This window comes from Moorella naiadis (nom. illeg.) (assembly GCF_051020825.1).
Taxonomy (GTDB): domain Bacteria; phylum Bacillota; class DSM-521; order Neomoorellales; family Neomoorellaceae; genus Neomoorella; species Neomoorella naiadis.
In genome coordinates this window covers 57,672-114,531 of record NZ_JAXGFQ010000003.1, presented here as the reverse complement: position 1 = coordinate 114,531, position 56,860 = coordinate 57,672, and the positions used below count along the sequence as shown (strand labels likewise).

59 protein-coding genes, 2 tRNA genes and 1 riboswitch (2 of these 62 only partly in view) are annotated in these 56,860 nt (G+C 57.7%); of the genes, 47 read left to right on the top strand and 14 right to left on the bottom strand.

Annotated features, from left to right (window positions below; all coding sequences use genetic code 11):
- The 44 genes from rimO to SDD30_RS02770 all read left to right on the top strand — a co-directional run.
- Window positions 1-1,211 carry the 3' portion of a 30S ribosomal protein S12 methylthiotransferase RimO gene (gene rimO / locus SDD30_RS02985; RefSeq protein WP_434073533.1) on the top strand. 85 nt of this gene lie to the left of the window's left edge, so only the last 1,211 of its 1,296 coding nucleotides appear in the window; its start codon lies off the left edge, out of view; the stop codon is at window positions 1,209-1,211.
- Window positions 1,212-1,386: 175 nt separating this feature from the next.
- Window positions 1,387-1,905 (top strand): CDP-diacylglycerol--glycerol-3-phosphate 3-phosphatidyltransferase, encoded by a 519-nt coding sequence (gene pgsA, locus SDD30_RS02980; RefSeq protein WP_434073446.1) that lies wholly within the window; start codon window positions 1,387-1,389, stop codon window positions 1,903-1,905.
- Window positions 1,906-1,999: 94 nt separating this feature from the next.
- Entirely contained in the window at window positions 2,000-2,545 is a 546-nt protein-coding gene (locus SDD30_RS02975) for a hypothetical protein (protein WP_434073445.1), read from the top strand.
- A complete protein-coding gene (locus SDD30_RS02970) occupies window positions 2,538-4,022 on the top strand; it encodes an AAA family ATPase (RefSeq protein WP_434073444.1) in 1,485 nt (494 codons plus the stop codon). Before SDD30_RS02975 ends, SDD30_RS02970 begins: the two co-directional genes overlap by 8 nt.
- Window positions 4,023-4,090: 68 nt before the next feature.
- On the top strand, window positions 4,091-4,660 hold the full coding sequence (thpR, locus tag SDD30_RS02965; protein ID WP_434073443.1) for an RNA 2',3'-cyclic phosphodiesterase: 570 nt from the start codon (window positions 4,091-4,093) through the stop codon (window positions 4,658-4,660).
- Window positions 4,661-4,964: 304 nt separating this feature from the next.
- Complete coding sequence (recA, locus tag SDD30_RS02960) at window positions 4,965-5,999, top strand: recombinase RecA (protein WP_434073442.1); 1,035 nt, start codon at window positions 4,965-4,967, stop codon at window positions 5,997-5,999.
- On the top strand, window positions 5,977-6,480 hold the full coding sequence (locus tag SDD30_RS02955; RefSeq protein ID WP_434073441.1) for a regulatory protein RecX: 504 nt from the start codon (window positions 5,977-5,979) through the stop codon (window positions 6,478-6,480). The genes recA and SDD30_RS02955 overlap by 23 nt, the downstream gene beginning before the upstream one ends.
- Before the next feature lie 268 nt (window positions 6,481-6,748).
- Window positions 6,749-8,269 carry a ribonuclease Y gene (gene rny / locus SDD30_RS02950; RefSeq protein WP_434073440.1) on the top strand — a complete coding sequence of 507 codons (1,521 nt, stop codon included), beginning with the start codon at window positions 6,749-6,751 and terminating at the stop codon, window positions 8,267-8,269.
- 168 nt (window positions 8,270-8,437) lie between these two features.
- A complete protein-coding gene (locus tag SDD30_RS02945) occupies window positions 8,438-8,956 on the top strand; it encodes a hypothetical protein (protein ID WP_434073439.1) in 519 nt (172 codons plus the stop codon).
- Between the two features lie 56 nt (window positions 8,957-9,012).
- Window positions 9,013-9,798 (top strand): TIGR00282 family metallophosphoesterase, encoded by a 786-nt coding sequence (locus SDD30_RS02940; protein ID WP_434073438.1) that lies wholly within the window; start codon window positions 9,013-9,015, stop codon window positions 9,796-9,798.
- A gap of 176 nt (window positions 9,799-9,974) precedes the next feature.
- Window positions 9,975-10,292, top strand: a complete 318-nt coding sequence (locus SDD30_RS02935; protein ID WP_434073437.1) for a stage V sporulation protein S — start codon at window positions 9,975-9,977, stop codon at window positions 10,290-10,292.
- Between the two features lie 52 nt (window positions 10,293-10,344).
- On the top strand, window positions 10,345-11,214 hold the full coding sequence (locus SDD30_RS02930; RefSeq protein ID WP_434073436.1) for a PHP domain-containing protein: 870 nt from the start codon (window positions 10,345-10,347) through the stop codon (window positions 11,212-11,214).
- Between the two features lie 20 nt (window positions 11,215-11,234).
- On the top strand, window positions 11,235-11,501 hold the full coding sequence (locus tag SDD30_RS02925) for a translation initiation factor 2 (protein ID WP_434073435.1): 267 nt from the start codon (window positions 11,235-11,237) through the stop codon (window positions 11,499-11,501).
- A 30-nt stretch (window positions 11,502-11,531) separates the two neighbouring features.
- Window positions 11,532-11,707: riboswitch (cobalamin riboswitch) on the top strand.
- Between the two features lie 112 nt (window positions 11,708-11,819).
- The gene (gene cobU, locus SDD30_RS02920) at window positions 11,820-12,431 is read left to right on the top strand and encodes a bifunctional adenosylcobinamide kinase/adenosylcobinamide-phosphate guanylyltransferase (protein WP_434073434.1); all 612 of its coding nucleotides are present in this window, start codon (window positions 11,820-11,822) and stop codon (window positions 12,429-12,431) included.
- 166 nt (window positions 12,432-12,597) lie between these two features.
- A complete protein-coding gene (cbiD, locus tag SDD30_RS02915) occupies window positions 12,598-13,695 on the top strand; it encodes a cobalt-precorrin-5B (C(1))-methyltransferase CbiD (RefSeq protein WP_434073433.1) in 1,098 nt (365 codons plus the stop codon).
- Complete coding sequence (gene cbiE / locus SDD30_RS02910) at window positions 13,688-14,335, top strand: precorrin-6y C5,15-methyltransferase (decarboxylating) subunit CbiE (RefSeq protein WP_434073432.1); 648 nt, start codon at window positions 13,688-13,690, stop codon at window positions 14,333-14,335. Before cbiD ends, cbiE begins: the two co-directional genes overlap by 8 nt.
- Entirely contained in the window at window positions 14,322-14,918 is a 597-nt protein-coding gene (gene cbiT / locus SDD30_RS02905; RefSeq protein WP_434073431.1) for a precorrin-6Y C5,15-methyltransferase (decarboxylating) subunit CbiT, read from the top strand. Before cbiE ends, cbiT begins: the two co-directional genes overlap by 14 nt.
- Before the next feature lie 13 nt (window positions 14,919-14,931).
- A complete protein-coding gene (gene cobI / locus SDD30_RS02900; RefSeq protein ID WP_434073430.1) occupies window positions 14,932-15,645 on the top strand; it encodes a precorrin-2 C(20)-methyltransferase in 714 nt (237 codons plus the stop codon).
- A complete protein-coding gene (cobM, locus tag SDD30_RS02895; protein WP_434073429.1) occupies window positions 15,642-16,412 on the top strand; it encodes a precorrin-4 C(11)-methyltransferase in 771 nt (256 codons plus the stop codon). The genes cobI and cobM overlap by 4 nt, the downstream gene beginning before the upstream one ends.
- Entirely contained in the window at window positions 16,399-17,613 is a 1,215-nt protein-coding gene (locus SDD30_RS02890) for a cobalt-precorrin 5A hydrolase (protein WP_434073428.1), read from the top strand. Before cobM ends, SDD30_RS02890 begins: the two co-directional genes overlap by 14 nt.
- Complete coding sequence (cobJ, locus tag SDD30_RS02885) at window positions 17,613-18,338, top strand: precorrin-3B C(17)-methyltransferase (protein WP_434073532.1); 726 nt, start codon at window positions 17,613-17,615, stop codon at window positions 18,336-18,338. Before SDD30_RS02890 ends, cobJ begins: the two co-directional genes overlap by 1 nt.
- Entirely contained in the window at window positions 18,335-19,498 is a 1,164-nt protein-coding gene (cobK, locus tag SDD30_RS02880) for a precorrin-6A reductase (RefSeq protein WP_434073427.1), read from the top strand. Before cobJ ends, cobK begins: the two co-directional genes overlap by 4 nt.
- Window positions 19,482-20,114 (top strand): precorrin-8X methylmutase, encoded by a 633-nt coding sequence (locus SDD30_RS02875; protein WP_434073426.1) that lies wholly within the window; start codon window positions 19,482-19,484, stop codon window positions 20,112-20,114. Before cobK ends, SDD30_RS02875 begins: the two co-directional genes overlap by 17 nt.
- A gap of 3 nt (window positions 20,115-20,117) precedes the next feature.
- Window positions 20,118-21,671 (top strand): cobyric acid synthase, encoded by a 1,554-nt coding sequence (locus tag SDD30_RS02870; protein WP_434073425.1) that lies wholly within the window; start codon window positions 20,118-20,120, stop codon window positions 21,669-21,671.
- The gene (cbiB, locus tag SDD30_RS02865; protein WP_434073424.1) at window positions 21,661-22,623 is read left to right on the top strand and encodes an adenosylcobinamide-phosphate synthase CbiB; all 963 of its coding nucleotides are present in this window, start codon (window positions 21,661-21,663) and stop codon (window positions 22,621-22,623) included. The genes SDD30_RS02870 and cbiB overlap by 11 nt, the downstream gene beginning before the upstream one ends.
- Window positions 22,624-22,637: 14 nt before the next feature.
- Window positions 22,638-24,038: a cobyrinic acid a,c-diamide synthase CobB gene (locus SDD30_RS02860; RefSeq protein ID WP_434073423.1), complete on the top strand. Its 1,401-nt coding sequence runs from the start codon at window positions 22,638-22,640 to the stop codon at window positions 24,036-24,038.
- Entirely contained in the window at window positions 24,025-25,086 is a 1,062-nt protein-coding gene (cobT, locus tag SDD30_RS02855; protein WP_434073422.1) for a nicotinate-nucleotide--dimethylbenzimidazole phosphoribosyltransferase, read from the top strand. The genes SDD30_RS02860 and cobT overlap by 14 nt, the downstream gene beginning before the upstream one ends.
- Entirely contained in the window at window positions 25,083-25,859 is a 777-nt protein-coding gene (gene cobS, locus SDD30_RS02850; protein ID WP_434073421.1) for an adenosylcobinamide-GDP ribazoletransferase, read from the top strand. Before cobT ends, cobS begins: the two co-directional genes overlap by 4 nt.
- Before the next feature lie 2 nt (window positions 25,860-25,861).
- Entirely contained in the window at window positions 25,862-26,773 is a 912-nt protein-coding gene (locus SDD30_RS02845; protein WP_434073420.1) for a GHMP family kinase ATP-binding protein, read from the top strand.
- Window positions 26,731-27,873: a threonine-phosphate decarboxylase CobD gene (gene cobD, locus SDD30_RS02840; RefSeq protein ID WP_434073419.1), complete on the top strand. Its 1,143-nt coding sequence runs from the start codon at window positions 26,731-26,733 to the stop codon at window positions 27,871-27,873. The genes SDD30_RS02845 and cobD overlap by 43 nt, the downstream gene beginning before the upstream one ends.
- A gap of 231 nt (window positions 27,874-28,104) precedes the next feature.
- Entirely contained in the window at window positions 28,105-28,752 is a 648-nt protein-coding gene (gene cobC, locus SDD30_RS02835; protein ID WP_434073418.1) for an alpha-ribazole phosphatase, read from the top strand.
- A gap of 54 nt (window positions 28,753-28,806) precedes the next feature.
- Window positions 28,807-29,034 carry a helix-turn-helix domain-containing protein gene (locus SDD30_RS02830; RefSeq protein WP_434073417.1) on the top strand — a complete coding sequence of 76 codons (228 nt, stop codon included), beginning with the start codon at window positions 28,807-28,809 and terminating at the stop codon, window positions 29,032-29,034.
- Window positions 29,035-29,314: 280 nt separating this feature from the next.
- Complete coding sequence (gene guaB / locus SDD30_RS02825) at window positions 29,315-30,769, top strand: IMP dehydrogenase (protein WP_434073416.1); 1,455 nt, start codon at window positions 29,315-29,317, stop codon at window positions 30,767-30,769.
- Between the two features lie 81 nt (window positions 30,770-30,850).
- Window positions 30,851-31,948 carry a DUF362 domain-containing protein gene (locus SDD30_RS02820; RefSeq protein ID WP_434073415.1) on the top strand — a complete coding sequence of 366 codons (1,098 nt, stop codon included), beginning with the start codon at window positions 30,851-30,853 and terminating at the stop codon, window positions 31,946-31,948.
- A gap of 85 nt (window positions 31,949-32,033) precedes the next feature.
- Window positions 32,034-32,477 carry a PPC domain-containing DNA-binding protein gene (locus SDD30_RS02815; protein WP_434073414.1) on the top strand — a complete coding sequence of 148 codons (444 nt, stop codon included), beginning with the start codon at window positions 32,034-32,036 and terminating at the stop codon, window positions 32,475-32,477.
- 47 nt (window positions 32,478-32,524) lie between these two features.
- Entirely contained in the window at window positions 32,525-33,007 is a 483-nt protein-coding gene (locus SDD30_RS02810; RefSeq protein WP_434073413.1) for a bifunctional nuclease family protein, read from the top strand.
- A gap of 107 nt (window positions 33,008-33,114) precedes the next feature.
- Window positions 33,115-34,455: a tRNA (N6-isopentenyl adenosine(37)-C2)-methylthiotransferase MiaB gene (gene miaB / locus SDD30_RS02805; protein WP_434073412.1), complete on the top strand. Its 1,341-nt coding sequence runs from the start codon at window positions 33,115-33,117 to the stop codon at window positions 34,453-34,455.
- On the top strand, window positions 34,448-37,057 hold the full coding sequence (mutS, locus tag SDD30_RS02800) for a DNA mismatch repair protein MutS (protein WP_434073411.1): 2,610 nt from the start codon (window positions 34,448-34,450) through the stop codon (window positions 37,055-37,057). Before miaB ends, mutS begins: the two co-directional genes overlap by 8 nt.
- A gap of 4 nt (window positions 37,058-37,061) precedes the next feature.
- Window positions 37,062-39,083 (top strand): DNA mismatch repair endonuclease MutL, encoded by a 2,022-nt coding sequence (gene mutL / locus SDD30_RS02795; RefSeq protein WP_434073410.1) that lies wholly within the window; start codon window positions 37,062-37,064, stop codon window positions 39,081-39,083.
- A 3-nt stretch (window positions 39,084-39,086) separates the two neighbouring features.
- Window positions 39,087-40,052, top strand: a complete 966-nt coding sequence (gene miaA / locus SDD30_RS02790; RefSeq protein ID WP_434073409.1) for a tRNA (adenosine(37)-N6)-dimethylallyltransferase MiaA — start codon at window positions 39,087-39,089, stop codon at window positions 40,050-40,052.
- Between the two features lie 40 nt (window positions 40,053-40,092).
- Entirely contained in the window at window positions 40,093-40,347 is a 255-nt protein-coding gene (gene hfq, locus SDD30_RS02785; RefSeq protein WP_434073408.1) for an RNA chaperone Hfq, read from the top strand.
- Window positions 40,348-40,495: 148 nt separating this feature from the next.
- Window positions 40,496-40,882: a DUF1540 domain-containing protein gene (locus SDD30_RS02780; RefSeq protein ID WP_434073407.1), complete on the top strand. Its 387-nt coding sequence runs from the start codon at window positions 40,496-40,498 to the stop codon at window positions 40,880-40,882.
- A gap of 117 nt (window positions 40,883-40,999) precedes the next feature.
- Window positions 41,000-42,013 carry an AAA family ATPase gene (locus SDD30_RS02775; RefSeq protein WP_434073406.1) on the top strand — a complete coding sequence of 338 codons (1,014 nt, stop codon included), beginning with the start codon at window positions 41,000-41,002 and terminating at the stop codon, window positions 42,011-42,013.
- A gap of 49 nt (window positions 42,014-42,062) precedes the next feature.
- The gene (locus tag SDD30_RS02770) at window positions 42,063-43,352 is read left to right on the top strand and encodes a methionine gamma-lyase family protein (RefSeq protein WP_434073405.1); all 1,290 of its coding nucleotides are present in this window, start codon (window positions 42,063-42,065) and stop codon (window positions 43,350-43,352) included.
- Here SDD30_RS02770 and lexA read toward each other — a convergent pair.
- From lexA to SDD30_RS02750, 4 genes are all read right to left on the bottom strand, one after another.
- Window positions 43,334-43,951 carry a transcriptional repressor LexA gene (lexA, locus tag SDD30_RS02765; protein WP_434073404.1) on the bottom strand — a complete coding sequence of 206 codons (618 nt, stop codon included), beginning with the start codon at window positions 43,949-43,951 and terminating at the stop codon, window positions 43,334-43,336. The two genes, SDD30_RS02770 and lexA, sit on opposite strands and share 19 nt — an antisense overlap.
- Before the next feature lie 342 nt (window positions 43,952-44,293).
- On the bottom strand, window positions 44,294-44,701 hold the full coding sequence (locus tag SDD30_RS02760; RefSeq protein ID WP_434073531.1) for a (2Fe-2S)-binding protein: 408 nt from the start codon (window positions 44,699-44,701) through the stop codon (window positions 44,294-44,296).
- 10 nt (window positions 44,702-44,711) lie between these two features.
- Window positions 44,712-46,058 (bottom strand): citrate/2-methylcitrate synthase, encoded by a 1,347-nt coding sequence (locus SDD30_RS02755; protein WP_434073403.1) that lies wholly within the window; start codon window positions 46,056-46,058, stop codon window positions 44,712-44,714.
- Window positions 46,059-46,110: 52 nt separating this feature from the next.
- Window positions 46,111-46,245 (bottom strand): hypothetical protein, encoded by a 135-nt coding sequence (locus SDD30_RS02750; protein WP_434073402.1) that lies wholly within the window; start codon window positions 46,243-46,245, stop codon window positions 46,111-46,113.
- Window positions 46,246-46,409: 164 nt separating this feature from the next.
- Between SDD30_RS02750 and SDD30_RS02745 the strand changes: the two genes are divergently transcribed.
- Window positions 46,410-46,559 carry a hypothetical protein gene (locus tag SDD30_RS02745; protein ID WP_434073401.1) on the top strand — a complete coding sequence of 50 codons (150 nt, stop codon included), beginning with the start codon at window positions 46,410-46,412 and terminating at the stop codon, window positions 46,557-46,559.
- A 78-nt stretch (window positions 46,560-46,637) separates the two neighbouring features.
- Here the strand turns inward: SDD30_RS02745 and SDD30_RS02740 are convergent.
- From SDD30_RS02740 to SDD30_RS02720, 5 genes are all read right to left on the bottom strand, one after another.
- Window positions 46,638-46,713 (bottom strand) — tRNA-Glu (locus SDD30_RS02740).
- 14 nt (window positions 46,714-46,727) lie between these two features.
- The gene (locus SDD30_RS02735; protein WP_434073400.1) at window positions 46,728-47,588 is read right to left on the bottom strand and encodes a deoxyribonuclease IV; all 861 of its coding nucleotides are present in this window, start codon (window positions 47,586-47,588) and stop codon (window positions 46,728-46,730) included.
- 263 nt (window positions 47,589-47,851) lie between these two features.
- Window positions 47,852-48,466, bottom strand: a complete 615-nt coding sequence (locus SDD30_RS02730) for a hypothetical protein (RefSeq protein WP_434073399.1) — start codon at window positions 48,464-48,466, stop codon at window positions 47,852-47,854.
- Between the two features lie 212 nt (window positions 48,467-48,678).
- Entirely contained in the window at window positions 48,679-50,085 is a 1,407-nt protein-coding gene (locus SDD30_RS02725) for a sensor histidine kinase (RefSeq protein ID WP_434073398.1), read from the bottom strand.
- Window positions 50,082-50,762, bottom strand: coding sequence for a response regulator transcription factor (locus SDD30_RS02720; RefSeq protein ID WP_434073397.1), 681 nt, complete (start codon window positions 50,760-50,762; stop codon window positions 50,082-50,084). Before SDD30_RS02720 ends, SDD30_RS02725 begins: the two co-directional genes overlap by 4 nt.
- 263 nt (window positions 50,763-51,025) lie before the next feature.
- Between SDD30_RS02720 and SDD30_RS02715 the strand changes: the two genes are divergently transcribed.
- Window positions 51,026-51,099, top strand: a tRNA-Gln gene (locus tag SDD30_RS02715).
- Between the two features lie 313 nt (window positions 51,100-51,412).
- Here the strand turns inward: SDD30_RS02715 and gltX are convergent.
- The 4 genes from gltX to SDD30_RS02695 are packed head-to-tail and all read right to left on the bottom strand — an operon-like array spanning window position 51,413 to window position 55,016.
- Window positions 51,413-52,894: a glutamate--tRNA ligase gene (gltX, locus tag SDD30_RS02710; RefSeq protein WP_434073396.1), complete on the bottom strand. Its 1,482-nt coding sequence runs from the start codon at window positions 52,892-52,894 to the stop codon at window positions 51,413-51,415.
- A gap of 12 nt (window positions 52,895-52,906) precedes the next feature.
- Entirely contained in the window at window positions 52,907-54,040 is a 1,134-nt protein-coding gene (locus SDD30_RS02705; RefSeq protein ID WP_434073395.1) for a glycosyltransferase family 4 protein, read from the bottom strand.
- Between the two features lie 16 nt (window positions 54,041-54,056).
- Complete coding sequence (locus tag SDD30_RS02700; RefSeq protein ID WP_434073394.1) at window positions 54,057-54,512, bottom strand: CBS domain-containing protein; 456 nt, start codon at window positions 54,510-54,512, stop codon at window positions 54,057-54,059.
- A gap of 33 nt (window positions 54,513-54,545) precedes the next feature.
- Entirely contained in the window at window positions 54,546-55,016 is a 471-nt protein-coding gene (locus SDD30_RS02695; RefSeq protein ID WP_434073393.1) for an HAD family hydrolase, read from the bottom strand.
- A gap of 109 nt (window positions 55,017-55,125) precedes the next feature.
- Here SDD30_RS02695 and SDD30_RS02690 point away from each other — a divergent pair, with 109 nt between their 5' ends.
- Window positions 55,126-55,770 (top strand): CBS and ACT domain-containing protein, encoded by a 645-nt coding sequence (locus tag SDD30_RS02690; protein ID WP_434073392.1) that lies wholly within the window; start codon window positions 55,126-55,128, stop codon window positions 55,768-55,770.
- Window positions 55,771-55,869: 99 nt separating this feature from the next.
- Here the strand turns inward: SDD30_RS02690 and SDD30_RS02685 are convergent, their stop codons facing one another.
- Window positions 55,870-56,860, bottom strand: partial view of a ribonucleotide reductase barrel domain-containing protein gene (locus tag SDD30_RS02685; RefSeq protein WP_434073391.1) — the 3' end only. The gene runs 2,423 nt beyond the window's last position; only the last 991 of its 3,414 coding nucleotides appear in the window; the start codon falls outside the window, past its right edge; the stop codon is at window positions 55,870-55,872.

Here is a 56,860-nt window from a genome sequence, read left to right as displayed (position 1 = left end):
ACCTGGAACTGGTTGACGACCCCCGGCTGGCGGATGTAGTAATCGTTAATACCTGCAGTTTTATCACCGCCGCCAGGGAAGAAGCCCTGGCAACGATCATGGAACTCACCCAGACGGCCAACCGCCCCCGGATAATCGTCGCCGGTTGCCTGGCCCAGCAATATGCTGCCGAACTATGGCCGGAATTGCCGGAAGCGGCGGCCTTGATCGGCCCCGGTGCCACGGCCCGGTTGCCGGAGATTATCAAGCGGGTATTAAGGGGCGAAAGGGTCCTGGATGTCCCCGGCCCACAGGTCAGGGCGTGGGGATTGCCGCGTCTTACCGCCGGCGGCCAGCCGTCAGCTTATTTAAAGATCGCCGAGGGCTGCGATAACTGCTGCACCTATTGCACCATTCCAGCTATTAAGGGGCCCTACGCCAGCCGGCCTGTGGAGGATATACTGGTCGAGGGCCGTTCCCTGGCGGGAAGGGGCGTCAAGGAGCTGGTCCTGGTAGCCCAGGATACCACCGCCTACGGACTGGATTATTACGGGGCCTACCGCCTACCGGAACTGCTGCGCCGTCTGGCCCGAATTGACGGCATCGAGTGGTTACGTCTACTCTATGCCTACCCGACCCGGATTACCCCGGAACTAATCGAGGTCATGGCTACCGAGCCGAAGGTCGTGCCGTATCTCGATCTACCCCTCCAGCATGCCAGTGAAGGGGTTTTAAGGCGTATGGGCCGGCCGGGAACGGGAACCGCCGGCCTGCAGGCTATTGAACGCCTGCGCCAGGCTATGCCGGAAATAGCCCTGCGTTCCACCTTTATTGTTGGTTTTCCCGGCGAGGTGGAAGGGGATTTTCAGTTTCTCCTGGACTTTCTTGTCGCTGCTCGTTTAGACTGGGTAGGAGCCTTTAAGTTTTCCCCGGAACCAGGTACCGGGGCGGCCGAACTGCCCGGGCAGGTGCCGGAGGAAATTAAGGCGGAACGCTACCAAAGGTTAATGCTGCACCAGCAACCCATTACCCGGGCTGCTAACGAAGATTGGGTCGGCCGGGAGGTTCTGGTATTAAAGGAAAAGCCCGGAGCAGGCCGTAGTTTTCGCCAGGCCCCGGAAGTCGACGGCCTAATTTTTATGCAAAATGATGCCACCCCGGTAGGAACAATGGTGCGGGTAAAATTGACCCGGGTTCATCAGGTCTACGACCTGATAGGGGAGCCGGTATAGTATAGACGAAAATGCTGGTGAGATAAGGGGCTGGTGGGTACAGGCGGAGGGCGACTTGGTTTGAGGCGTAAGCAAACTCGAACTGTGCCGCGGCGAGGCGGCGGTGAACGGGATAGCGCGTATGGCAATAGTAACCATTTACGGTATAAACCTATTTTTAGGGAGGTTTAAAGGAATGACCCTGGCCAACAGGGTAACCATGATCCGCCTGATGCTGGTGCCTTTTTTTGCCTTCTTTGTCCTCCGCCCCCTGGGGCCGGGCTATTACCTGGCTGCCGGGTTGTTCGTCCTGGCGGCGGCTACCGACGGCCTGGACGGTTACCTGGCCCGCAGCCGGGCCGAGGTGACCAGGCTGGGGAAGCTCCTGGACCCCCTGGTGGATAAGCTCCTGGTGACTACAGCTTTGGTCTTGCTGGTCCAGATGCACCTGGCCCCTGCCTGGGTAGTGGTGATTATCATTGGCCGGGAATTTTTAATCAGCGGCCTGCGCCAGGTGGCTGCCGGCGAAGGATTAATCCTGGCCGCTAGTTCCCTGGGGAAACTGAAAACTATCGTCCAGGTAATAGCCGTTGTGGCCCTGTTAGTAGAGATGCCCAGCGCCACCCTAGTACTCTATGGCGCCCTTATCCTCACAACAGTCTCCGGCTTGCATTACCTCTTCCTGAACCGGGAGTTGCTTTATCGTATGGTTTAAAGGGGCAGTGGTAATACTGCCAGGTAATTCATAAGGTCCGGAACTTAAAAGTTTGCTATAATTGAAGGTGTGACCTTGGAGAGGAGTGTTAACTTTGCACTTCAAAGGGTGGCGCCTTCATTTCGTTTTACTTGCAGCCCTTTTGAGTTTAAGTTTACTGACCGGTGGCCAGTGGGCTTACCGGCACTTTGGCCAGGAAAAACCCCTGATCGGGGCCCTGGAGGCCGTGCCCGGAGTCCAGGCAGTAACAATGATGCCAGGTACGGGCTACCTGGAAGTCCAGATCAGCCTGGGCCCGGTAACGAATCTACAACAGACTTATACCGAGCTGGAGGAAATAATCCGGGGTGCCTACGGCCAGCAGCCCTTTAAAATCACCCTCCAGGACAACCCGGCGCCAGTTCTGGATAGGCTCTGGCAGGCCAGCCAGTACGCTGTCTATGAAGCTGCCGTCCAGGGCAACTTTACCAGCATGGCAGCCAGGGTGGGCGATCTTGCCCGCCAGGCCGGTATTTCTGGCTATGCCCTGAATATCGATGACCGGAACATTTATGTTGAGTTCCGCCAGGGGCAGAATTACCTTTACCGGGTAATCCCCAGGCAAACCGACGGTCGGCAGGGGGGGAGAAGTAGTGCTTAAGGAGATTGCTGCCGGTATAGCTGCAGGTGTCCTGATATTTTTAGCCCTCAAGGGAGTTGACGTCACACCTTTTCTCCTCCTGGCCGGGATGGGCTTTCTGGCTTACTGGTTAATTGAAAAGAAGGGTTTGCTTTCTTCTACCCTGGGTGGTAAATCCTATACCTCAACCAGCCCCGTTTCTTTTGCCGATATCGGGGGACAGGGGACGGCTATCCGGGAACTGAAAGAAGCCCTGGAGTTTTTATTGCGCAGCAACCAGGTCCAGGCCATGGGCATTCGTCCCCTAAAGGGCCTGCTCCTGAGCGGGCCGCCGGGGACGGGGAAGACCCTGATGGCCAGGGCAGCAGCCACCTATACTGATGCCGTCTTCCTGGCAACCAGCGGTAGTGAATTTATCGAGATGTATGCCGGGGTGGGGGCCCAGAGGGTGCGCAACCTGTTTAATCGCGCCCGGGAACTGGCCCGGTGCCAGCAAAAGAAACGGTCGATTATTTTTATCGATGAACTGGAGGTCCTGGGGGGCAAGCGGGGTAGCCATACCTCCCACCTGGAGTACGACCAGACCCTGAACCAGCTCCTGGTGGAGATGGATGGTTTAAAACAGGACCAGGAAGTTCAGATTCTAGTTATCGGCGCTACCAACCGGGCCGATTTGCTGGATCCCGCCCTCCTGCGGCCCGGGCGCTTTGACCGCCAGGTACGGGTCGATTTACCCGACCGCGAGGGACGGCTGGCTATTTTAAAGCTGCATACGGCCAATAAGCCCCTGGCGCCCGATGCCGATCTGGAGGTTATCGCCCGGGAGACCTTCGGCTTCTCCGGGGCGCACCTGGAGAGTGTGGCCAACGAAGCAGCCATCCTCGCCCTGCGGGAAAAGGTGCCGGTAATCGAGCAGAGGCATTTAATGGAAGCAGTCGATAAGGTTATGCTGGGTGAAAAACTGGGTCGCAAGCCTTCGCCGGAGGAATTATACCGCTTGGCCATTCATGAAGCCGGTCATGCTGTAACCGGGGAGCTGCTACGACCCAAGTCGGTTTCCCACGTGACCATTACTTCTCGGGGCCAGGCCCTGGGCTATACCAGGCAGAAACCCGAGCACGACATCTATCTTTATACCCGGGATTACCTAGAGACCCAGATCGCCATCTGCCTGGCTGGGGCAGTGGCGGAGACCCTGGTCCTGGGCAGCCGCAGTACCGGTTCCCTGAATGATTTTAAGGAATCCATCCGTCTGGCGCGGGTGATTATTACTTCGGGCTTGTCGGATCTGGGGGTAGTGGCCGAGGAGAATCTCTCCCAGGAGCAGATGCACGAGGCTTCGACTACAATCATTAACCAGGAAGAAGAGCGGGTCACCTCTTTACTGCAACCTCGCCTGGCAGTTTTGCAGGAACTTGCCCGGAGCCTGGTGGAAAGGGAAACCATTACCGGCCAGGAATTGCGGCTCCTCCTGCAGGATCAAGCTAAGGCCTCTTGAAAAAATTGGTCGCAGCAGCAGGATTATGGGTTGAACAGGGCGAATAAGATCCCAAGCAGGTGAGTCTAATGCGGCTGTTTATAGCCATTAATTTTTCCGCGGCCCTGATTGACCGTCTCGCCCGCTTACAGGGGGAATTACGCCGGCTGCCGGTGGCGGTAAAATGGGTAAACCCAGCCGGTATCCATTTAACTCTGAAGTTTTTGGGTGAGGTGGAACCGGCTGCGGTTGGGGCGATTGGCGCGGCCCTGGAGAAGGCCGCCCAGGGGATTAAACCCTGGGACCTGGAAGTAAAGGGTGCCGGTGTCTTCCCCAACGGGCGCTCCCCGCGGGTTGTCTGGGTCGGGGTGGAGTCCGGGGCTCCCTTGTATGACCTCCAGCGGCAGATAACGGCCGAGTACCTGGCCCTGGGTTTCAAGGCCGATACCTTTACCCCCCATTTAACCCTAGGCCGCCTGCGTCCAGGTGCTGCCTGGAATAGCATCGTGGGGGACAGGCTGCGGGAACTAGCGGGTGTTTCCTGGGGCCGGGAGAGGGTAACAGCCGTGAACCTCATGGAAAGCCGGCTAAGCCCCCGGGGCGCCCACTACCACCCCCTCCTAACTGTCAACCTGGAGGAGCCATTTATGGGGAGCTGACGCTCCGCCACGAAACCATGAAAATACTGGCAGAAGGGCTGGCGGGTACAGGAGGAAGGCGACTTGGTTCGAGGCGCCGGCAAACTTGAGCTGTGCCGCAGCGAGGCGGCGGTGAACGGGATGGGGATCGTAGCCTAAGTGTTGGTGACAGGGGTGAGTTAAAGCTGCGCCCGAAGCCGGCCGAGTTCGACACAAGTATAAGGCGCAACCAGCGCCCGGAGGGAACTGCCTCACCCCAGAAGTAGCGGTTCCAACGACGGCCAATTTTGGCAGAAGCCTATTTTAGAGGAGGCGAATTGAATACATGTCTTTAACTGAAAAACAGCGCGCCCTGGAAAACGCCCTGAGCCAGATTGAGCGGCATTTCGGCAAGGGTTCCATAATGCGCCTGGGTGAGAACGCTCGCCTTAGCGTCGAAGCGATACCCACCGGCGCCCTGCCCCTGGATCTGGCCCTGGGCGTAGGCGGGCTGCCCCGGGGCCGGGTAGTAGAGATCTTTGGCCCGGAATCCTCCGGTAAGACTACCGTAGCCCTGCATGTTATCGCCGAGGCCCAGCGGGCCGGCGGTACGGCGGCCTTTATCGACGCCGAGCACGCTCTGGATCCGGTTTATGCCCATAACTTGGGCGTAGATACAGATAACCTGCTGGTCTCCCAACCTGATACCGGTGAACAGGCCCTGGAAATAGCCGAAGCCCTGGTCCGCAGCGGGGCTATTGACGTGATAGTTATTGACTCGGTAGCCGCCCTGGTGCCTCGGGCCGAACTGGAAGGGGAGATGGGCGACGCCCATGTAGGTTTACAAGCCCGGCTAATGTCCCAGGCCCTGCGTAAACTGGCGGGGATCATCTCTAAATCCCGCACTGTAGCCATTTTTATTAACCAGTTGCGGGAAAAGGTAGGGGTCCTCTTCGGCAGTCCCGAGACCACCCCCGGCGGCCGAGCCCTGAAATTCTATGCCTCCGTGCGCCTGGATGTCCGCAAGATTGAACAGTTGAAGGCCGGTACGGAGATAGTCGGCAACCGTACCCGGGTCAAGGTGGTAAAGAATAAAGTAGCGCCCCCCTTTCGCCAGGCTGAGTTTGATATTGTCTACGGTCGAGGGATCGATAGAGAGGGCTGCCTCCTAGATATGGGGGTTGACCTGGATATCGTCAAAAAGAGCGGCGCCTGGTATTCCTTGGGAGAAGAACGCTTGGGACAGGGGCGCGAGGCCGTCAAGGATTTTCTTAAGGAACACGCCGATCTGGCCAGCGTTATTGAGGCCCAGATCCGGGAAAAGGTTGGGTTGAATAATCATCCGGCTACTAAAGAAGATGCCACCCCGGCCGACGTCTGAGCCCTCGCCGGCAGCAGCCTGGGAATACGCCCTCCAGCTGCTAACCTACCGCCAGCGCAGCGAAAGGGAACTGGCCCGGCGTTTGCAAACCCGGGGGTTTAGCGATCAGGTGGTAACAGATACTATCGACAGGTTAAAAGGGGCCGGCTTCCTGGACGATGAACGTTTTGCCCGGGATCAGGCTACTTATCGCCTGGCCACCCACCCGGTGGGCCGGCGTCGCCTCCAGCAGGAGTTGCAACAAAGGGAAATAGACCCCGGGCTGGCGGCAATAACCGTTAATGAACTCCTGACCCCGGAAGCCGAACTGGCGGCGGCCAGGGAACTGGCCGGGAAATACCGGCGTCGCACCGGTGAGGACAATCGGCACTATGCCTGCCGCCTGGCGCGTTTTCTCTGGCAGCGGGGATACGGCGGGGAGATAATCCAACACCTGCTGGCCGAAATACATATCGAGGACGATATTGACAGGCCCCGGTAAAAAGAATACAATAATTTTGGGAGAAACTAGGTATAGGATTACTACCATAAACCTTTATTTTTTGCTTTCACTACCGGGTTTAGCCTGGATGGAATATAACTTTTTGACCTGTAGTAGATGGTCTAATTGTTTTGAGCTTCCCAACAGGCGGCATATGGTCCTGGTTTTGAACCAAATAAAGGGCATTTGGTAAGTATTCCTATGGTTAAGCCGAGTTTCGACTCGGCTTTATTTTATGGGCGGGAGGTGAAGAGCAATACAGTATCTCTTGTACGCGTTAATAGCTTTTCTAGTGGGCGGTGTCGGTGGTTATGCCATCCGTAAATACCTAGCCGAGGCTAAGATAGCCTCGGCGGAAAAGGCCGCCGCCGCTATTATTGAAGAAGCCAAAAAGGAAGCTGAAGCCAAGAAGAAAGAAGCAGTCCTGGAGGCCAGGGATGAGGTCCACCGCATGCGCAGTGAGGTGGAGCGGGAAAACCGGGAACGGCGCAATGAACTCCAGCGCCTGGAACGGCGTTTACTGCAAAAAGAGGAATCCCTGGATCGGAAGACAGAGTCCCTGGAGCGCAAGGAGACTAACCTGCACCGTCAGGAAGAAGCAGTCCAGAAAATCAGGGACGAGGTGGAAAAACTGCGCCTGCAGCAGGTGAGTGAGTTGGAGCGGATTTCCGGCCTAACTACCGAAGCAGCCAAGAACATCTTGCTGAAGAATGTTGAAGAAGAAATCCGGCATGAAACAGCCCTGATGATCAAGCAAGTAGAAGCTGAAGCCAAGGAAGAGGCCGAGAAGAAAGCCCGGGAAATCATTACCCAGGCCATCCAGCACTGTGCTGCTGATTATGTGGCGGAAGCAACGGTCTCGGTGGTTAATTTACCCAACGATGAGATGAAGGGGCGGATAATCGGTCGCGAAGGCCGCAATATCCGGGCCCTGGAAACCCTGACCGGAGTGGACCTGATTATTGATGATACCCCGGAGGCGGTTATCCTTTCCAGCTTTGATCCCATCCGCCGCGAGATAGCCCGGATTGCCCTGGAAAAACTCATCGCCGACGGGCGTATCCATCCGGCAAGAATTGAGGAAATGGTAGAAAAGGCCCGGCGGGAGCTGGAGACGAAGATCCGGGAGGAAGGCGAACAGGCCACCTTTGATGTCGGTATCCACGGCCTGCACCCGGAACTGATTCGCCTGCTGGGTAAATTAAAATACCGTACCAGCTACGGCCAGAATGTCCTGAAACACTCCCTGGAGGTCGCCTTCCTGGCTGGCGCCATGGCCGCCGAGCTGGGGGTTGACGTCCAGGTAGCCAAACGGGCCGGCCTGCTCCACGATATCGGCAAAGCCGTCGATTTTGAGGTGGAGGGGCCCCACGTTAACCTGGGGGTTGAGCTGGCCAAGAAATACCGGGAATCTCCCGAGGTTATCCACGCCATTGAAGCCCATCATGGCGATGTGGAGCCTAAAACCATCGAAGCCGGCCTAATCCAGGCGGCTGACGCCATCTCAGCGGCCCGTCCGGGAGCCCGGCGCGAGACCCTGGAAGCTTATATCAAACGCCTGGAGAAACTGGAGGAGATCGCCAACTCCTTCAACGGCGTGGAAAAATCCTACGCTATCCAGGCCGGCCGGGAAGTCCGCATCCTGGTTAAACCTGACAAGATTGATGATGCCCTGGCAGTACGCCTGGCCCGGGATATTGTCAAGACTATTGAACAATCTATGGAGTACCCCGGCCAGATCAAGGTGGTGGTAATCAGGGAAACCAGGGCCGTTGATTATGCCAAATAACTAAACGCGAAAGACCGGTGGCAGGGATGGGTGAGGTTTTACCATCTCTGCCATTAAATTTTCACTCTCCGGGAAGGACAAGGCAGGCAGGATTTTGCTAACTGGTGCAGAAGTAGTGTCATATTGGCGGCAACATCTTATACATAAAGTACGGGGCAGGTGTCTACCATGAGCCTGAAGTACAAACACGGCGGCGAGGTATCCGACAGCATAGGTCTGTTGATTTCTATTCTGGTGCGCTATCCGGAAGTGGGGACCATTAATTATGAACCCCACGACCAGGTCCTGCGTTTTACCTTTATGCTGGCGCAGCCGGTAGAGGAAGAGAGAGTCCGGGCCTTTGAAACGAAGTTCCATAAATCCCTGGAGGTTTATAACTACTTGGAAGATCGGGATGCCAGGGTTATCAACCTACACCACACCTACGACGATCAAATAATGTCCCTTGAAGTACAGCGGGATGTGGCCACCCTTTCCCGGGACGAGATTAACCTGATCATGACCCTGGTACAGGAGGAGTTTGGCTCCAGCCTGGTCGTGGAAAACAATGATGAAGTAATGGAAGAGGAATTAATCCTGCAGGAAGAGTTAATCGACCATATGCTCGAGAGTGTCAAGGGGACTACCTCCGAGAGACAGCTGATTGCCTTCCGGGAAGAGGGACGGGTTATGGTATTTAATAAGTAACCAAAGGTGAATAATAAAATGCAAGCAACCAACAAGGGAAGTTAAGGGGAATTTCGTTGCGAATTTTAATGATTGGTGACGTGGTGGGGCGGCCGGGCCGGCGGGCGGTGCGGGAAGTCCTACCGGCTTTACTCCAGGAACACCGGCCTGATCTGGTGATAGCCAATGGCGAGAATGCTGCCGGGGGTAATGGTATCACACCAGATACCGCCGGTGAACTTTTTGCCAGCGGCATTGACCTGCTCACCATGGGCAACCACGTTTGGGATAAAAGGGAAGCCCTGACCCTGTTGGAGCAGGAGGAGCGGATTGTCCGGCCGGCCAATTATCCTCCCGGCACTCCGGGCCGGGGCTATACCCTTTATCCCGTACGGGAGGATTTAAAAGTCGGGGTTATCAATCTGTCCGGCCGTATCTTCCTCCCCCCCCTGGATTGCCCCTTCCGCCTGGGGCAGGAGCTCGCCGCAGAATTGCGGCGGGAAACGCGGGTCATAGTAGTAGATTTTCATGCTGAGGCGACTTCAGAAAAGGTAGCCCTGGGCAGGTATTTAGACGGCCAGGTGAGTGCCGTTGTCGGCACCCATACCCATATCCAGACGGCCGATGCCCGGGTTCTGCCCGGGGGCACGGCTTACATAACTGATGTAGGTATGACCGGGCCCCGGGATTCCGTCCTGGGGGTTAAAACAGAGATCATTCTGCACCGGTTTTTAACCCAGTTACCAGTGCGGTTTGAGATTGCGGACGGGGTGGTGCAACTGGAGGCTGTACTTCTGGATATTGATCCTGCCACCGGCCGGGCTATGGGCATCCAGCGGCTGCAACACTCTGGTACCCCCTGAAGTTGAAGGTATACCCTGCTTAGGATAGGAGGTCAAGGCTGGCCCCGCGGCAATACCTGGGATAGTTGTATATGCGGTAATTACAACTTAAATGAATTATATGCTTTTTAAGAGGAATTTTTCCCTGCACAGCGAATAGATAGTATCAAAGACAGGTATGAGGGGGGTTATTCTTTATGGAAGTTTTGAAAGTAGCCGCCAGGTCCAACCCGAACTCCGTGGCTGGAGCCCTGGTCGGGGTTTTACGGGAAAAGGGCGGGGTGGAGATCCAGGCGGTTGGGGCCGGGGCTTTAAACCAGGCCATTAAAGCGGTGACTATTGCCCGGGGTTTTGTGGCCCCCCGTGGCCTGGATATAGTCTGTATCCCGGCCTTTGTCGATATCGAGATTGATGGCCAGGAACGCACGGCAGTCAAGCTCATTATAGAGCCCCGGGCAGCAGGGATCAACGGGTTGAGCGAAAAGTTAAATCTGGAACCTGTTACCGCCAGGTAGCAGGCTTTTTTAGGTTATAATAAAGCCAAGAAAATAGTAACCGGGTGATAGTTTGGCTGCAGATCTCCATGCTCATACCACAGCCTCCGATGGCCACCTGTCCCCGGCCCGGGTAGTACACCTGGCCGGCGAGAAGGGGTTGGCGGCCCTGGGGATAACTGATCACGATACTGTTGCCGGCCTGGCGGAAGCCCTGGCCGCCGGGCAGGAAATCGGTCTGCCGGTAATCGCCGGGATCGAGTTAAGTACCGAGGCGGAGGGCCGGGAGGTCCACCTCCTGGGTTACGGTTTCGACTGGCACCAGCGGGATCTTCTGGCCTTTTTAGCCGTTATGCGCCAGGCTCGCTACCGGCGCTGCCTGAAGATTGTCGCCCGGCTGCGGGACCTGGGCTATGACCTGCAGGTGGCGGATGTGGAGCAGGAGGTCCGGGGTGAAGCCATGGGCCGGCCCCATATAGCGGCCGCCCTGGTACATAAGGGCTATTTACCCTCCGTAGATGCCGCCTTTAAAACCCTGTTAGCGCGGGGGCGCCCGGCTTACGTGCCCCGGACCAGGGTACCACCCGCCTGGGCCGTGGAGATAATTTTAAAAGCCAGGGGCCTGCCGGTCCTGGCCCACCCGGGTCTCAGCCAGGTGAATGATCTAATTCCCAGGCTGGTAGCCGTTGGCCTCCAGGGTCTTGAGGTTTATTATCCCTATCATGACGCCGCCGTCATGAGGCATTACCGGCAAATAGCTACTGCCTACAACCTGGTTATAACCGGTGGTTCCGATTTCCACGGGCGACCGGGAGATACCCACGCCGACCTGGGCTCCTGCACCTTAAATGCGGCTGAGCTGGAAAGGTTAATGGAGCGATTGCAAAAGATTAAGGAGCAGGCGACTAAGGATTGGGCGCCGGGCATATACTTTAACAAATGAACAGGAGGGGGTGGGGGCCGTTGGCTGATGATAGCCAGGCAGCCCTTTACCGGCGAATTAAAGAATTGGAAAGCAGGATCGAGCAATTGCGGATCAGCCGGCGTGTCCTGATGCGCCTGGTGGAGAAAAGCGAGGTCGAGAAGTGGGAAATAGTGAACCGCTTGCGCTGGGAAAAGGAACAACTGCAGACCCGTAACCATCGTTATGCCCGGGCCATCTGGCAAAAAAACAAGGAATTAGTATTCTTAGCGGGCAAGCTGCAAGGGCATATTGTGCCCGGGGCTTGACCGGTATAGAGGGATGGTTTATACTATAGTCAAATTTAATAAACAACAGGTGCTTGCCGGGAAAAGGGAATCAGGTGTAAATCCTGAGCGGTCGCGCCACTGTAACCGGGGAGTTTTTCCTCAAGTAGCCACTGGTGTTATACTGGGAAGGCGAGGGAAAGCAGGGAGCCGGGAGCCAGGAAACCTGCCTGTTGCTGAACCCTCGCGTTTAGGGGTGAAATATAAAAGAATTTACTCCAGCCGTTTGCGCGAGGCTGGAGTTTATTTTTGCGGCGGGAACTGGCCGCCGTAAACGTCATTTCAGGTAGGTAGGGTATTTTGGATGGCAAAATGGAAGAACGCGGGCCGCTGATCATGATCACCGGCGGTAGCCGGAGCGGCAAGAGCAGCCTGGCAGAGGAACTGGCAGGCCGGGCAGGGGGTGAAGTCGTCTACCTGGCAACAGCCACCGTTGATGATGCCGAAATGGCTGCTCGGGTGGCCAGGCATCGCCGCCGCCGCCCGGCCTGCTGGCGGACGGTGGAGGTTCCCCTGGAGGTTGCCGCGGCGATAGAACAAGAAGGTGCTAGAGCTGTTACCCTACTCATGGACAGCCTGGGGATGTGGCTTACCAACCTCCTGGGTAGTTACGACGGCGAGGGAGCAGGTAGCCAGGATGAGCAGGAGAAGATTATCGCGGGCATTATGGCCAAGGTGCAGGAGCTGGCTGTCGCAGCCCGCCAGGCCCGGGCGCGGGTAATTATCGTTACCGATGAGGTGGGGCTGGGCCTGGTGCCACCCTATCCCCTGGGCCGCCTTTTTCGCGACCTCCTGGGCCTGGCCAACCAGGAGCTGGCCCGCCAGGCCGATACAGTATACTTGGTTGTAGCCGGTCTGCCAGTAGTCCTCAAGGGTGAAGACCTATCACCCTCCTTCCCTCATGGGGACTAGCGTCCCAACCGAGGATAAGCGCAGCCGCCTGTTTGAGGCCGGAGGCCGAGTTAAAGCTGCGCCCGAAGCCGGCCGAGCTCGACACAAGTATAATGGCGCCACCAGCGCCTGAAAGGAACCTGCCTTACCCCCGAAGTAGCTAACCATATTATTGGAGGAGAAACCGGTGGCCAAAGAATTACGACGGGGCTATACAACCGGCACTTGCGCCGCAGCGGCGGCCCGGGCCGCCGCCCTGGCCTTGTGGCGGCATGAAACGGTAAATACAGTCTCCCTGACCTTGCCCCGGGGCGAAAAAATAATCATGCCGGTTACCCTGCTTCAGAAAAATCTTGATGAGGTCGAGGCAGTAGTAATTAAAGACGCCGGCGACGACCCCGATGTCACCGACGGCGCGGCCGTTCACGTCCGCGCCCGGAAAAGAGCTAAGGGGATCGTCCTGCGGGGCGGTGCTGGCATCGGTACAGTTACCCGGCCCGGCCTGGCCGTGCCGGTGGGAGAACCGGCCATTAATCCCGTGCCCAGGGCCATGATTAACAGTGCGGTAGCTGACCTGGTACCGGCCGGCCAGGGAATGGAGCTAGAGATTAGCATCCCCAGGGGTGAAGAGCTGGCCCGGCGCACCCTGAACCCCCGCCTGGGGATTACCGGCGGTTTATCCATCTTGGGCACCACCGGCATAGTCGAACCCATGTCGGAGGAAGCCTTCCGCACCTCCCTGGTACCCCAGATCGATGTCGCCCTGGCAGCTGGCTGGAAAACCCTGGTTTTGACGCCGGGCCGTCTGGGCCAGCGCCAGGCCGAGGAGAAATATGGCCTGCCGGCCACCGCCGTTATCCTCACCAGCAATTTTATCGGTTACCTTTTGGAGGCCTGCGCGGAACGCCCGGTCAAGGGGGTTCTCCTCTGGGGCCACGCAGGCAAGCTGGTGAAGGTAGCGGGCGGTATTTTTTATACCCACAGCCATATTGCCGACGCCCGCCAGGAGATTATCGCCGCCCGGGCGGCGGCAGCAGGGGCCTCCCGTGAACTGGTACAAGAGATCCTGGCCGCCACCACGGTGGAGGCAGTCCAGGAGTTATTGCAGCGAGCAGCCATGGAACCGGGTTTCTGGGATTCCCTGGCGGCTCTGGCCAGCCAGCGGGCCACGGCCCTGGTCCATGGGGCTTTAACTATCGGTACAGCCCTCCTGAACCTCCAAGGGGAGATCCTGGGCCTGGATGCGACCGCGCGGCAGATAATGGGGGGCTTTAGTTATGTCTAGGAAAAGTTGGTTAGCAGTCATTGGTGTGGGTCCCGGTACCCCGGAATACCTGACCCCGGCAGCCTGCCAGGCAGCCCGGGCGGCGGAGATCCTGGTCGGGGGTCGCCGGGCGCTGGACCTCTTTGCGGATCTACCCCGGGAGAAACAGGTTCTTGGCGGCGACCTGGAGAAGGTATATACCTTTCTACAGGAGGTACGTCCCCGGCCTACAGCAGTCTTGGTTTCCGGGGATCCGGGCTTCTATAGCCTGCTGGGATGGCTGCGGCGCAAATTCCCCGGGGAGAAAATAACCGTTATTCCCGGTATCAGTTCCGTCCAGCTGGCCTTTGCCCGCCTGGGCCGGGGCTGGGAGGGAGCGATTTTCCTGAGCCTCCACGGGCGCCCCCTGACAACCCTGGCCCCCTACCTTCCCCGCCTAACGGAAAAGTCGGTACAGCTGGCGCTGCTGACCGGGGGCAGCAATACCCCGGCAGCCCTGGGGAGCTATCTGGCCAGCCACGGCCTGGCTGACCTGATGTTGTGGATTGGCTGGGAATTGGGTACGAAAAAGGAAGGGACAATCTGGCTGACAGCCGCCGAACTGGCCAGCTCGGTTCTGCCGGCTGCAGGGGTGGTGCTCATGGGCTATGAACAGGAGTGACTGGCCCTTTCTAACCCCGGGGATTCCAGATTTCTATTTCACCCGTGACCGGGTACCCCTCACCAAGGAGGAGATCCGGGTTCTGACCCTGGCTAAAGCCCGGCTGGGGCCGGGGATGACCGTCTATGATATCGGCTCCGGGACCGGTTCCCTGGCCATCGAAGCGGCCAGGCTGGTGGGGCCGGGACAGGTCCTGGCCATTGAGGTTAACCCAGTGGCCTGTAGCCTTATTACCGAAAATGCCAGGCGATTTGGTTTAAATAATCTCCAAGTAGTAGCCGGTGCGGCGCCGGCCGCCCTAGCGGGGTTGCCGGCCCCGGAGCGGGTTTTGATCGGCGGCAGTGGCGGCCACCTAGCAGCAATTCTAGCTACCTGCCATGAAGTGTTGCTGCCAGGTGGAGTCATGGTTATTAACGCCGTTACCCCCGCAACCCTGAGTACGGCCCTGAACTTTGGCCAGGGCAGGGGTTATCAAGTAGCGGCCGTATCAGCGAGCCTGGCCCGCCTGGAGCCGGCCGGGCAGGCCCACATCTGGCGGGCTTTAAACCCGGTGCAGATTATCCAGTTGATCAAAGAGAAATGAGGAGTAGCTCAAGATGTACGGGACACTTTACGGCCTGGGTGTCGGGCCCGGGGATCCATCCCTGCTGACGCTGAAGGCCCGGGCGATTTTGGAAGAAGTACCGGTCGTTGCCGTTCCCGTTTCCCAGCGGGGGGAAGAGAGCCTGGCCCTGCAGGTGGTGCGGCAATTTCTCCGGCCGGAACAGCAAATTTTAAACCTTTTTATGCCCATGAGCCGCGACCAGGCGTATCTGGAACAATCGTGGGACGCTGCGGCCGCAGAACTGCGGGAGCACCTGGCCGGGGGGCGCGATATCGCTTTTCTTACCCTGGGCGATTCCTCCCTGTACAGTACTTATAGCTACCTGGTTCAGCGGCTGCAAAGGATAGAACCGGGCCTTAAAATAATTACTGTGCCCGGGGTTACCTCCTTTGCTGCTGCTGCTGCCGGCCTAAACCTACCCCTGGCCACGGGGGATGAACCATTGGCCATTATCCCGGCTTTGAGGGACCCGGCTACCCTAAAAGAGTACTTGTCCCTCTTTCCCAACTTGGTTTTAATGAAGGTGGCGCGCCACTACGACGCCATTGTCGAGGTTCTCCAAGAGGCCGGGGTGGCAGAAAAGTCGGTCCTGGCCAGCCGCTGCGGCCAACCGGGGGAGAGCTTTAATCGCGACCTGGCGGCCGGTAAGGGGCAGAAACAGGACTACCTGTCCTTGATTATCGTCAAAGGAGGCGGGCAGTCATGAAGGTTTATTTTGTCGGCGCCGGACCGGGAGACCCGGAGTTAATTACGGTCAAGGGACGCCGCCTGCTGGGGGAAGCCGGGGTGGTGATTTATGCCGGTTCCCTGATCAACCCGGAGATTTTACAGTATGCGGCTCCGGGGGCTACCTGTTACGACAGCGCCTCCTTGACCCTGGAAGAAGTCCTAACCCTAATGCAGCAATCCATTACCAGGGGTGAGATGGTTGTTCGCCTGCATACCGGCGACCCCTCTTTATACGGTGCCATTCAGGAACAAATGGACGCTCTGGCGCGGCTGGGCATCCCCTTTGAAGTGGTACCCGGGGTCAGCTCCTTTGCCGCGGCTGCGGCTGCGGTGGAGCGGGAGTTCACCCTCCCTGGCGTCAGCCAGACATTGATTTTAACCAGACGGGGGGGACGGACGCCGGTACCGGCCCAAGAAAGCCTACCGGAACTGAGCCGCCATCGGGCCAGCCTCTGCCTTTTCCTCAGCAGCCAGTCCCTAGCTACAGCTACGGCGGAACTGGCCGGGGGTTATGGGGTAGAGACCCCGGCGGCCGTGGTTTACAAGGCTTCCTGGCCTGAGAAGAAAGTGGTCAGGGGCACCCTGGGGGATATTGCCTCTCTAGCCCAGGCAGCTGGTATTGAGCGGACGGCCCTGTTGCTGGTAGGGGATTTTCTGGCCGGGGGATATGAGCGCTCCCGCCTCTATGATCCCGCCTTCAGCCACGGCTACCGCGGGGCCAAGGATAACCATGGCCAGGGGTAAAGGCGCCGCCGATTACAGATATGGAAGCGAAGGTAGCCAGCCAAGGATAACTATGCCCGGGGGCGAGGGGCTGGCCGTCGTCGCCCTGACTTGGCCAGGGCTGCAGACGGCCCGGCGCCTGGTCGGGTCTTTACCACCGGGGACAGAGCTCTTTGCCCCCGCCAGCCTGGCCCCTACTGCCGGGCCGGAGACCGGGGCAGTAAAAAGCAACCAATTGTATGACGCCGGTAGATTGGCTACCGGGGACGCAAATAGCGTCAGGTTTTACCAGGGCCGGTTAGGTGATCTTCTGGGGGAGATCTTCCACCTGTACCGGGGTTTGATCTTGATCATGGCTACCGGGATCGCCGTCCGGTCCCTGCGCGATTATATAGTTTCCAAGAAAACCGATCCTGCTGTCGTGGTAGTCGATGCCAGTGGCCGGTACGCCATTAGCCTGCTCTCCGGCCATCTGGGGGGAGCCAATGAACTCGCCCGCCAGGTAGCCGCCATCCTGGGGGCGGAGGCGGTGATTACCACTGCCAGTGAAACCCGGGGCCTGCCGGCCCTGGACCTGGTTGCCGGGCGCCTGGGTCTAGGCGTCTGGCCGCGGAACAACCTGACGGCAGTAATGGCCGCCCTGGTGAACGGCGAGGAGGTCGAAGTGTTGGTTGAACCCTCCCTGCTGGCACTCCTGCAGGTCGAACTGCCGGAGCTGGCCATCCGGCCCCTGGGGGACCAAGCCGGAGTCTGGGGTGACCGGGCCGGGATCCTGGTTACCTGGCGGCGGTTGCCCCTTCCTGGACCGCGCTGGGTTTTCTGGCGGCCGCAGGTGCTGGCTGCCGGGGTTGGTTGCCGCCGGGGCACCCCGGCCAGCGTTATTCTCTATGCCCTGGGGATGGCTTTGCAGCAAGCCGGTCTCAGCCGCCGGAGCCTGCAGGTACTGGCCAGCGTCGATTTTAAAGGCCGCGAACCGGGACTACAGCTGGCAGCCCGGCGGCTGGGGCTGGAGCTGCGTACCTTTACACCGGAAGAACTGGCTGCCTGCCTGGAACGGCACCCGGAACTGAGTAGCTCGGCGGTCGTAGCGGCCCGGGTGGGCCTGGCCGGTGTTTGCGAACCGGCAGCCTTGCTGGCAGGGGGAGAGGGGGAATTACTTTGGCCGAAAATGAAATACCGGGGAGTAACCATTGCCCTGAGCCTGGCGCCAGTGGTGAGCTAATGGTTATCGGCCTAGGCCCTGGACAAGAAGGGGAGATGACGGCCCGGGCCAGGGAAGCCCTGGAGCGTGCCCAGGTAATCGTCGGGTACCGGACTTATATTGATTTAATCGCCACCCTGATTGCCGGGCGCGAGGTGGTAGTTAACGGGATGACCGGTGAAGTCGCCCGGTGCCGGGAGGCAGTGGCCAGGGCGGCGGCCGGGGCCAGGGTAGCCATTGTTTCCAGCGGTGACCCCGGTGTGTATGGTATGGCCGGGCTGGTGCTGGAGATCCTGGCCAACCACCCCTGCGGTCAGGAAATACCGGTAACTATCATTCCCGGGGTGACGGCAGCTACAGCGGCCGCTGCCGCCCTGGGAGCGCCCCTGATGCACGATTTCGCCGTCATCAGCCTCAGCGACCGGCTGACTCCCTGGGAGGTTATCGGCCGGCGCCTAGAAATGGCGGCGGCAGCCGACTTTGTTTTAGTATTCTATAACCCCCGCAGCCATGGCCGGCCGGACCACCTGGGGCGGGCCCGGGAGATAATCTTGAAGTACCGCCAGCCAACTACCCCGGTAGGGGTAGTGCGTAATGCCGGCCGGGAGGGTGAGGTTACCTGGGTGCGGGACCTGGGCAGCCTCCTGGAAGTGCCGGTGGATATGGTGAGCACCGTCATTGTCGGCAACAGCCAGACCCGGGTCCTGGATGGGCGCCTGGTGACACCGCGGGGGTACCGGGTATGATCCTTACCCTGGCGGGAACGGCCGACGGCCGGGAGGTAATCCAGGCCCTAAGTAAGGCCGGTTACCCCGTACTGGCCACCGCTGTGACGCCCTATGGGGCCAAGCTGGCCCGGGACGCCGGGGCGGCCAGGGTCCGGGAGGGAGCCCTGGAGGCGCCCGACCTGACCGCCCTGCTGGCGGGGGGGTCCATCCAGGCGGTCATTGATGTCACCCACCCCTATGCCACCATCATTACCGCCCAGGCCCGGGCCATCTGCCGGGCAGCCGGGGTGCCCTATTTCCGTTACCGGCGGCCGCCGGCAGCAATTCCGGCCCACCCGCAGGTCACCCTGGCCGCTGGCTGGGACGAGGCAGTGGAACTGGCAGCCCGCTACCGGACAATCATGTTGACAATCGGTACCAGACACCTGGAGCTCTTTACGACCGCTCCGGCCCTGGCAGGCAAAAGAATTATCGCTCGCATCCTACCTGAGGTAGCTTCCTTAGAGGAATGTCGCCGCCTGGGACTTTGGCCGGGGGATATCATCGCCATCCAGGGGCCGTGCAGTTATGAGCTCAACTGCGCCCTTTATCGCCAGTTCGCCGTCGAAGCAATGGTTACCAAGGACAGCGGTAGCACCGGCGGGGTGGCGGCCAAAGTCCAGGCCGCCCTGGACCTGGGCCTGCAGGTAATTATCATCAGCCGGCCGCCGGAACCAGACGCCCTGCCCCTGGAGGAGATCCTGAAACAGTTACAGCAAAATTCTCCCGAACATTATTTTTGGAGGAGGTCAACAATGGCTACAGGCATAATTTTGCTGGGCCACGGCAGCCGGATACCGGAGGCTAACGAACACTTGAGGGTCCTGGCCGCCCAGGTGCGGGAGATCCTCGGTGATGTCCGGGTCGAGCCCTGCTATATGATGCGTACCCATCCCAACCTGGCCGAGGGTATAGCCACCCTGGTAAAAGAAGGCCGGCAGAAGATAATCGTCGTGCCGATGTTCTTTTGCAACGGTCTCCACGTCCAGAGGGATATTCCTGAGCAGCTGGCCGCCGCCAGGGAACTTTATCCGGAAGTTGAATTTATCTATGGTACTAATCTGGGCGCCGACCGACGCATAGCCGAGGTAATAGTTGAGCGCATTCAGGAGGTGGCGCCGGTTGGAATTTCTATATGATCCGCAGGCCATTGAGGCCCGCAGCCGGGAGATAATCGCGGCCCGGGTGGGTGACCTGGGCCTGGAACCGGCAGTCCGCGCCATCGTTACTCGTATTATCCACGCCACCGGGGATCTGGGCTACGCTGGCCTGGTAGCCTACCATCCCCGGCTGGTGCCGGTGGCCACGGCAGCCCTGCGCCAGGGGGCGGATATTATTACTGATGTGGAAATGGTCCGTAACGGCATCAGCAGTCACCTGGTATCCCGGAGTGGGGGCCGGGTTATCTGCGCCATCAAGGAGGAGCAAGTGCGGCAGGAAGCTGCTGCCCGGGGGGAAACCCGGGCTATGGTCGCCATGGAATACCTGGCTCCCCGGATGGCTGGGGCCATTATTGCCATCGGCAACGCTCCCACGGCCCTTTTCCGCCTCCTGAAGTTAATGGCCAGTGGCCTGGCCACGCCAGCAGCAGTCGTCGGTACACCGGTGGGTTTTGTCGGCGCTGCGGAGGCCAAGGCAGCCCTGGAGAAGGCCGGCGTGCCCTACCTGACAGTCCGGGGACCCAAGGGTGGCAGTACGGTAGCCGTAGCTGCCGTTAACGCCCTATTGCACTTGACCTGGGATGGGGAGGAATAGCTTGTGGCCAGAGCTATTATGCTCCAGGGGACCAGCTCCAATGTTGGCAAGAGCGTCCTGGCAGCTGCCCTCTGCCGCATTTTTTACCGCAATGGTTACCGGGTAAGCCCCTTCAAATCCCAAAACATGGCCCTTAATTCCGGGGCTACCCCCGACGGGGGTGAGATGGGCCGGGCACAGATTGTCCAGGCCTTGGCCGCTGGGGTGGTGCCCCGGGTGGAGATGAACCCGGTCCTTCTCAAACCGACAGCCCATGCCTGCTCCCAGGTGGTGGTCCTGGGAAGGCCGGTAGGCAACCTGGGTGCCAGGGAGTATCATGGAAAATTTAACCAGCAGCTGTGGTCCAAGGTCGAAGAGGCTTATGCGGCCCTAGATCGGGAGTTTGACATCATCGTCATCGAAGGGGCCGGCAGCCCGGCGGAGATCAACCTGAAAGATCAGGAAATCGCCAACATGCGGGTAGCAGGTCTGGCCCGGGCGCCGGTTCTCCTGGTGGCCGACATCGACCGTGGCGGTGCCCTGGCGGCAGTGGTAGGTACCCTCGAACTTTTGGAGCCCCGGGAGCGGGAGATGGTGGCTGGGATCATTATCAACAAGTTCCGGGGCGACCTGGACCTGTTAAAGCCGGCCCTGGATTTCCTGGAAAAGCGAACCGGTAAGCCGATCCTGGGAGTTATCCCCTTTATACCGGATCACGGCCTGCCGGAAGAGGATTCCGTGGTCCTGGAGGAGGCCACCGGCCGGCCGACCCTCCCGGGAGAGATTGAAATCGCGGTTATCAAACTACCCTGTATTGCTAACTTTACTGATTTTGATGCTCTAACCAGGGAACCAGGGGTTAATCTCCGTTATATCGACAACCCGGGCGACCTGGGGAACCCGGATCTGGTAATCCTCCCGGGCAGCAAGAACACCAGCGGCGACCTCCTGTGGCTGCGGCGCCAGGGCCTGGCGGCGGCTATTAAGGACCTGGCTGCCCGGGGGACCCCGGTACTGGGTATCTGTGGTGGTTACCAGATGCTGGGCTGGGAGATCAGCGATCCGGAACGGGTGGAAACTGATGCCGGCCGGGTCGAGGGTCTGGGTCTCCTGCCGATAAAAACCATCTTTCAGACCACCAAGGCTACCAACCAGGTGCGGGGCGTCATCACGGGTTCAGGGCCCTTCCTGGAGCCCCTCCAGGGCCGGGAGGTGCAGGGATACGAGATTCATATGGGGGCCAGCGTTCTCTGTGCCGGCAGCCCGGCCTTTAAAATTACCTCCCGCGGTGGTCAGCCGGTAGCTATTGATGATGGGGCCATGGCTAGCGAAGGACTCATTCTGGGTACTTATATTCATGGTATCCTGGATAACGATTTTCTGCGGCAGCGAATCCTCAGTGTCCTGCGGGCCAGGCGGGGCCTCCCCGAGAGCCCCGGGGTAGCAGACTTTGTTGCTGAGCAGGAACGGCGTTTTGACACCCTGGCCCGGCAGGTGGCCGCCAGCCTTGACCTGCAGTTCCTGGGGGCCATCATGGGCTTGGAACGCCCCCTGGTGGAGCCTGGCGGTGGTTACTGAGCTGTTGCTCCTGGTCCTGGCGCTCTTTCTGGACCTGCTGGTGGGAGACCCGCCCTGGCTGCTTCATCCTACCCAGGTCATGGGGGCCGGGATATCTAGCCTGGAAAGGCTTCTGTGGCGGCCGGGAGCCCGGCCGGGTTATTTACTTATTACCGGTGGGGCCGTGGCAGTAATCATTATTAGTGTCACCGGGGTGGTAACCCGGGCGCTACTGGTACTGGCCAGCAGGGCCGGTCACTGGGTGGAGTTTCTCCTGGCTGGATGGTTGCTGGCTACCACCATTGCCCCCCGGGGCCTGGCTGCGGCCGGCAGGAAGATCAGCCGCACCTTGAAGGCCGGGGATCTGGAGGCAGCCCGGCGCCAGGTAGGGTTGATTGTTGGCCGGGATACCGCTGATCTGACGGTAGCCGGGGTGACCAGGGCCACCGTGGAAACCATAGCCGAAAATACAAGCGACGGCATTATCGCCCCCCTCTTTTATTTTTTCTTGGGAGGGGTACCCCTGGCCATGGCCTACCGGGCGGTGAACACCCTGGATTCCATGCTGGGCTATAAAAATGAGCGCTACCTGTATTTCGGCCGGGTGGCAGCCAGGGTGGACGACCTGGTCAATTACCTCCCGGCCCGGCTTGCCGGGCTGGCTATCTGCGGGGCCGCCCTCCTGGTGGGGCAGGGCCGCCGGGCCTGGCGGACCATGTTGCGGGATGCCCGGCAGCACCCCAGTCCCAACAGCGGTTACCCGGAGGCAGCCATGGCCGGCGCCCTGGGCATCCGATTAGGGGGTCTCAATTATTACGGCGGGATACCCTCCCGGCGGCCCTTTATTGGCGACGCTGCCAGGGAACTGGAACCGGCTGACATTGACCGCGCTATTAGCCTCATGGCCGGCGCGACGGTTATCGCCGCCCTGGCCGGGGGTATCTACCTAGTTTTCGGGAGCCATTGGCTCTGAGAGGAAAGAAGAGTATGACCTGCGAACGGATTGTTATTGCCGGTACCAGGAGCGGCGTCGGCAAAACCAGTATTGCTACGGGTCTGATGGCCGCTCTGGCGGCCAGGGGCATGAAAGTCCAGGGGTTTAAAGTCGGTCCCGACTATATTGATCCCAGCTACCACACCTTGGCTACCGGCCGTCCCTCCCGCAACCTGGATACCTTTTTATGCCCCCCGGCAGCAGTGCTGGAGGCCTTCGAGGGCGCTGCCGTTACCGGCGACATCGCCATCATTGAAGGAGTTATGGGCCTCTATGATGGCCACCGGGATAACGGCAGTGGGAGTACGGCCGCTATCGCCCGGCTGCTGGCGGCCCCGGTTCTCCTGGTCGTTGATGCTACCTCCCTGGGGCAGAGTGTGGCCGCTGAGGTGCTGGGGTACCGTTCCCTGGACCCCGGGGTGCAGCTGGCCGGGGTTATCCTTAACCGGGTTAGTAACGAGGCCCACCTGGAGTTACTGCGTCGGGCGATAGAAGAGTATACCGGTGTGCCGGTGGTTGGCTGGTTGCGGCGTGGGGCGTTACCGCCCCTGCCCTCCCGGCACCTGGGGTTGATCCCGGCCGGGGAACAGGCAGGCCTCCCCGCTGTCCTGGCGGAGCTGGCCGCAGCCGTAGCCGCCGGCCTGGACCTGGAACGGGTAGTCGCCCTGGCCGGCGGGGCCGGTCCCCTGCCGGCAGGGGCGGGCCGCTTCTTTGCCGCCGCCCGGGCGGAGGCGGGGGAAACTATTCCGGTAGCCGTGGCCAGGGACCAGGCCTTCAGTTTTTACTACCAGGATTCCCTGGATTACCTGGTTGCCTTGGGGGCTGAACTGCTTCCCTGCAGTCCCCTCCAGGACAGCAGCTTGCCACCGGAAGCCGCCGGAGTGATTATCGGCGGCGGTTTTCCGGAGATCTTCCTGGAGGAACTGGCGGCCAACAGGCCCCTGTTAGAAGACCTGCGGCGGCAGGTGGCCCGTGGCCTGCCCCTCTACGCCGAGTGTGGCGGCCTCATGTACCTGACCAAGTCAAGCACCGATCTGGAGGGCCATACCTGGCCCCTGGCCGGTGTTATACCAGCCGCCTGCCGTATGCAAAGAAAGCTGGCCGGCCTGGGCTACCGGGAGGCCTATCTTTGCCGCGATAACCTCCTGGGCCGGCAGGGCGACCGCCTCTACGGCCACGAGTTTCATTACTCCACCCTGGCGGATACGGCAACCGGCTTCCCCCCGGCCTATACCTGGAAGCTGCGGGGCGTACCGCATTATGACGGCTACGGCACCCGGCAGGTAGTGGCCTCTTATCTGCACCTGCATTTTTTAGGCAACCGGCAGGCCGCCCAAAACTTCCTGGCCGCCTGCCGAAAATTTAAAGGAGGAATTGGTAATGTCGCTACTTGAGCAGACCCTGCAGGTTATCAAACCCCTGGACGACGAAGCCATGACCAGAGCCCAGGCCCACCTGGACGACCTGACCAAACCCCCGGGCAGCCTGGGAACCCTGGAAGACATCGCCCGGCGCCTGGCCGGGATCCGGGGTGAGGTCCCCCGCCGTATATCCCATAAGGCCCATATCCTCATGGCCGGGGATCACGGCGTCGTGGCCGAAGGAGTCAGTGCCTTCCCCCAGGAAGTCACCCCCCAGATGGTCTTTAACTTTAGCCAGGGCGGGGCGGCCATCAATGTCCTGGCCCGTCATGCCGGCGCCGAGCTGGTTTTGGTAGATATCGGTGTTGCCAGCGAGCTACCCGATCTTCCAGGCTTATTAAAACGGAAAGTAGCCCCGGGAACGGCCAACCTGGCCCGGGGTACGGCCATGACCAGGGAACAGGCCATAGCGGCCCTGGAAGTCGGCATTGAGGTTGCCAATGACAAGATCAACGCTGGTCATGAGTTGCTGGGCATCGGCGAAATGGGCATCGGCAATACTACCCCCAGTTCGGCCATCCTGGCCGTCTTTAGTGGCCGGCCGGTGGAAGAGATTACCGGCCGGGGTACGGGAGTCGACGATACAAGATTAGAATTAAAGATTAAGGCCATCAAACAAGGCCTGGCAGTTAATAAACCGGATCCAACTGATCCCCTGGATATCCTGGCTAAAGTCGGCGGCCTGGAGATTGCCGGTATGGCCGGGGTCATTCTGGCCGGGGCCGCCCGGCGGGTACCGGTAATTATCGACGGCTTTATCTCTGGCGCAGCGGCCCTGATAGCCACCAAGATGGCTCCCTTGGCCGGGGAGTTTATCCTGGCTTCTCATCTCTCTGAGGAACCAGGCCACGCCGCCACCTTAGAATTAATGGGTCTGAAACCAATGCTGACCATGCGCATGCGCCTTGGAGAAGGCACAGGTGCCGCCTTGGGTATGACCCTGGTGGATGCCGCCATTATGATTTACCATGAGATGGCCACCTTCAGCCAGGCCGGCGTCTCGGGAGCCCTGGACCATTGAGTAACCAGCTGGCGGCCTTTCTGACTGCCCTCCAGTTCCTGACCAGAGTACGCCTGAGTAACCGGGGTAACCGGGAGGTTTCTTTCCAGGCGAGCATCGTCTATTTCCCCCTGGTGGGGCTAATCCTGGGGTTAATCCTGGCGGCTGCCGGGTTGGTTTTAAACCACTTCGTGCCAGCCGCCAGGGCCGGCTTCCTCCTGGCCCTGGGCGTTTTCCTGAGTGGCGGGTTACATCTGGACGGCTTTATCGATACCATGGACGGTCTTTTGTCCGGCCGGGAGCGGGAGCGGGTCCTAGCGATTATGAAGGATAGTCACGTCGGTGCCCACGGGGTAACGGCAGTGATTACCCTGCTGTTGCTGAAGTTCAGCCTATTATTCTCCCTCCCCCCGGCCCGCCTCTGGCTAGGGGACCTGCCCTTGTCACCCTTCCTGCTTTTAATGCCGGTGTTGGCCCGCTGGGCCATGGTACCGGCCCTGACCTGTTTCCCCTATGCCCGCCGGGAGGGCCTGGGCAACCTCTTTGGGGCCGGTCAGGGCCGCCGGGCCCTAATTCTGGCCACCGTGGCTGCTATTGCCTTGAGCTGGCTGGCCCTGGGTTGTGGAGGATTAATACTGATGGCCCTGGTGGCCCTGACCGCCTGGTGGTGGTGCCGCCGCCTCACGGTGGTTCTGGGCGGCCTGACAGGGGATACCTATGGCGCCCTAGCGGAGCTGACCGAGGTTTTTGTCCTGGCGGTGGTAGTTTTATTCCGGCCATGGTTGGGGGTGTGATTATGTACGGATTTGCGCGGGTACCGGGGTCCTGCGGCGAACTGGTCCAGGGGGTAGTTGGTGGTCAATACTTCCTCATTACCTGTCCCATTAAATTGGGGGCAGAGGTAAGGGTCAACCTGCAGCCCGGAAGCCGGATTAGCGGACCCCGGGAAAGGATCAAAGCCCTGCGCGCCGTGCGCCTGGCCCTGAATTACCTAAATAGCCCGTGGGGCGCTCGGGTGGAAATCTGCAGCCCCCTGCCGCCGGGCAAGGGCCTGGCCAGCAGTACAGCCGATGTAGTAGCAGCTCTGGTGGCTACAGCCGGGGCCCTGGGAAGGGAGCTATCCGTAGAAGTAATTACGCAGCTGGCCCTGGCCCTTGAACCCAGTGATGGGACTTTTTTACCGGGTATTGTCCGTTTTGATCATCTGGCTGGTAAGAAATGGGAGTATCTGGGGCAACCGCCACCACTGGATATTTTAATTGTCGACCCGGGCGGTGTGGTCGATACTGTCCTCTTTAACCAGCGCCGGGATCTCCCGAACCTCAACCTGGCCAAGGAAAGGGAAGTTAGGGAAGCTACCCGGCTGGTGCGGGAGGGCCTGTCCCGGGGCAGGACGGATTTGGTCGCCCGGGGAGCGACCCTGAGCGCTCTGGCCAACCAGGGTATTCTCTATAAACCGGAACTGGAACCCATCTTGAAAATCGCTATCAGCAGTGGCGCCCTGGGGGTGAATACGGCCCACAGCGGTACAGTGATTGGTGTTCTTTACCGGCCGGGGGAGGTCGACGTGACCGACCTGGAGGGCCGGATCCGCGCCGTCTTTCCTTATGTTAACTTTATCCGGACTACCATGACTGGTGGCGGGGTGGAGGTGGCGGAAGGCCCATGGCTACAAGAGGGACAGGATACAGCCATAGCGGTGAATTAACCAGGACGGTCCACGGCGGCGACTGGCAGGGGGCTGTTGATCGCTATGGCTGGCGGGTGGATGAGATCCTGGATTTCAGCGCCAACATTAACCCCCTGGGACCCCCGGCTGGGGTACTGGCGGTTCTAAAGGAGAACCTGGCAGCTATCCAGCGTTACCCCGACCCGGCCAGCCGGCGCTTTAAAGAAGCCCTGGCGTCCTCCACCCAATTAGAGACTGGTTCTTTGATCGCCGCCAATGGGGCGGTGGAATTAATTTATCTAGTCCTGCAGGTTCTAAAGCCGCAAAGGGTACTGGTTAGTGAACCCACCTTCAGCGAATACCACCGGGCCGCCAGGGCTGCCGGGGCGGGGGTAGTCACCATTACTTTAGATCCGGAAGCTGACTTTTCTTTCGACCTTGAACGGTGGCGCCGGGAGTTACCAGGGGTCCAGCTAGCCTTTATCTGTAATCCCGATAATCCCACCGGCCGCCTCCTGGCCCCGAATATTTTACAGGAGGTAGTCAACTGCTGCCAGGCAGCCGGGGTTTTCCTGGTCGTGGACGAATCCTTCCTTGACTTTATCCCCAATGGCGAGGAGTATTCTCTTGCCCGGCTGGCAGCTACCCGGCCGGGATTATTGATCCTCCATTCCCTGACGAAGATTTATGCCCTGCCCGGCCTGCGCTTGGGGTACGGGGTGGGCCACCCAGAGCTAGTGTCCAGGTTGGAAACCGGCCGTGACCCCTGGAGCGTCAATATCCTGGCCCAGATGGCCGGCGTCATCGCCCTGGGGGAAACAGGGTATATAAAGGAGACCCAGGCACTAATCGGCCGCGAAAAGGAATTTCTTTGGCAGCACCTGGCGAAATTAGCAGGATTCCAGCCTTATAATCCCGAAGTTAATTTTATCTTGACCAGAATCCTGGACGACCGCCTGGCGGCACCCGTGCTGGCTGAACTCCTGGCCCGGCGGGGTATCCTCATCCGCGATTGTTCGTCCTTTCCCGGCCTTGGGCCCCATTACTTCCGCGTAGCCGTCCGCGATCGCCAGGCCAATGAGCGCTTGCTGGCCGCCCTGGGGGAGCTAGTGGCTGGCATTCCTGCCAGCGAACCATGAAAAGGTAGGCTGGGGAAGGGCTGGCGGGCACAGCCCCGAGGAAGCCAACCAACAATTGCCTTGTTTGGTAGAATCCTATTTTGGGGAGAGCCACTCATGGTAGAAGCCGCCACCACGAACGGGAGAAATGAGAGGCAGAACAGCCTTAATCTGAAACTGGCATAGCCAGTTTCTACAACCATCCCACCTCTAACCTCTCATTTCTTATATCTCATTTTGGGAGAGAGTTAATTGCAGGGTATTAGGGTCTATCTGGTTCGTCATGGTGAGACCGAGTGGAATCACACCATGCGTTATCAAGGTCATTCCGACATTGCCTTAAGTGCCAACGGCCGCCGGCAGGCAGAGCTCCTGCGGGAGCGTTTCCGGGGCATTAAGCTCGATGCTGTTTATAGTAGTGATTTATACCGGGCTAAGGAAACAGCCATGGCAATCGCCGCTCCCCACGGCCTGCTGGTGCAGGAAGTCCCGGCCTTGCGAGAAATAAACTTCGGTGCCTGGGAGGGATTAACCTACCAGGAGATTATAACTTCATACCCCCAGGAATGGGAAACCTGGCGCCGGAATCCGGGAACAACCATCGTCCCCGAGGGCGAGAGCTTTCAGCAGGTCAAGGAACGGGCGCTGGCTGCTTTTGAAAAAATCGTCGCCGGGGAGGAAAAGGGTCGCACCCTCCTCTTTGTCGCCCATGGTGGGAGCCTGCGCTCCCTTATTTGTGCCCTACTGGGACTTGATTTAACTGCCGTCTGGCGTTTTCGCCTGGACAATACCGGCGTTAGTGTGGTTGATTGTTACGACGAGAATCGCATCCTGGTGTTATTAAATGATACTCATCATCTGGAGACCCTGGGCGGTCCGGATGGCAGCGGGGTCCTTTGAACAGGGAGTAACTAGGGCTTGATCCAGGCAAACTACCACCAGGAGGTGGTTGCCTTGGAACCCACATTTAAGCCCTCACGGGCGCCCTGGAGTACCCAGCCCAGCCTGAAGGAGATGGCTGACGAAGTCGGCGTAGACTTTGATCGCTTCATCGCCGGCCTGGCCGCCAATCGTTCCGACACGGAACTGGCGGCGGAATTCGGGGTCGAATCCCAGGTTATCTATCGCCTGCGGGACCACTTTGAACGCTACGGGATTCAGTCCATTATGGGGCGGGACTAGCCGGGTAACCCGGCTTTTTTTGCCCCACCGCGAGCGGATAAGCAACCAGGTTTAGAAAACGACCCGGGCCCGGGTCGGAAGAATACTGGCGCTCCCGGAGGGATTATACTAAAATTTTTATCGCCCAAATTATAAGTCCGAATCCTTTATAGACATGATTTAGACAATTTTTGCTGCGTCAGCACTGCTAACCGGACTAACCGGAGCGAAGTCTGGTACTGATGGCCATAGTTATGGTATAATTAAGCAATAATTTGGTCCCCCAAGGAGGCTTGCATCCGTGCTGACGGATAAAATTATCGGTGAGGGTTTAACCTTTGATGACGTTCTGCTGGTACCGGGCGAATCAGAAATCTTACCCCGGGATGTAGATATCAGCTCCCGTTTTACCCGCCATATTAACCTGGCTACCCCCCTGGTCAGCGCCGCCATGGATACGGTGACGGAAGCCCGGACGGCTATCAGTATGGCCCGGGAAGGTGGTATTGGCGTCATCCATAAGAATATGACCATTGAACGCCAGGCCAGGGAGGTGGATCGGGTCAAGCGTTCGGAACACGGCGTGATCACCGATCCCATTTCCCTCACCCCGGATCATCAGGTCCGGGAAGCCATTGCTTTGATGGAACACTACCATATCTCCGGGGTTCCCATCACCGTCAACGGCAAGCTGGTAGGCATTATCACCAACCGGGATATCCGTTTTGAAGAAAACCACGAACGACCCATCAGTGAAGTCATGACCCGGGACAACCTGGTCACCGCCCCGGTAGGCACCACCTTGAACGAAGCCCTGGCTATTTTAAGGGCCCACAAAATCGAGAAGCTGCCCTTGGTAGATGCCGATTATAACCTGCGGGGTTTAATTACCATCAAAGATATTGAGAAAACCCGTCGCTACCCCCAGGCCTCCAAGGATGCCAGGGGCCGGCTGCGGGTGGCGGCCGCTGTGGGTACAGCGGCTGATACCATGGACCGGGTCGAGGCCCTGGTGGCGGCAGGGGTGGACACCATCGTCGTTGATACGGCCCACGGCCAGGCCCGGAGCGTTATCGAAACTGTAAAGCGTCTCAAAGCCTCCTTCCCGGCGGTAGAGCTGGTGGCCGGTAATATCGCCACCGCTGCCGGGGCCAGGGCCCTATGTGAAGCCGGGGTAGATGCCGTTAAAGTCGGCGTCGGCCCGGGTTCCATTTGTACCACCAGGGTCATCGCCGGCATTGGTGTCCCCCAGATTACGGCTATCATGGAGTGTGCCCGGGCAGCGGCAGATTTCGGCGTACCGGTAATTGCCGATGGGGGTATAAAGTACTCCGGTGATATCACCAAGGCCCTGGCTGCCGGTGCTGGCACGGTAATGATCGGCAGCCTCCTGGCCGGGACGGAGGAAAGCCCGGGCGAGATTGAAATCTTCCAGGGCCGCAGTTTCAAGAGTTACCGCGGCATGGGCTCCCTGGCTGCCATGAAGGAAGGGAGCAAGGATCGTTACTTCCAGGAGGAGGCGGAAAAGCTGGTGCCGGAAGGGATTGAGGGCCGCGTACCCTATAAAGGCCCCCTGGCGGAAACCATCTTCCAACTGGTCGGCGGGCTAAGGGCCGGCATGGGGTATTGCGGTGCCCGCAATATTGCCGAGCTCCAGGCTAAAGGGCGCTTTATCCGCATCACCCCAGCTGGACTCCGGGAAAGTCATCCCCATGACGTCATGGTGACAAAAGAGGCCCCCAACTACCGGATTTAAACCGGAAGGAATCCTTAACCGACTACGGGAATAAAAGTTAAAGGGTCGCAGCACATACTTAAAATGGGAGAGGTGTAAGCAATGGTTGCTGAAGTTTTTTGGTCTAATATGCGCGCTGAAAAGGGGAAGAGCCTGGTGGACAAGGTGGCTACCCTGTGGCGCCGGGCCGGTTTTAAGGAAACTATCGACCCCGGCGACCTGGTGGCCATCAAAATCCATTTCGGCGAAAAGGGGAATACGGCCTATATCAACCCGGTCTTTGCCCGTCGGGTGGTGGAGTTAATTAAAGCCGCCAAGGGTAAGCCCTTCCTGACGGATTCCAATACCCTTTACGTCGGTTCACGCTCCAACGCCGTCGACCACTTACAGACGGCCATTGAGAATGGTTTTGCCTTTGCCGTGGCCGGGGCGCCGGTGGTTATTGCCGATGGCTTAAAGGGCAAGGATTACTATGAAGTGCCCGTTAAAGGCAAGCACTTCCAGAGGGTTAAAATCAGCAGCGCCATTTACCATGCCGACAGCATGGTGGTCATGAGCCATTTTAAGGGTCACGAGTTGGTAGGCTTTGGTGGTACTATCAAAAACCTGGGCATGGGTTGTACTAGCCCCTCGGGTAAACAGATGATGCATAGCGACGTCCTGCCCCGGGTGGAAGAGGAGCGGTGCATCGCTTGTGGTAAGTGCCAGCGCTGGTGCCCGGCCGGGGCGATCACCGTTACCGAAAAGGCCCAGATTAATGCCGCATTGTGCATTGGCTGCGGCGAGTGCACCGTCACCTGTCCTCGACGGGCCATTAAGGCCAGCTTCAAGAGCGACCCGATAGTCCTGCAGGAAAAAATCGTCGAGTTCGCACGGGGGTCGCTGCAAGATAAGGAAAATAAATGCGTCTTCTTTAATTTTGTTACCCAGGTAGCCCCGGAGTGCGATTGCAACGCCTGGGATGACGCGGCCATTATCCCCGATGTCGGTATCCTGGCTTCCCGGGACCCGGTAGCCCTGGACCAGGCCAGCTTTGACCTGGCCAATGCCCAGCCGGCCCTACCGGGGACCCGCCTGGATGGCCATGAAGACGCCCGAGATAAGTTCCAGGCCGTTAGCGGCTATGACGGTACTCCCTTGTTAGCATACGCCGAAGCCATAGGTATGGGGACGCGGCAGTATAAACTGATCAAGGTCTGAATTTACTTTGCCTGCTATTCCCGATAGTTACTGAACTATATTAATCCCATTGTGTAGTATAATTTTAGCAGGAGGTTTGGCAGAAATGGCGAATCTATATGTAAAGAAGATGGAGGGCCGGTCCGGGCGCCAGCTGGCCTACCGTCTGGCTTATGGTTGCGATCTCCTAGAAGCCCTGCAGGGTATTGTACAAGAAGCCGATGTACGCTTTGGGACCATCAACTTCCTGGGCGCTGTCCAGCGGGCCAGGGTCGGCTACTACCTACAGGATGAGAAGCGTTTTATAACCCTGGCTTTTGATGAGCCCATGGAGATCTTGAGTGGTTTGGGGAATGTATCCTTGAAAGACGGCCAGCCCTTTGTCCATGCCCATGTCACTTTTTTGCAGCGTACAGGAGACCTCAAAGGCGGGCACTTGTTACCGGGTACCATTATCTTTGCCGGGGAGGTTTTTATTGAGGAACTAGAGCTGCCGGCGCCGCCGGAGCGGGTCCCTGACCAGGTAACGGGTTTGACCCTCTGGGAATAGAATTTAATAACTGAAGCGAAGAAAACATTTAAATGGGGGTGGGGTAAATGCTCATACCGGTAAAGGTCAAGCAATTAGTCCTGGATCAAACCTTGAATCCGGTAGTGTTGCTGGGCGATGCCGAGGGGACCCAGGTGCTGCCCATCTGGGTGGGGCCCTTTGAAGCCCAGGCCATTGCCCTGGCTATGCAGGGTATCTTGACACCGCGTCCCCTAACCCACGACCTGTTGCGTTCCCTCTGTGAGAATCTGGGGGCAGAGGTCAATAAAGTTCTGGTCCAGGACATCCGGGATGGCACCTATTATGCCGAACTCTATCTCCGGCAGGGAGATAGGGAGGTGGTCGTCGATGCCCGGCCCAGTGATGCCATTGCCCTGGCCCTCAGGACCAACGCCCCTCTCTATATTACCGAGAAGGTCGCCGCCTATACCCTGAGTATTGAAGACCTGGTCAGTGAGGATCGGGCGGAAGAGTTGCAGCAAATGCTGGCGAACATCAAACCTGAGGAAGATAAAAAACACCTGCATTAGAGACCTGCATCCCGACCGGGTACGGCCGGGATTATTTGTCATTGGGATGCGAAAACGTTATAATATAGGGTAAAAAAGTGGGTTTCTAGGGGAATAGGAGGCAGGTTGTGGTCGCGACGGGAAAAACCTTTAAAATTGTTACTTATGGTTGCCAGATGAACCAGCGGGATAGTGAGGTTATGGCCGACCTCCTGCAGGCGGCCGGTTACCGGCCGGTAGAGCGGGAGGAGGAGGCCGGTGTCATTATCCTCGACACCTGCTGTGTCCGGGAGAAGGCGGAAAACAAGGTCTACGGCAAGCTGGGACAGATCGAAAGGTTAAAGAGTGCCAACCCGGAGATGGTCATTGTCGTGGCCGGTTGCATGGTCCAACAACCAGGGGTGGCCGCAGGAATCCGCCGCCAGGCGCCCTATGTTGATCTCCTCCTGGGGACCGGGCCGGAAAACCTGCGGGAATTGCCCCGGTTAATCGCGGAGATCCGGGAGCAGCGCCAGCCCCGGATTGTGATAGGCGAACAGAAAGGGCCAGTGGTCGAGAATCTCCCCCGGCGGCGCGCCCGGGGGGCTCAGGCCTTTGTAACCATAACTTACGGCTGTAATAACTTTTGTACCTACTGTATCGTGCCCTACGTCCGCGGCCGGGAGCGGAGTCGGCGGCTGGAGGCTATAATTAAAGAGATCGAGGAACTAGTCGCCCAGGGGGTGATAGAAGTTACCCTTCTGGGCCAGAATGTCAACTCCTACGGCCGGGATCTGGAGAATGGCATTGATTTTGCCGGTCTCTTGACCAGGGTTAACGGGATTGAGGGTTTGAAGCGCATCCGTTATGTCACCTCCCACCCCCGGGATTTCACCCTGGAACTGGTGGCCACTATCAGCCGGCTGGCAAGGGTTTGCGAACATGTCCATTTACCCGTCCAGGCTGGCAGCAACCAGATGTTGGAACTAATGCACCGGGGTTACACCCGCGAACACTACTTAGAATTAGTGGCCGCGTTGCGCCGCCAGATACCCGGGATCAGCCTGACTACTGATCTCATCGTCGGCTTTCCTGGAGAAAGGGAGGACGATTTTGCCGCGACACTGGACTTGGTTGCCAAGGTCCGGTTTGATAACGCCTTTACCTTTATGTATTCGCCGCGACGGGGTACAGTAGCCGCCACCCTGCCGGACCAGGTGCCCCTGGCTACCAAGAAGGAGCGGCTCAAACGGCTGATGGCACTCCAGAATAGCATCAGCCTGGCGATCAACGAAACTTTGGTCGGACAAGAGCTAGAAATCCTGGTTGAAGGCCCTAGTAAAACTGATCCCAGCCAGTTGAGCGGCCGTACCCGGACCAACAAGCTGGTTATTTTCCCCGGAGAACAGGCCCTGACCGGCCAGCTGGTCAGGGTCCGGATAACCCGGGCCCAGACCTGGCTCTTAAAGGGGGAAATGGTTAATGGCTAAGGAGCAGGCCCTGACCCCCATGATGACCCAGTACCGGGAGATTAAATCCCAGCACCCGGATTGTATCCTTTTTTTTCGCCTGGGTGATTTCTATGAGATGTTTTATGAAGACGCCGAGGTAGCAGCCCGGGAACTGGAACTGGTGTTAACCACCCGCGGTGGCAAAGAGGCAGCGCCTATGTGCGGGGTGCCCTTTCATGCCGTTGACAGCTACCTCACCCGCTTGGTAAGTAAGGGTTACCGGGTGGCGCTCTGCGAACAGATGGAGGACCCCAGCCAGGCCCGGGGGCTGGTGCGCCGGGAGGTTATCCGGGTAGTCACCCCGGGGACGTTAACTGATGAAAAGGCTCTGACACCCGGGGGAAATAACTACCTGGCGGCCATCGTGCGGGCCGGCGGCAGCTGGGGCTTGGCCTGGGCTGATGTCTCAACCGGGGAGTTTATGTTTACCACGTGCCAGGATCAGGAGAGCCTAGTGGACGAGCTGGTCCGCCTGCTGCCGTCAGAATATTTGCTGCCCGGGTTACTGGCCCGGGATGCGGCTTTCAAGCGCCTGCTGCAGGTTTATACTAGGGGCGTGATAACTGAATGGCAGGTTGCCGGGGAGCCGGAGACGGCCCGGAAGGCCCTGGAAGAGCACTTTGGCCAGGGGTCTCTGGCCGGGGTTGCCATGCCGGACCCGGCTAGCCTGGCAGCAGCCATGGTTCTTTCCTTCCTGGTTTCCACCCAGCATAACTCCCTGGCCCACCTGGAGGTACCAACTGCAGCGTCAACCATTAAGCGCATGTTCCTGGATCAGGCCACCAGGCGCAACCTGGAGCTGGTGACTGCCGGCCGGGAGCAAAAGCGGGAGGGCTCCCTCCTTTGGGTCCTGGATAAAACCCTCACGGCCATGGGCGCCCGGACCCTTAGGCGCTGGTTGGATCAGCCCCTGGTGGATGGAGATGTTATCCAGGAGCGCCAGGCGGCAGTAGCCGAACTAGTAGACGGCTTTATCCTGCGCCAGGAGCTGCGGGAGCGGCTGCAGGTAGTCCGCGACCTGGAACGCCTGGCCGGCCGGGTAGCCTATGGTACAGCCGGCGGCAGGGAGCTCCAGGCCCTGCGGGGCTCCCTGGCTGTGATCCCCACGATCCTGGAACTAACAGCTGGAGTACAGGCCGGTCTCCTGGCACAGGTAAGGGACCGGCTGGATCCCCTGACAGACCTGGTAACCCTCCTGGGTCGAGCCCTGGTGGACGATCCCCCGGCCGGCATCACGGAGGGCGGTATTATCCGGCCCGGTTATAATGAGGAAGTGGATCAACTGCGCCAGGCAGCCGGCCACGGGCGGGAGTGGATCGCCGGCTTGGAGGCTGAGGAACGGGAGCGAACCGGGATTAAATCCCTGAAAGTAGGTTATAACCGCGTCTTTGGTTATTATATAGAAGTAACCCGGCCCAACCTCCCCCAGGTACCGCCTGATTATGAACGCAAACAGACCCTGGCCAACGCTGAACGTTTTGTTACCCGGCGCCTGCAAGAGCTGGAACGCCAGGTCCTGGGCGCCGAGGAAAAGCTGGTCCAGCTGGAATATGAACTCTTTCAGGCCCTGCGGGAGGAGGTCCTGGCCGTCTTGCCCCGGATCCAGGGAACGGCCCGGGCACTGGGGGTGCTGGACGCCCTTCTTTCCCTGGCCACAGTGGCGGTAGATAATAACTATGCCTGCCCCCGGGTGGATAACGGTACGCTGATCGCCATCGAGCAGGGCCGTCACCCGGTAATTGAGCTGGTGGGAACCCGGGGGACGTTTGTACCCAACGATACTTATCTGGACGAGGAACACTATATCCACATCATTACCGGCCCCAATATGGCCGGAAAATCCACCTATATCCGCCAGGTAGCCCTTATCGTTCTGATGGCTCAAATTGGCAGCTTTGTCCCGGCGCGGCGGGCGCAGATCGGCCTAGTGGATCGGATCTTCACCCGGGTAGGTGCGGCCGACGATATCTTTGCCGGCCAGAGTACCTTTATGGTCGAGATGCAGGAAGTGGCCAATATTTTAAAGCATGCCACCCGGCGGAGCCTGGTGATCCTCGATGAAGTAGGACGAGGGACAAGCACTGCTGACGGCTTGAGTATCGCCCGGGCGGTGACGGAGTATATCCATAACACTATCGGTTCTCGCTGCCTTTTTGCCACTCATTACCACGAGCTGGTCAAACTGGCGGAGGAACTGCCGGGGATTCAAAACTACTGCGTAGCCGTTCGGGAAGAGGGAGATGATATTACCTTTTTACGCACGATAGTTACGGGAAGTACCGATAAGAGCTACGGGATTCACGTCGCCCGCCTGGCTGGCCTACCGGAGACAGTCCTAGAAAGGGCACGGGAACTTTTGGAGCACCAGCCTCAGTACCAACCCCAGCCCCAGGCACGTTTGAGGGTGGTAGAGAAACCTGCCCGGCTACTGGCACTGGATCCTAGTGCGGCCAGGGTTCTGGAGGAGCTGGCCGCCTATAACCTGATGGCAGTTACCCCCCTGGAGGCCATGGAACAGATCTTTCGCTGGCAAAAAGGCCTGGAACGCGGGCTGGACATAATCCAGAAGGGCAAGGGGTGATAGCTTGACTGGGAACCAGGCAGCCAGGATAGCCGTCCTAGATGCCCTGACTGCCAATCAGATCGCTGCCGGGGAGGTAGTCGAGCGGCCGGCCGCGGTAGTCAAGGAATTAGTGGAAAACTCCCTGGATGCGGCAGCCCGGCATATCGATGTGGAGATTGCCGGGGGCGGTCTGGAGCTGATCCGCGTCCGGGATGACGGCCTGGGCATAGGGCGGGAGGATGCCCCCCTGGCTTTCGCCCGTCACGCCACCAGTAAAATCCGCCGGGCGACCGACCTGGCCCGGATTACCACCCTTGGGTTCCGGGGTGAGGCCCTGGCCAGCATTGCCGCCGTGGCCAGGGTGGAGATGACGACCCGGCCGCTGGGGGAGACGGCCGGCACCCTGGTGCGGGTTGCCGGCGACACCCAGCCAGAGGTTATGGCAACCGGCTGCCCGCCCGGGACTACGGTGACTGTCAGGGATTTATTCTTTAATACCCCGGCCCGGCGCCAGTATTTAAAAAAACCGGCAGTGGAAGCCAGGACGGTAATGGGTGTGGTCGAGAAATTGGCCCTGGGGCACCCGGAGGTGGCCCTGACCCTGAGCATCGATGGCCGGCGTTCCCTGGCCACCCCGGGCAATAGCGACCTTCAGGCTGTCCTGGTGGCCCTTTACGGCCTGGAAACGGGCCGGGAGCTTTTGCCCCTTCAGGGAGCCGGTGCTGGTTGGAGCTTGCAGGGTTTTATTTCCCCGCCCTGGATGCATCGTTCCCATCGCAACCAGCAAGTCTGGCTGGTCAACGGCCGCTATATTTTAAGCCGCGTTTTCACCTGGGCCGTAGAGGGTTGTTACCGGAGCGTCATCCCTGCCGGCAGGCATCCCCTCTTTATCCTGCAGCTGACCCTGGACCCGGGGGAAGTAGATGTCAATGTCCACCCGACCAAGCTGGAGGTCCGTTTTCAGAAAGAACAGGACCTGGCCCGGCAGGTAACCAATCTGGTCAAGGGGGCACTTTTCACACCCCGGGCCGTGGCACCGGCAACCATCGCCCGACCGGAGGAAAAGAAGGCCACTGGGTCGACAGTGGTGCAGCAGGATATTCCCTTCCGGGATATGGAAGAACAGGCGCACAACTGGGGAGAATATATCCTACGGGAAAGAGATGGGCAAGTTCGCCACCCGTTGAGACCGGAACAAAATACTACCCCTACCGGAATGAGCGGGGCTAGCGGAACGACTGGGCCGGGCTGGGACCAGGCTGGTGCCGGCAGGGTCTTGCTGGAACTGGAGCCGGTAGTTACCGGGGAAGGCCGGACCGGGGAGAAACCCTTGGAGGAGGGAGAGACCAACCCGGATAAATCCCCCAAGATAGGGACCTGGAGAGGAGCAAGCATGCCTTCGCCGCCGGTTCACCCGGACGGTCCTGGCAAGGAAGGTTATACAGCCGGGACAGAGACAGCGGCGGTCCTGCCCCCTTTACAGGCCCTGGGCCAGGTGTTTAATACTTATATCCTGGCGGCCGGTGGCGACGGCCTGTATATCATTGACCAGCATGCCGCCCACGAGCGCTGCCGCTTCGAGGCTTTATTTAAAGAAAGCGGGCTTGGTGGTCACCCGGCCCAGATGTTGGAACCCCCCTTAACCCTGCACCTGGCCCCGGAGATGTTGTTAAAATTGGTTGATCAGATTGTCGTCCTACGGGAACTGGGGTTTATCGTCGAGGAATTCGGAACCAACACCTTTTTATTACGCTCGGTCCCCCTGGGAATTCCCCCGGGGAAGGAGCGAGAGGTGCTGGAGGATTTCCTGGCGGACAGCAACCTGCCGGTACTGGAAAGGCTTTACAAGCTTATTGCCTGCCATGGGGCGATAAAGGCAGGGGAGCCCCTGGCCAGGGTAGAGATGCAAAGGCTGCTGGAGGATCTGCGGCGGGTTAACCATCCCTATACCTGTCCCCACGGCCGGCCGGCTATAGTCCGACTGGATCAAGCCCAACTAGCCCGTTACTTTCAGCGTCCGATAAAAACAAATGGAGGGAGGTAGAGCTTGTCGGCGAAAGAACCCCTGGCAGCCATCGTCGGGCCTACGGCGACGGGCAAATCAGCCATTGCCCTCCAGGTGGCCGCCCACCTAGGGGCAGAGATAATCTCGGTCGATTCCGCCCAGGTTTACCGGGGTATGGATATTGGTACGGCCAAGCTGACCCCGGCAGAGAGGGTGGGGCCGGAGGGGCAACTAATACCCCACCATCTGATAGATATTGTCGACCCTGACGAGCCTTTTAGTGTTGCTGACTACCAAGCCCTGGCCCGGCGGGCGATCAAGGAAATAAACGCGCGGGGTTGTTTGCCCTTGCTGGTAGGCGGCACAGGCCTGTACTACCAGGCGGTAGTCGATCCCTACCGCTTTACTCCAGAAGGGGGAGATCCCCGGGTCCGGCAGGAACTGGAGGAGCTGGCCGCCAGGTTCGGCAATGAATACCTCTATGAACGCCTGCAAAGGGCTGATCCGGAGGCCGCCAGGATGATCCATCTCCATGACCGGCGGCGCCTGGTCAGGGCCCTGGAGGTTTACCAGACAACCGGGCAACCCATCTCCGCCGCCCTGGCCTGGCGCCGGCGCAAGGAAACGCCCTATCGCCTGGCAGCGGTGGCCCTGACCATGCCCCGACCTCTTCTTTACGAGCGCATCGAGGCCCGGGTTGATGCTATGCTAGCCCAGGGGCTGGTTGAGGAGGTCGCCCGGCTGCTGGACCGGTACGATTACCGCCTGCCGGCCCTCCAGGCCCTGGGTTATAAAGAGATTGGCGCTTATCTACGCCACGAACTGAGCCTGGCGGAGGCGGTGGCGCTTTTAAAACGTAATACCCGCCGCCTGGCCAAACGGCAATTGACCTGGTTCCGGCGGGATGAACGGCTGCACTGGTGGGAGGTGGAAGAGGCGAGAATTAAGGAAATTTCTCTTGCTATAGCCGGTTTTATCAGCAGGACAATTGATATTAATGTAGAATAGGGTTATACTAAACAAAAAATACCAACCTGGAGGGGAAAAGATGAATAAAACCCAAGGTAACCTGCAGGATTTGTTTTTGAACGTATTGCGCCGGGACAATACCCCCGTGACCATTTACCTGGTCAACGGTTTCCAGTTGAAGGGTTTAGTACGGGGTTTTGACAATTTTACCGTCGTCCTGGATGCCGATGGCAAGCAGCAGATGATTTATAAGCACGCCATCTCCACCATTATGCCCTTCCGGCCGGTAAACCTGATGGCCGAGAGCAAGACCCAGACCGAGCCCAAACAGTAGCTTATTTTCATCCCTGGCTTATTTCCATCCCCAGCTCCCCGGTTGCAACCGGGGAGTTTTTCCTTTGGCGGTATAATTTCTTTGACCGGGGAAAGGATAGGATATGGATACTAAAGGGTAGTTAACTCTATCATCTGGAGGAACGGCTATGCCTGGACCAAAGGTCAAATGTAAAGTTAATACCTGCAACCACTGGTTGAACGGCGACCTCTGCGCGGCAGGTAATATCGATATTTTGCATGAAGAGGAAGGCAAGATGGCCCAGAACCCCGAGCAGACCCAGTGCAAGACCTTCAGCGCCCGCCGGGGGATGGCCAATCTGGTCGGCTCCTTGGATAATGTCAACTGGAGTGGACTTCTCAGTAATACCCTTCTCCCGGGTGGGGAACTTTACCCATCGGTTACCTGCATTGTGAACAGCTGCACCTACTGGGCTGAAGGTAACCACTGTAAAGCAGAAAAGATCGACGTCGTGGGGGTCAACGCCGACGAGTGCCAGGATACTAACTGCCATACTTACCAGCGTAAGGGCTAATAATGTATGCTCTAATAATACAAGGAAAGAAATAGCAGGCCGGTTATCGCCGGCCTTTTTTCTTACCTGGCTCCGGCCTGCGTATACATAAAAGAGAAGAGCAGGGGAGGGGATAGCATGCTCAAGATAAAAATTGGGACGGATAAACAGCACAAAAATAATAGCCTAAAAGCTAATGTTTGGTCCCCGGCCCGTCCCCTCCTCCAGGGTAACCGGGGGAATGGGGAATACGAACAGGCCGGTAGAAAAAGGGTAGAGGCCGTCCTGGCCGAACTGGATAAGATGGTTGGCCTGGAGGCAGTCAAGAACCTGGTTAAGGAGTTGCGGGCCTTTGTCGAGATCCAGCAGCGCCGCCGCCGGGAGGGCCTGGTTACGGTCGCTACCGTTATGCATATGATTTTTAAGGGTAATCCGGGTACCGGCAAGAGTACTGTGGCCAGGCTCATGGGCCGGTTATTTAAAGAGCTAGGGGTTTTATCCCAGGGACAACTGGTGGAGGTGGAGCGGGCCGACCTGGTCGGGGAATATATCGGCCATACGGCCCATAAAGCCCGGGAGCAACTGAAGAAGGCGGTGGGGGGCATCCTCTTTATAGACGAGGCTTATTCCCTGGCCCGGGGGGGAGAAAAGGATTTCGGCCGCGAGGCAATAGACGTCTTGGTGAAGGGCATGGAGGACTACCGGGACAATCTCATCTTGATCCTGGCCGGCTACAGGGAGGAGATGGACTCCTTTTTAGAGACCAATCCGGGCTTGCGTTCCCGCTTTCCCATCCAGCTGGATTTCCCTGACTATACTGTCCCGGAGCTGCTGGCCATTGCCAGGGTGATGCTGGCGGAAAGACAGTATATCCTCTCAATAGAGGCAGCCGCCGAAATGGAGCGGCTTCTGCGGCGGGAGGCCCTTTTCGGTCACCGTTATAACGGTAATGCCCGGATGGTGCGTAATATAATCGAAAGGGCCATCCGGCGCCAGGCCCTGCGCCTGGTTGATAAGCGCAGCCTTACCCGTGGGCAGTTAATGACCATTGAAAAAGACGACCTCCTCCGGCCAGCACCGCCGGCAAAGTTGCAGGAGGAAGGGGGTGAGCTTTCGCCCGGGTCGCCGATCTGTTATAATAACTCCCGGTAATTCTGATGATGGGGGTTAAATGTTGAGAGGCGACAATTGGAGCAAGAGTATGAGGGAGCTTTTTGCCGTAGCGCCCTGGCTGGTGGAACGCCTGCAGGAGGCGGAAGCAAACAGTAAGGAAGCCATAGCTATAGTTGAAGCCGTAAGTGCCCATAACCACCTGAAGGTCCTGCGGGCCTTCCAGGACCTGGGGGTCACCGAATACCACTTCCAGGATTCTACAGGCTATGGTTATGGCGATCTGGGGCGGGATACGCTGGGGAGACTTTACGCCGCTATTTTTGGCGGAGCGGCGGGACTGGTCCGGCCGCAGGTTGTTTCCGGCACCCATGCCCTGACCCTGGCCCTGAAAGCCATCTTACGCCCTGGTGATACCCTGCTGGCAGCCTGCGGCCGTCCTTATGACACCCTGGCGACAGTAATCGGTCTGGGTCCCCGGGTACCGGGTACCTTGAAGGAATGGGGGATAGGGTATCGGGAAGTTCCCCTTGACCCTCAGGGGCGTCCCGACCTGGCCGCCCTGGCGGCGGCTGTAGTAACTGTGAAACCGCGCCTCTGCCTGATCCAGCGTTCCCGGGGCTATGCCTTGCGGCCTTCGCTGGGGATAGCCGATTTGGAGAAAATAATTGACGTTATTAAAAAAACCGGTGAAGAAACCGGACAGGAGACTATTTGCCTGGTGGATAATTGTTATGGCGAACTGGTGGAGGAGAATGAACCGGGGGAGGTGGGGGCTGATCTCATTGTCGGCTCGTTGATTAAAAACCCGGGCGGCGGGGTGGCACCGGGCGGGGGTTATGTCGTCGGCCGGGAAGACCTGGTAGAAGAGGTGGCGGCAGTCCTGACGGCCCCCGGCCTTGGTGGTGAGCTGGGAGCCTTTGAAAACAAACGTCTCTATTACCAGGGGCTGTACCTGGCCCCCCTGGTGGTGCAGGAAGCCCTGAAAGGAGCCATCATCGCTGCCTCATTTTTTCAGGGCTTGGGTTTCGCGGTGGACCCCCTGCCGCTGGAACCACGACGGGATATTGTCCAGTGTTTGCTCCTGGGAAGTAAAGAAGCATTGCTGGCCTTTTGCCAGGGCTTGCAAAAGGGTTGCCCGGTGGAGGCCATGACCAGGCCAGAACCGGCGGCCCTGCCAGGTTATGAGGACCCGGTTATTATGGCCGGGGGAACCTTCATCCAAGGTTCTTCCATCGAACTGAGCGCCGATGGTCCCCTGCGGCCGCCCTATGCCGCTTTTTTGCAGGGGGGACACGCCTACCCCTACACCAGGGTAGCCCTCCTTATGGCAGCCCAGGAGATGATAAACCGGGGCTTGCTTCAGGCCAGGCGCCGATAGAGGCCGACTACTTTACCCAGGATGGTGATCTCCTGGGTAATAATGGGCTGCATGCGGCTGTTGGCCGGTACCAGTTCGATGTGATCGGGATGGCGGTAGAAATATTTAACGGTGGCTTCGTCCCCCAGCAGGGCGGCGACAATATCACCGTTTTCGGCTGTATCCTGGGGCCGAACGATGAGAAAATCGCCGTCGAGGATGCCGGCTTCAATCATGCTGTCGCCCCGGACCTGCAGCATAAAGGCGTCTTTCGTCCCTGCCAGATCAGCCGGCAGGGGATAAACATCCTCGATATTTTCAACGGCCAGGATAGGCTGTCCGGCGGTTATTTTACCCAGCAGGGGTACAGAAACCATGTTTTTTACCTGGGTGGCAGCAGGATAGGGAGTCAGGAGTTCGATGGCCCGGGAGCGGGCCGGATCGCGGCGGATGTAACCTTTCTTTTGCAGCTTGTTCAAGTAATTGTACGCCGTCGAACTGGAGCGCAGGCCGGTAGCTTTACATATATCCCGGATCGAGGGTGGGTAGCCATTTACCTCTATGAAGTGGCGGATATAGTTGAGAACCATCTGCAGTTGGGGTGTTAAATCCGGTTGCAAAGCAAATCCCTCCGTCTGGGATAAAGTCCGGCCCGATTTCAGGCTTTCAGGCCTGGTATGCTTTAATATTAACATACTTTTTATTCCCAAACAACAGTTTGAAAGCCGGAGACAAAATATTTTCTGATTATTATTTTTGCAGGGATATCCCCGTTTAGTTCTCTGATTCCGGATAACTTCCCATAATAAGTATTATGTTAAGTAATAAGGGGAGATAACAAAAATACTGGTGCTCGGGCACCGGTAGCACTGGTAAAGGCTAGATTTACTTATTTAATTTCTCCCTTTGGACTCAAGCATGGCCAGACCCTGGGCAATCACCGATTGCACCGCCTGGCTGCATCAGGTTCCCGCGGGATTTTTCGTCAGGCATTCATGACCGGTATTAGCGCCAGTATGTTTCTGGATATCCTTCAGGTTATGACAGCATTGCCTGGTGACGATATGGTGCAGGATCTCCTTATCGATGACGTTTTTGCAGTAACAGATGAACCGCGGTGATTGTTCCTTGAACCATACGGGTACCCGGACCATGTCTTTAGTAAAGATGCTGCCGTCATCACCATAATAGACCACCTGGCACTCCGGTGAAAGGCATAGATTATAGTTCGTAGCCTGGAGTTTTTCTTGCGCTTCAGCATTAAGTAAACTAGCCACGGTAATACCGGCGACCCCTTTACCAGTACGGCCGCATGCGGGACAAGGTTTGCGGCTCTGCTTTTGCTCGCTCCGACAGACTTCAGAAACCAGGGCCTTTCCCCTACCTTTCCAACATAGGGATATATCTTTTCTTCCCCATGACATTTTTATATGCCGGCCGGAAGATGCGACCGCCGCTTATTAGCTCTTCCAGCCGGTGGGCACACCAGCCGGCGATCCTGGATATAGCGAAAATCGGTGTATATAACTCTATGGGGATGTTAAGCATTTTATAAACAAAGCCGGAATAGAAATCGACATTGGGGGCAACGACTTTATCGACCTTTTTTTCGGCGGTAAAGAGTTCCGGCGCCATCTTTTCGATAGCCTCGTAGAGACTGAACTCATCCTCCATCTTCTTCTCCCGGGCCAGTTCTGCCGCCTTTTGCTTTAAAAGAACAGCCCGGGGGTCCGACAGGGTATACACCGCATGGCCTATCCCGTAGATTAAACCACTACCGTCAAAGGCTTCTTTACGCAAGATTTTAATCAGGTAATCCCTTAATTTTCCTTCGTCGTGCCAGTCGCCAACGTTTTCTTTGATGTTTTCGATCATTTCCATGACCTTGATATTGGCCCCGCCATGCTTGGGGCCTTTCAGGGAACCGACGGCAGCGGCAATTACAGAATAGGTATCTGTCCCGGTTGAGGAGACAACATGGACGGTAAAAGCCGAGTTGTTACCACCGCCGTGTTCGGCGTGGAGGACCAGGGCCAGGTCTAGCAATTCGGCTTCCAGGGCCGTGTACTGGTTATCAGGCCGGATCATATAAAGAAAGTTCTCTGCCGTACTTAATTCCTCCTGGGGCAGATGGATGTAGAGACTCTTATTATCATAGTAGTGAGCCTTGGCCTGGTAGCCGTAGGCCACCATAATAGGAAAACGGGCGATCAGGCTAAGGCATTGCCTGAGGACATTGCGGATACTGAGATCGTCGGCGTTCCTATCATAAGTGTAAGCTGCTAGGACACTCCGGGCCAGTTTATTCATAATATCATTACTGGGGGCCTTTAAAATCATATCTTCGACAAAACCATCGGGGAGGGCCCGGTGTTCGGCCAGAAGGCGGGTAAATTCCATCAGATTTTGCCGGTTGGGGAGTTCCCCAAAAAGCAGCAGGTAGCTAACCTCTTCAAAACCGGCGCGCCCTTCCTGCTGGAAACCCCGCACAATATCCCAGATGTCAATCCCCCGGTAGAGCAGGCGGCCGTGATCAGGGGTCCTTTCTCCTTCGTCAAGGATGTAGCCGTGGACTTCCCCGATTTCCGTCAGGCCCACGAGGACACCGGTACCGTCTTTATTGCGCAGGCCCCGTTTAACGTTATACCTTTCATATAACTCCGGATCAATAGTATTATTCTTTTCCGCCAGCTGGCAGAGATAGTCAAGGTAGGCTCTGGTATCCATATCTAATTTATCCACCTCTCCCTGTAGTCTTCCTTTATCTTTATCTGCTGTTTTATTTATTTTCTGGCCCGCGTTCGGGATCGATGATTACCTGGTTACCCCGGATGCGGTGTAGCTCCCGAACCCGGACTTTTGCCCGCCGCTCCTGGTTGGGGCCACTGCGGTGGAGCCGGAAGCGCCTGGGCATGCTTTCCCTCCTTTACCGTCATTTATGGCCTGAATTTCTGGCGCTAAAGGTAGTTTGTGCAGTTAGTGCCTCATCTACGCAGGCATTCTTGAGTATTATGTTAACAACAATGGTATAGCTTGAGCTATTGGGTATGATAATAACAGTAAAGGGGGGGATTTCAGGTGTTAAGAGCCCGCTTGGCTATGAGGTCACGCCGCGAGCAACGACGAGGCTGGTCCTGGTGGCTCACCCTGCTGGCTTATCCCATGGGCTTGCTCGACGGTTATTTGTTAAACTGGTGGCTGCGGCGCCGCCAGGAACCCGCCGGTTAACCCGGGGCTAAGCCCCCTCCTTTTTAAGGTTTATATTTAAAGCCAGGCTCGCCCAGAGCCTGGCTTTAAATATATTATTGGTAGCCCTACGGGGATTCGAACCCCGGTTACCGCCGTGAGAGGGCGGCGTCCTAGGCCACTAGACGATAGGGCCTCAACCGAAGGATATTATAGCACAGCTTTTCCGGCTTCGTCAAGACATAGATCCTGCACCAGGGCGATTTCGGCACCATATTCTTCGTAATCGTGAACCGGTGTCTCCAAAAGCAAGGGTAGTTTGCCGAGGAAGGGATTATTAACTATGGCAGCTATCCCCTCCCGTCCCAACTCCCCTTTGCCGATGCCAGCGTGGCGGTCTCGGTGGCTACCCAGAGGGGCTGCGGAATCATTGAGGTGCAGGGCTCGGACTCGCTCCAGGCCGATTTTATCTCCCAGTTCCTGCACCAGCTGGCGACAGCCGGCCGTTGTCCGCAGGTCCCAGCCGGCGGCAAATAGATGGGCCGAATCCAGGCACACCCCTATTTTAGCGGGCCAACCCAGTCCGGCCAGGATATACTGCAAGTCAGCAATGCTGCCTATCTCTTTTCCCTGGCCGGCCATGGTTTCGAGTAAAAGCATGGGGCCGGGCACGGGGATGCTCAGGTAAGCCTCCCTGATTATCTGGATGATCCGTGCCAAAGCAGCTTCACGGTTACCATCATGATGGCCTGGATGGGAAATTAAATATTCGCCGCCTATGGCTGCCACCCTCAAGGTATCATCATGCAGGACCATCCGGCCAAACTCCTGCTGCCTGGCAGCGGCAGCCCCTAGGTTTATCGTGTAGGGCAAATGACCGGCAATGGGATAGAGATCAGCCTGCTGCCGGGCCTCCTTCCAGGCGGCAATCTCGGCGGCCGGGACCTGCCGGGCAGCCCCGCCCCGGGGATTGCGGGTAAAGTACTGAAAGGTATTGGCGCCGATGCTGGCAGCCAGGGCCGCTGTTTTGGGCAGACCTTTAGCTATAGAGAGATGGGCACCCAAACGCATATCTCTCACTCCCTCTTCTATTATTTTATTTCTGCTATTTTATTTCTGCACCGGACCTATTTTCTCATTACCCAAGAACCCCTGTCAAGAAATATAATCCTGACCTATAACCATGGTCGTCGTCACCCATGAAATGGGTTTTGCCCGCGAAGTGGGCGAACGCAAGATTTTATAATATCGTCCTTGACCCCTCCCGTTAAAAAAGGCCACCCTGGCAAGGGTGGCTAATCTTTATAAGGCTAGAGGAGGTATGAGGGGAGGTACTACTTGCTGGTGTGCGGCGGCGGTAGTTTACTTAAATCCAGCTGCTCCAGACGACCTAAAATCTGATCGGCTTTAGCCTGAGTTAGCTTGCCTGCGGCTACAGCCTGATCTAACCGGCTTTTGACATTACTAACCAGCTGGCTTTTAACCTGCTCCAGGGTGAGACCCTTGGCGGTGGCCAGTTGCTCCAGGGTTTTACCATCTTTAAAATCCTGGTGCAGTTGCTGGGGCGTAGTTCCCAGGACGCCGGCCAGTTCGTCTACCAGCCGGTGGTGCCAGACGGCAGCCCTGCCCTTATGACTGAGGGGCCAGGGCCAGTGACCGGCATCCAGGGCTTTTTTCAATTTGGCAGCGCGATTGCTGTCCATTAACCCCTGGCTCACGGCAGCGTCTAAAGCCTGCTGGCCGGCAGTTTTCATATCGGCCTGGAGCTGGCTCTGATCAATTCCCAGCACCCCGGCCAGCTTTTCCAGGTAGAGCTGCTGCAGGCTGGTGCGGGGTTGAGCTGTCGGCTGGCCCTGGGCCATGGCTACGCCGGTGGAGACCAGGAGCAAAACCAGGGCCACGACTAAAATCAGGCTTAAGAGACGCTTCCTTTTACCCCTATCACCCATAAATTCACCTCCCTTCTGGCCTTTATTCTATCTCTCGATGGTTAAAATTAGATGAGATTAACCTGAGAATAAGATAAGAAATCATCCTGGTAACAAAGGGAGATGCAGCAAATAAAACCCTGTTTTAATGGGCCTTAATCAGAAGATGGTGAAGTTCGGCAGCAAGTTTATATTCTCTATAACAGCAGCCAGATGCCGCGGCAGAATAAAGTTTAACCATTAACTAGGGGCAAAGTGATTGTAAAGGTAGTGCCCTTCCCTACTGTACTTTCTACCCCGATTTGACCTTGGTGCTGCTCAACTATCCAGCGGGCTATGGCCAGGCCCAGGCCGGTCCCGTCGCTGCCACGCATAGCATCAGCCCGGTAAAACCGGTCAAAGATGTGCTCCAGGTCCCGGGGCGCAATACCTGGACCGGTATCCCTGACCTTAATTACCAGGCATCCGGTTTCTGTTGCAGCAACCAGGTCAACCCGGCCCTCGGGCGGGGTATATTTAAAGGCATTATCCAGTAAGATAAAAAAGAGTTGTTTCAAGAAATCCCGGTTACCGGTAATCATCGTTCCAGTTAAAGCTTCCAGACCGGTGGCTATAAAAGCCGCCTGGCCCAAAAAGGGTGCCTGGCGGGCTATCTCTTGCAAAAGGGGTTGGACAGCCAGGGGTTCACGTTTGATTTCCTGGCCGGCATCGGCCCGGGCCAGGGTCAGGAGGTCATTCACCAGCCGGCTCATGCGCTCGGCCTCACCGGCAATATCGGCCAGGGCTTCCTCCGGCATGGCGTCACCGCGAACTTGCATTTTTCGCAGGAGATCGACATTCCCGCGGATGGTAGTCAGGGGAGTCCGCAGTTCATGGGAGGCGTCAGCTACAAAGCGGCGCTGAGCACGATAGGCTTCCTCCAGGCTGGTGTAGGCCCGCTGGAGCCGGGCCAGCATGCCGTTAAAGGTGGCTGCCAGGTGACCGACTTCATCCATAGGGCCTTTATAGGGGACGCGCTGATCCAGGTCCTTGCCCTCCCCTATTTGTTCGGCTACCCGGGTCAGGCGGTTGATGGGCTGCAGGGCTGTCCGGGCCAGGATATAGCCCAGGGTAGCGGCTATAAATACTAAAAGCAGTCCCAGTAAGAGCAGTACCCGCCGCAGGTTACCCAGGGCCTGCTGGACCGGGCTCAACAGGCGAGCTACCTGGAGCAGGCCTACGGGCTGGTTTTGTAGTAACAGGGGTACATTGTAAATTCTGAGGGAATGGTTTCCGACCACATCGGTTTCAAAAAAGGCAATACCCTCGCTGGCCTGGGTCAGGGTTTGGGGTCCCAGGGGCAGGGATTGACGGCCCAGATTATCCGACCGGGTGACGACAAAACCATCGATGTCCACGATTTGGATAAAAGTATCCGGGGCGGAGAAAACATTAACGTTGGGCAAGGTGATGCGTTGCTGACGCAGATTACCCTCGACTTTAAAGGAACGGACTACCTCCTGGGCACGGGTGACCAGGGAACGGTCGATTTCGTTAGTTAGATAATGTCCCATTAGGAGGTAGACAAGGATTCCCAAGATAACGAAGGTGAGGCCCAGGGTAATGGTAACTAGCAGGGCCAGGCGTACCCGCAGGCTCATGACCGCTGCTCCTTGAGGGCATAGCCCACACCCCGGACGGTCTGAATTAGGCGGGGTTCGCCCCCGGCTTCTAACTTTGACCGCAAGTAGCCAATATAAACCTCCAGGACATTGGATTCGCCACTAAAATCAAAACCCCAAATTCGGGCCATCAGTTCATCCCGGGTCAGAACCCGTTGCGGATTCTGAAGAAAATAGAGCAGGAGTTCATATTCCTTGGCCGTCAGGGTGAAACTTCGCTGGCCACGGAAGCCTTCCCTGGTGGCGGTATTCAGGGTCAGATCGCCATATTGTAGGACCTCGGCCTCATTTTCCCGGGGATGGCGCCTTAAAAGGGCGCGGATGCGGGCCAGTAATTCCTCCAGGGCGAAGGGCTTGACCAGGTAATCATCGGCCCCGGTATCCAGTCCCAGGACCCGGTCGGCGGTATCGTCCCTGGCAGTCAACATTAAGATAGGGATATCGCTGCTGGCGCGGATTTGGCGACAAACGGCCAGGCCGTCCATGACCGGCAGCATTATATCGAGGATAATCAAGTCCGGCTTTCCTGCCGCCAGGGCGAGAGCCTGGGTACCATTGGTGGCCACTTCCACCTCATAGCCTTCATAAGTAAGGGCTCGTTTAAGCATGGAAGTAATTTTAGTATCATCATCAACAACTAGAATCCGAGTCCGCAAGGGTTACACCCCCTCTAAGTTGTTCTAAATATAACGCGGCCTCCATTTACCTGTCAAGGGCGCAATGTCTGACGTATGCTCCTATAAAGAGGCGTCATATCTAGAATGAGGTAGACCTTTTGCCGCGGTAATTCAGTGGGGAAATCCAGAAATATCGTACTGATGCGGGTTTTAGATGCGTCAGCGTTGAAGGGCAATCAGGGCAACCAGTGCTTGACTTTGCCCTGGTTCTGTGCTAATATAATTTCTGCACGAAAAAATGATGCGGGATGGTGTAGCGGTAGCACCCATGACTCTGGATCATGGTGCCTAGGTTCGAATCCTAGTCCCGCAGCCAGTAAAAAGAAGGCCTAGCTGAAGGAAAGCTAGGCCTTCTTTGTGGCTTTCTCGGGGCTGGCGGGTACAGACTCCAGGCTCCATGGTTCTCGGCTAGTAAACTTGGCGCTAAGTATTGCTCGGCGACGGGGGTGGCTGGGCTTTATCCCTTTGATCAATCATGACGGGGCGTGCTACTTCCCGTTCCTGAAACGACGTTACGATCCCCATCCCGTTCACCGTCACCTCACTACGGCTTCGCACAAGTATCTAGCGCCTTGAACCAAGTCGCCTTCCGTCTGTACCCGCCCAGTCCTTCCCTAGCCTACTAAACACTAAACTTCCGTGGTTATATTTTCCCGGATCCACCTGGCAGCCTGGTGCAAGCGTTCCAGGACCGTTTCCCGGCCTAGGAGTTCCATAATCTCGAAGAGACCAGGTCCCATGGTCCGGCCGGAGATGGCCAGGCGGGTAGGATGAAAGAGCTGCCCCGTTGATAACCTTTTTCTTTCGGCCAGGTTACGGTAGGCTTCTTCGGCCATCCGGGCATTAAACTCGGGTAAAGCGCCTAACTCTTCCCTGGCCTCTTCCAGTAAGGTCGCTACCCCGGGCTTGACAAAGTATTTACGAACGCCTTTTTCGTCATAACTGGTAACCTCAGTAAAAAAGTAACTAGCAGCATCGGCCACTTCAGCCAGGGTCTTGACCCGGTCCCGGACGGCACCAACAATGGCCCGGACATGGACATAGTCCTGCTCTGGTAACGGATCAGGCAGGAGCCCTTTAGCCTGGAGAAAAAGCAGAGCCAGCCGGGTAATGCGGTCCAGATCACCCTCCCGGAGGTAATGGCCGTTGATCCAGGTCAGCTTTTTGGTATCATAAATGGCGGCGTTTTTAGAAACGCGTTCCAAGGAAAACCGGGCTACCATCTCCTCTAGGGGAAAGATCTCCTCCTCCCCTTCCGGCGACCAGCCCAGGAGGGCCAGGTAGTTAATAATGGCTTCCGGCAAATAGCCCTCATCCCGGTACTCTTCGACTGACGTGGCCCCGTGGCGTTTGCTCAGCTTACTGCGATCGGGGGCCAGGATCATGGGTACGTGGGCAAAGGCCGGTAATTCATAACCCAGGGCTTGGTAGACGAGAATCTGCTTAGGGGTGTTGGAAAGGTGTTCCTCAGCACGGATGATATGGCTGATGTGCATTAAATGATCATCAACCACCGTGGCAAAATTATAGGTGGGCATGCCGTTGGATTTAAAGATAATGAAATCATCAATGGTCTCGTTTTCAAAGGTTACCTCCCCGCGGATCAGGTCCCGCACCACGGTAGAACTTGTCTCTGGTACAGCCAGGCGAATAACCGGTTGCCGGCCCTCCTGCTCCAGGCGGGTCCTGTCGGCCAGGGTAAGATAACGGCAGCGGCGGTCATACATGGGCGGACGGCCCTCGGCCTGGGCATGTTTACGCCGTTCAGCCAGTTCCTCGACGGTACAATAACACAGGTAGGCTTTACCCTTATTTAACAGGCGGGCGGCCTCCCGGCGATAGATTTCCAGGCGCTGGGACTGCAGATAGGGACCAAACTGGCCTCCCTTCTCCGGGCCTTCATCCCAGTCTAAACCCAGCCAGTTCATGGCAGCCAGGATTTCTTTATAAGAAACCTCGGTGGAACGTTCAGTGTCTGTATCATCAATACGCAGGACAAAGGCTCCCTGATGGTGCCGGGCAAAAAGCCAATTAAATAAAGCTGTACGCGCCCCACCGATATGCAGGCTGCCGGTGGGGCTGGGGGCAAATCGCACCCGAACTTTTTCCAAGTAGCAACACTCCTATCTAAGTAACTTCTGGTATTGGCCCGCCAGGCGGCGGGCCATAGTTGCCGCTGTCAACGAGACGGCGTTAAGGCGTCCCTGCCGGCCCAATTCCGCCCGCAGGTGGGGATTGAGAACCAGCTCCCGGACGCGGCCGGTGAAGACTTCTAGATCTAGCGGGGTTAAGAAACCATCCCGGCCGTCGTCTACCATTTCCTGTACGCCCCGGGCCTTGACAGCGACCACCGGTAAACCGGCAGCTTTAGCTTCCCCGATTACCAGGCCCTGGGTTTCCGTCAGGGAGGCAAAGATGAACATGTCGGCCCCGGTATAGACAGCCGGCATCTGTTCAAAGGGGAAGGAACCGGCAAAGGTTACCGCCCCTCCAATACCCAGGTCCCGAGACTGGTGCTTTAACTCCTCTTGCAGGGGACCACTACCCACCAGAACCAGATGGGTAGCTGGTACTTCTTGATGCACCCTGGCAAAGGCCCGCAGGACAAAGGTAATATTCTTTTCCTGGCCCAGGCGGCCGACGTGGAGGAGGATGATTGTTTCCTCCGGGAGCTCCAGGTGACGGCGTAACCAGGTGGGATCAATACTCTGGAAACGCTCCAGATCTATTCCTGTGGGAATACTAACTACCGGTACCCGGAGGCCGTTTTCTTGCAGGTAATGGGCGATGTTATGCGTCGGGACGATCACCAACTGGCAACGATTACAAAAAGATATTGTATAATTCCTTACTATCCGGCCTAATAAACTGGGCGCCAGGGGAAAATAATGGATATATTCCTCGTAAAGGGTGTGGTAAGTAGCCACCAGAGGCAGGCCTAGTTTACGGGCCATCCTGGCCCCCAGGCGCCCCAATAAAAAGGGCGAATGGACGTGAATCAAATCAACCCCCAGCCGGCGTAAATTGCGGGGAAGGCCGGGGGCTACCGGGATGGCCAGGGCGAATTCTTTAAAGGTGGGGGCCCTTAAAGAACGAAAACGGTAAATATCTTTTTCCGGCTGGTAGTTACCGTAGTCAGGGGCAAAGATGGTAACCTGATGCCCCAGGTTCCGGAGTTCCCGGCTGAAGGTAACTACCGAGCGGACGACCCCGCTGGTATAGGGCAAATAACTGTCGCTAAAGACGCCAATATGCAATTAAGGTACCCCTCTCTTAAGGGGTACTCCTGGCTACGGCCTGGACAATATCATGGCGCCGTACCAGGCCAACCAGGCGGTCCTGGTTGGTAATAGGGACTTGCTTGATCTTCCGGTCACTCATTAACCCGGCGACCTCGGCGATAGTGGCTTCTTCGCTGGCAGTAATGATCCTGCGGGTCATAATTTCTTTAACCGGCCGGGAAGTTAAGGCCTGGATCTTACTATTCAAGTCACCGGTATCTTCCAGGACAAAGACTGAATTAAAAAGGTCCACATAGACCGGCCGCCGTTGCCGGATGGTGGCCATAATATCACCATCGGTGACGATTCCCTGGAGCTTTCCTTTATTATCCACCACTACGGCACAGGTAATCCCCTTTTGTAAAAAAAGGTCGATCACTGTTCTGATGGTATCCTCCGGGTGGACTACGGCCACATCAGTTGTCATAATGTCCCGGGCCAGGATCATGGTTCTCCCTCCTTATTAAAATTTATTATATCACTATGGCCGCAAGGTAGCCACCACCCGCTTGGGCTTTAAGAGAAAATCAAGGGCCGGCAGGATGCCGGTAAAAACGACATCTGCGGCCATCACGGCCCGGCCGGCTGCTCCCTCGGGACCAAGGACGAGCAAACCTAAGGCGGCCCGGGCGAGCATCTGGGTATCGTTATGGCCATTGCCAACGGCCGCTGTATGCTCCGCCCCCAGGGCAATCACCAGGCGCTCCTTGTCTTCGCCGCCGTTTAAAGGATCAACCCTACTCAACTGTACCGGCAGGTCCCGGCAGGCCCGGGCCGCTGTCCCAAAGGTATCTGCAGTCAGCACATAAAGCCTGGTGTCAGCCGCCAGATATTGGAGACGTGCTGCCACTCCCGGCAGGAGCTCCCCGTCGCAGGCCAGGGTACCGTTAAAATCCAGAACCACCTGCTTAATGGTAATTATTTTTTGCCCGGGCATCTGGTAAGTCAGCATTGCTTCTCCCCTGCCAAAAATATTTATAATCTTCTTCCGCTCCAGCAGGATTTATTAAGGGCTGAACGAAATAGATTTAGAGAGACCATTAATAAGGAGGTTGGTCAGGATGTTTGTCCGCGACCATATGACTCCCCATCCCATTACCGTAACTAAAGAGACCTCGGTCCTGGATGCCCTGGAGCTGATGAAGAAGAATAAAATTCGGCGGTTACCGGTGGTCCAGGACGGGCGCTTGGTAGGCCTAGTTACCGAACGGGATATCCTGCGGGTCTCCCCTTCCCCGGCTTCTACCCTGAGCGTTTTTGAGGTCAATTACCTGGTGGCCAAAATGACCGTCAAGGATGCTATGATCAAGCGTCCGGTTACCGTTTCTCCGGAGATGACCATCGAAGAGGCGGCCCTGTTAATGCGGGAGCATAAGATCGACAACCTCCTGGTAATGGAAAAGGACAAACTGGTGGGTATTATTACCCAGACCGATCTCTTTGAAGCCCTGATCAAACTCTTTGGCCTGCGGCGACCAGGCATCCGTTTGACCCTGGAGGTAGTCGATCGTATCGGCGTGCTGGCTGATATCGCTCGGCTGGTCAAGGAGGCCGGTATCAATATCATTAATGTCGCCAACCGTCATAAGGACGAGATCCACACCTACGTCGTTCTGCGGCTGGCGACGGATGATGTGAGCAAGCTCATTCCAGTCTTGGAGGAGCGGGGTTACCGGGTCGTCCACGTCAGCCCCTACAGCGGGTAAACACCTTGCTTAACTAAGGACTGGAGGCCTATACCCGGCTAGACGCAACTAGCAAACTCAGGATTTCATTGCCCTGGCCCTATACGGGCTGGGATTTTTTTAGCCGCATTTACTAAAACCGCAACTGCAGGTAACGCATCCTTCCTGAAAATACAGGGAGGAACCGCACTCCGGGCAGATACCCCGGGTAATGAGCTCGGCTTCTTCGGTGGCGCTCAGGGAATGGAAACCAGGGGTCCCAACATCAGCGGTGGCACCGATCTCGGCCAGGGCTTTACTATCGAAATCAGGCGGTAACTGGTAAGGACCGTGGTCATGCCAGTTTTTAAGCTCCTGGGCCAGGACGCGGCCAATGATATCGGGACAGGACTTCCCGATAATGCTCTTATCGGTGGCCCGGCGGCGTAAGAAATTGGGGCAACTGACGGAGGTCAGCTGGTCGATGATGGCCTCGGGAGCGATGTTAGCCCGGAGGGCCAGGGATATTAGCCGGCTGACCCCTTCGGTGAAACCACTGCAGCCACCGGAGGAACCGGTGGTGGCGAAGGTTTCGATTAAGCCCTCCTGGTCGTAATTGACGGTGATATACATCTTGCCGCAACCAGTCTTGACCTGCTCGGTGACGCCGCAGGTACGTTTCGGCCGCGGCCGGGGATAGGTTTTTTGCCGATCGGGCTCGTTAGTCGTTTTGCTCGTGCCGGTGACCAGGACCTCCTTTTCCCGGCTGCCGGAGCGATAGACGGTAACTCCCTTGCACCCCAGGCGGTAGGCCAGTTCATAGGCCCGGCGCACGTCCTCCCGGGTGGCTTCCGGGGGGAAGTTAACGGTTTTGGAAACGGCGTTGTCAGTACTAGCCTGGAAGGCTGCCTGCATGCGGATGTGCCATTCCGGGCTGATCTCCAGGGCGGTCACAAATACCCGGCGCATTTCTGGCGGAATGGCGGCAATCTCTCGCACCCGGGTCCCGGCGGCGATGCGGTTGAAAATGGCCTGGCCTTCTTCCGGGGTAAAATTGGTTTCAATGAAGGCCTGGAAAAAGGGATTGACCTCCACCAGGCTGGCGCCATCCAGGACGTTTTTGGTATAGGCC

Excerpts from the sequence above, each read along its gene's own strand:
- pgsA (WP_434073446.1), top strand. The coding sequence starts at position 1,387 with ATGACCCTGGCCAACAGGGTAACCATGATCCGCCTGATGCTGGTGCCT.
- thpR (WP_434073443.1), top strand. The coding sequence starts at position 4,091 with ATGCGGCTGTTTATAGCCATTAATTTTTCCGCGGCCCTGATTGACCGT.
- recA (WP_434073442.1), top strand. The coding sequence starts at position 4,965 with ATGTCTTTAACTGAAAAACAGCGCGCCCTGGAAAACGCCCTGAGCCAG.
- SDD30_RS02955 (WP_434073441.1), top strand. The coding sequence starts at position 5,977 with ATGCCACCCCGGCCGACGTCTGAGCCCTCGCCGGCAGCAGCCTGGGAA.
- SDD30_RS02945 (WP_434073439.1), top strand. The coding sequence starts at position 8,438 with ATGAGCCTGAAGTACAAACACGGCGGCGAGGTATCCGACAGCATAGGT.
- SDD30_RS02935 (WP_434073437.1), top strand. The coding sequence starts at position 9,975 with ATGGAAGTTTTGAAAGTAGCCGCCAGGTCCAACCCGAACTCCGTGGCT.
- cbiE (WP_434073432.1), top strand. The coding sequence starts at position 13,688 with ATGTCTAGGAAAAGTTGGTTAGCAGTCATTGGTGTGGGTCCCGGTACC.
- cbiT (WP_434073431.1), top strand. The coding sequence starts at position 14,322 with ATGAACAGGAGTGACTGGCCCTTTCTAACCCCGGGGATTCCAGATTTC.
- cobI (WP_434073430.1), top strand. The coding sequence starts at position 14,932 with ATGTACGGGACACTTTACGGCCTGGGTGTCGGGCCCGGGGATCCATCC.
- cobM (WP_434073429.1), top strand. The coding sequence starts at position 15,642 with ATGAAGGTTTATTTTGTCGGCGCCGGACCGGGAGACCCGGAGTTAATT.
- SDD30_RS02890 (WP_434073428.1), top strand. The coding sequence starts at position 16,399 with ATGGCCAGGGGTAAAGGCGCCGCCGATTACAGATATGGAAGCGAAGGT.
- cobJ (WP_434073532.1), top strand. The coding sequence starts at position 17,613 with ATGGTTATCGGCCTAGGCCCTGGACAAGAAGGGGAGATGACGGCCCGG.
- cobK (WP_434073427.1), top strand. The coding sequence starts at position 18,335 with ATGATCCTTACCCTGGCGGGAACGGCCGACGGCCGGGAGGTAATCCAG.
- SDD30_RS02860 (WP_434073423.1), top strand. The coding sequence starts at position 22,638 with ATGACCTGCGAACGGATTGTTATTGCCGGTACCAGGAGCGGCGTCGGC.
- cobT (WP_434073422.1), top strand. The coding sequence starts at position 24,025 with ATGTCGCTACTTGAGCAGACCCTGCAGGTTATCAAACCCCTGGACGAC.
- SDD30_RS02845 (WP_434073420.1), top strand. The coding sequence starts at position 25,862 with ATGTACGGATTTGCGCGGGTACCGGGGTCCTGCGGCGAACTGGTCCAG.
- cobD (WP_434073419.1), top strand. The coding sequence starts at position 26,731 with ATGGCTACAAGAGGGACAGGATACAGCCATAGCGGTGAATTAACCAGG.
- SDD30_RS02820 (WP_434073415.1), top strand. The coding sequence starts at position 30,851 with ATGGTTGCTGAAGTTTTTTGGTCTAATATGCGCGCTGAAAAGGGGAAG.
- SDD30_RS02815 (WP_434073414.1), top strand. The coding sequence starts at position 32,034 with ATGGCGAATCTATATGTAAAGAAGATGGAGGGCCGGTCCGGGCGCCAG.
- SDD30_RS02810 (WP_434073413.1), top strand. The coding sequence starts at position 32,525 with ATGCTCATACCGGTAAAGGTCAAGCAATTAGTCCTGGATCAAACCTTG.
- mutS (WP_434073411.1), top strand. The coding sequence starts at position 34,448 with ATGGCTAAGGAGCAGGCCCTGACCCCCATGATGACCCAGTACCGGGAG.
- hfq (WP_434073408.1), top strand. The coding sequence starts at position 40,093 with ATGAATAAAACCCAAGGTAACCTGCAGGATTTGTTTTTGAACGTATTG.
- SDD30_RS02780 (WP_434073407.1), top strand. The coding sequence starts at position 40,496 with ATGCCTGGACCAAAGGTCAAATGTAAAGTTAATACCTGCAACCACTGG.
- SDD30_RS02775 (WP_434073406.1), top strand. The coding sequence starts at position 41,000 with ATGCTCAAGATAAAAATTGGGACGGATAAACAGCACAAAAATAATAGC.
- SDD30_RS02770 (WP_434073405.1), top strand. The coding sequence starts at position 42,063 with ATGAGGGAGCTTTTTGCCGTAGCGCCCTGGCTGGTGGAACGCCTGCAG.
- SDD30_RS02755 (WP_434073403.1), bottom strand. The coding sequence starts at position 46,058 with ATGGATACCAGAGCCTACCTTGACTATCTCTGCCAGCTGGCGGAAAAG.
- SDD30_RS02750 (WP_434073402.1), bottom strand. The coding sequence starts at position 46,245 with ATGCCCAGGCGCTTCCGGCTCCACCGCAGTGGCCCCAACCAGGAGCGG.
- SDD30_RS02735 (WP_434073400.1), bottom strand. The coding sequence starts at position 47,588 with ATGCGTTTGGGTGCCCATCTCTCTATAGCTAAAGGTCTGCCCAAAACA.
- SDD30_RS02730 (WP_434073399.1), bottom strand. The coding sequence starts at position 48,466 with ATGGGTGATAGGGGTAAAAGGAAGCGTCTCTTAAGCCTGATTTTAGTC.
- SDD30_RS02725 (WP_434073398.1), bottom strand. The coding sequence starts at position 50,085 with ATGAGCCTGCGGGTACGCCTGGCCCTGCTAGTTACCATTACCCTGGGC.
- SDD30_RS02700 (WP_434073394.1), bottom strand. The coding sequence starts at position 54,512 with ATGATCCTGGCCCGGGACATTATGACAACTGATGTGGCCGTAGTCCAC.
- SDD30_RS02695 (WP_434073393.1), bottom strand. The coding sequence starts at position 55,016 with ATGCTGACTTACCAGATGCCCGGGCAAAAAATAATTACCATTAAGCAG.
- SDD30_RS02690 (WP_434073392.1), top strand. The coding sequence starts at position 55,126 with ATGTTTGTCCGCGACCATATGACTCCCCATCCCATTACCGTAACTAAA.